This window comes from Pseudanabaena sp. PCC 9330, from assembly GCF_055795045.1.
The window spans coordinates 1-48,764 of the sequence record NZ_JAYFES010000094.1 but is presented as its reverse complement, the minus strand read 5'-3'; the positions used below and the strand labels follow the sequence as shown (position 1 = coordinate 48,764).

Below are 48,764 nucleotides of genomic sequence, written 5' to 3'. Positions count from 1 at the left end.
CCGCGCTGGGCATCAGCACCATGGCGTTCAACCTGAACGGGTTCAACTTCAACCAGTCGATCCTTGACTCTCAGGGTCGTGTGATTGGCACCTGGGCGGATGTGATCAACCGGGCCAACCTGGGTATGGAAGTGATGCACGAGCGCAATGCTCACAACTTCCCCCTCGACCTAGCCACGGCTGAGGCACCTGAAATCATCGGCTAGTCTTGATTGACTACTCCATTGATTGATTAGGTAAAGAGCGCTCTCCGCAAGGGGGGCGCTCTTTTGTTGTATTTTTAGTAGCTTTCTGGGCAGGCGGGAGGCTGATAAAGTTGATAGTCATATCTCCTAACCCATCCACCTTTACCCATCCACCCCATGCTCAGCCGCGTTGCCGACTCTATCTACTGGTTAAACCGCTATGTCGAGCGGGCTGAAAATGTGGCCCGATTTGTCGACGTAAACCTTAACCTGCTACTGGATGCCCCCCTTGGTATGGAGCAGCAGTGGGAGCCACTGGTCAGAACTACCGGTGACCAGGCGATGTTTAAAGCCCGCTACGAAGAGGCAACGCCGGAGAATATTCTGAAGTTTCTCACCTTCGATCGCGAGTATCCAAACTCGATTATTTCTTGCTTGCGCTCAGCGCGGGAAAATGCACGATCGGTGCGGGAGATTATTTCTTCAGAAATGTGGGAGCAGGTGAATGCTTTTTACCTGATGGTGAATGAGGCTGCCGATGTGGGGCTGCTGTCGGAGCTGCACAACTTTTTCCCAGAAGTGAAGATGGCCAGTCACCTGTTTGCCGGGGTGATGGATGCCACTATGGCCCACACGGAGGGCTGGCACTTTGGTCAACTGGGGCGGCTGCTAGAGCGGGCCGATAAGACCGCTCGCATTCTCGATGTGAAGTACTACATTTTGCTGCCGGAGGTTACCGATGTGGGGTCGCCTTTAGACGATTTGCAATGGATTGCTTTGCTGAAGTCGGCCAGTGCCTATGAGATGTATCGCAAGCGTCAGTACCGCATTACTCCCCAGGGGGTGACGGAGTTTTTGATTTTAAATCGGGAATTTCCTAGATCTATCCAGTTTTGCTTGATTGAGGCGGAGCGATCGCTCCACTGTATCTCGGGTACCTCGACGGGCACCTGGCGCACCGACAGCGATCGCGCCCTGGGCCGCCTGCGCTCGGAACTTGACTACCTCACTATCGAAGAGATTACCCAGCGGGGGCTGCATGAGTTTCTTGACGATCTGCAAAACCGGCTGAACACCGTGGGCGATAAGATCTTCTCCGATTTCTTTGCCCTGGAACCGGTGTAATGCTGACGGTGAAATTGACCGCTGTGCCCGACTGGCACTGTAGATGCCGAGGGTGAGGTGCAGAAAGGGGCTGTCGTGGGCGATCGCATAGTGCCCGTGGCCGACCAGCTGCGGCCACCAGGGGCAGCGGCAACACCTTGCCCCCCCAAGGCCAACAGTATCTACAGAACTACATCGGAACGAGGGGAAGCGGGCTATTGGTGTTTTAGGGATCGTCGCCAAACCACTGGCGATGGATCTCGGCGTAGGTGCCATTTTCTCGCAGGGTCAAAATCGCCTGGTTGATGGGGGTGCGGTAGGGGCTGCCCTCTGGCATGGCGATCGCATAGAACTGATCTAAAAAGGGCGTGCCCACCAGCTGAAATTTGGCCTCGGGCTCAGCAGCGGCAAAATAGAGCAGCAGCGGGCGGGGGGCAATCATCGCGTCTATCTCTTGGGCTTTGAGGGCCGCGTAGGCCGCCTCAGGCTGGGCAAACTGGGTGATTTGTCGCACATTTTGATCGGTTAAATATTCCAGGGCACCCTCGTCGGCCACCAGCGCAACGGGGCGGTTTTGCAAATCGCTGAGGGTTTGAATATTGCCCTGTATCTCTTGCATCGCCAGGTCGGCGGTGAGGCCAGCGGTGAAATAGGTCAGATAGATAATGCCGACAAACACCCAAAATACGGCGACTAGCTTGCCCACTGGGCCTTCGGGCATGTCTTCGGCTTGCCCCACCAGGGCCAACACCGTCCACCAGAGAGCCTCAAAAATGCCGGGGATGTAGGCGGCATGTTCAATCACGCTCTCGGCGTTGTTGCGCTCAAAGTACCAAAGCACGTGGGCTGGAAACAGCATCAGCAGGGCTACGATGCCGGTTAGCTTTAGCAAGTCGGGCTGGAGGATGCGGTTGAGAATGTCTTGGGCCGGTCGCCGGGTCTGCTGATCGGCGGCGGGCACCATGATCTGCAGACCCGCCGAGAGAATGGGGTGGGAAAAGTCGAAGGACTGCTCTCGCTGGCTGGTTAGGGCGATCGCCCCCAGGGCCAGGTCAGCTTCCCCAGTGCGCACGGCCTCTAGCACCTCGGTCACCCCAGGGTAAGTTTGAATGATGGGCCGCAACAGTTGCTCGGGCTGCATTTGGGTGGCGATCGCCTGGGCTAGATCGACGCTAAAGCCCAGCATTTTTCCGTTTTCTTCAAACACATCGGGGCGCACCAGGTGGGTCGCCATGCGGAGCGGAGCCGGTGCTATCTCCCCATTGGCTGGGGTCTGGGCAGAGGCAATGGCGGTGGTTAGGGCTAGGGCCATGAAGCAGCCGCCAGTCGCGACGAGTAGCGATCGCTGACGGGGACGGCGCAGGCTCCTGAAAGGTTGTTTGACCATACCCATTTACGGTTCCAAAGTGGCGGCGCTTTCTACGGTGGCGGGCAGCGGCGGCAGGCCACCGGCAAACAGCGCCATAGCTGGGTTAAACTCCGCTTCTAAATCTGTCACCGCCTCGTCCCTATCTTCGGGCACAATGCGGGCCGACTCTAGCCCCCCAAAGTCAAACAGGTGGGTATCGGCCAGTTGTGACGAGTCAACATTTTGCAGACTGCGAAACAGGGTTTCGGTGCGACCCGGCCACTGTTTTTCCCAGGTGTGCAGCATTTCCTTAATTTGGGCTCTTTGCAAATTGGCCTGGGAGCCACACAGGGTGCAGGGAATGATTGGAAACTCGCGGTAGCGGGCGTAGCGGGCGATATCAGCCTCGGGGCAGTAGGCCAGGGGGCGAATGACAATGTGGCGGCGATCGTCTGTCAGCAGTTTGGGGGGCATAGTCTTGAGCCTGCCGCCGTGGAACATATTGAGAAAGAGCGTTTCGATCATGTCGTCGCGGTGGTGGCCGAGGGCAATTTTGGTGGCCCCTTCCTCAGCGGCGACCCGGTAGAGCACGCCCCGACGCAGGCGCGAGCACAGGCTGCACATGGTCTTGCCCTCGGGTATCACCCGCTTGACGGTGCTGTAGGTGTCTTGCTCGACAATGCGGTAGGGTACGCCGATCGCCTCAAAATACTCCGGCAGTACGTGGGCCGGAAACCCTGGCTGTTTTTGGTCAAGATTTACCGCCAGAATGTCGAAGTGAACCGGGGCGCGGCGCTGGAGGTGACGCAGAATATCGAGCAGGGTATGGGAGTCTTTGCCGCCCGAGACGCAGACCATGACGCGATCGCCCTCGCCGATCATGCCGTAGTCGGCGATCGCCTGGCCGACCCGCGATCGCAGAAACCCCTGGAGCTTTTTGAAACTGTTGGAGGTGGGCTGCTTAACTCCGGCCATGGGCCAAGTCTCCTGGGGTGAGTCAAATCTTGAAAAGCTGAGTTCTTATTTTAAAGCGCCCGTGGCGATAAACCGGCTCCAGATGCCTCAGGTCTGGGGGCGGCAACGCTTTAGCCCCATTGCTCCAGAGGACAACTCCGCCCAGATGATCTAAAGATTCGGTAGCTTAAGACACTGTTAAACGCCTCTTTACCGACGTATCCCTGCACCTCTGATATCCTCTTTGTGTAGAAATACTGACATTCTGGCAACCATTAATGGCGTTGCCGAGTGCAAGCTTTGGAGTTTAGATGACTGCATAAACTATCTGCTCTCGCCGCCGGGTCGGGGGCTTTATGAGGCTGCTCTCAATCGGGTTTTGAGTCATGAGCCCTAGGGGCTCTGCTGTTGAGGGCATACAGATCTTTTCAGCGTAAGGAAATCTGTGCGCGATCGCAGCTCCATAGTCTATGGGGCTAATTTTGCGCGGCGAAAAATTGGTCTTCTTGGAGTTAATGGTCTCGCATGGCTACTTCAGTTTTTATCAACGAGCTTCACTACGACAACACTGGCACTGACACCGGCGAATTTATCGAACTTGTAGCGCCTATCACCACCGACTTAACTGGCTGGAGTCTGGTTCTCTACAATGGTGCTAATGGCCAGAGCTACAGCACCACAGACTTAGGCATTCTCTCCACCACCGATCTGGGTAACGGCTTTAAAACAGTGGTCGTCAACTACCCAGCCAACGGAATTCAAAACGGCTCTCCCGACGGTGTCGCCCTGGTCAATAACCTGAACCAGGTGGTGCAGTTTCTCAGCTACGAGGGCGTTTTTACCGCTACCAACGGCCCGGCAGCAGGGGTGATGAGCACCGATATTGGCGTCAGCCAAAATGGCACCGAACCCATTGGCGCTTCGCTGCAGCTGACCGACAGCGGCACCCACTACGAAGACTTTACCTGGGTCAGCACCACCGCCAACACCAGCAGTGCTGTAAACACCGACCAGACGTTTTTGCCCCCGATCGCCGAGTTATTTTTCTCAGAATATATTGAGGGCAGCAGCTTTAACAAAGCCTTAGAAATCTACAACGGCACTGGGGCCGCGATTGACCTATCCGCCGGGGGGTATGTGCTGGAGCTGTATTCTAATGGCGCGGCAAACCCCAGCCAGAGCCTAAACCTGACCGGAACTATTGCTTCCGGAGATGTCTATGTACTGGCTCACCCCAGTGCAGCGGCGGCGATCTTGGCTGAAGCTGATGCCACCAGTGGGTCAGTGATCAATTTCAACGGTGATGATGCCGTTGTGCTGAAAAAAGATGGCGTTGTGGTAGACGCGATTGGCCAGGTGGGCAACGATCCGGGCACCGCCTGGAGCAGCAACGGCGTTTCTACGTTAGACAGGACGCTGCGCCGCAAAGTAGAGGTCATTGCAGGCGATACGGACGCTACCGATACCTTTGACCCCAGCCTTCAGTGGGATGGATTTTCGCAAGATACGTTTGATGGGTTAGGCCGCTATGCTGGCGGCGGCACCACAGCCACCCTGTCGCTGACCACATCTCCCACCCGCTTTTCTGAAGCAGCCGGTGCTAATGCCGCCACCGGCACGGTCACCCGCACGGGGGATATAACCAATGCCCTGACCGTAACCCTCGCCAGCAACGATACGACCGAAGCGACAGTGCCCACTACCGTTGCGATCGCCGCTGGTCAGGCGTCTGCCACGTTCGCTGTAGACGCCGTAGATGACGCCATTATGGACGGGGCTCAAACGGTGACGTTGACGGCCGCTGCTACGGGCTTTGGCCCGGCAACGGCCAGTCTCACGGTTGACGACGATGATGTGGTGACGGCCATCACCAAAATCAGCCAAATCCAGGGGAATGGCGCGCTTAGCTTAATGGGCGGGCAAGTCGTCACGGTTGAGGCCGTGGTGGTGGGTGACTTTCAGTCTGCCAACGGCGTCCAGAATCTGCGCGGGTTTTATCTTCAAGAAGAAGACAGCGACATTGATGACAATCTCCTCACGTCAGAAGGACTGTTTATCTTCGACGACACCTTTGGGGTGGAGGTCAAGGTTGGCGATTTGGTGCAAGTCACGGGCCGGGTGGCAGAGTTTACCTCAGGAACTAGCAGCCTGACACAGCTCACCAGCGTCAGCGCTGTGTCGGTGCAAAGTTCAGGCAATGTGCTGCCCACTGCGGCCACAGTAAACTTTCCAGTTATGGATCCAGCTGATCTGGAAGCCTACGAAGGTATGCTGGTCAACATTCCCGACACTCTGACGGTGACTGAGCACTTCCAGCTAGGGCGATTTGGTCAGGTGGTGCTGTCTGCCGATGGCCCCACCAATCAAGCTGGAACCGATGGTCGGTTAGAGCAGTTCACTCAGTTTAATGACCCCAGCATTAGTGGCTACAGCGACTACCTAGCAGAAATTGCCAAGCGTCGGATCGTGTTAGACGACGGCCTGACCGTCCAGAACCCTGACCCCATTGTCAATGGCCGGGGTGGTCAACCCCTCAGTGCTACCAATACCCTGCGGGGAGGCGATACGGTGGCTGGGCTGACGGGCATTCTAGACGATCGCTTTGGGGAGGCCAATATCGGCAACTACCGGATTCAGGCCACAGCCCCGGTTGACTTCCAACCGACTAATCCTCGCCCCACCAGCAGTCCTGCGGTGGGAGGGCGTTTACAGATCGCATCCTTTAACGTGCTCAACTACTTCAATGGCGATGGCAGTGGGGGCGGCTTTACCAGCCCAGAGCAGCGAGGAGCACAGAACCTGGAAGAATTTAACCGCCAGCGAGACAAAACCATCAGCGCCATTCTGGGGCTAGATGCCGATGTGGTTGGGGTAATTGAAATTGAAAACGATGGCTATGGCCCCAACAGCGCCATACAGGATCTGATCAATGGGTTGAACGCTATTGCCGGTGCTGGCACCTACGCTTTTATCGATCCAGGCACACCGCAGCTCGGTACGGATGCGATCGCAGTTGGCTTCATTTACAAACCCGGCTCCGTAACTCCCGTGGGCACAACGGCTGTTCTCGACAGCAGCATTGACCCGCGCTTCGACACCTCAGTGCAGCGCCCGGCCCTAGCCCAATCTTTTATAGAAAACGCTACCGGGGAAGTCTTTACCGCTGTCAACAATCACCTTAAGTCCAAAGGATCGATTGTCAATGGCGAGAGCGACATTGGCGATGGGCAGGGCAATAACAACCCGACTCGAACCAGAGCCGCCGCCGCCCTGGTCGATTGGCTAGCCACAGACCCCACCGGGGTCGGTGATGCCGACTACCTGGTGATAGGTGATCTGAATGCCTATGCGCAGGAAGATCCGATTACTGCCATTAAAGCTGGAGCTGATGGTCTGGCTGGGACAGCGGATGACTACACCAACTTGCTCGCCGACAGCACCTACTCCTATGTATTTGACGGGCAATGGGGTTCTCTAGACCACGCCCTGGCCTCAGGTAATCTGACCAGTCAGGTTACCGGCGCAGCCATTTGGCACATTAACGCCGACGAGCCCAACGTCTTGGACTACAACACCAACTTCAAATCGCCTGGGCAAATCAGCAGCCTTTATGAAGATAGTGCCTTCCGCTCCTCTGACCACGATCCCGTCATTGTTGGCCTAAATCTATCCACTCCCAGGGCGGTTGTGACTGGCACCCCTCGGCGTGACGTGCTGGTAGGCACTGATCGCAATGAGAGCTTTCTGGCGAGTGGCGGCCCCGACTTGATCACCACTGGCGGTGGGCGCGACCAGATTGTCTACACCAACACCAGCCAAACCGGTGCCACCCTTACCGACTTTGAGGTGGGGGCCGACCAGCTAATATTTACCGACCTGCTGGCCAGCGTCGGCTACACCGGCACCAACCCCCTGGCCGATGGCACTATCCAGATTCGCAACCTGGGCAACAGCGATCGCACCCGGCTCTCCCTAGAGCTAGATCGCATGGGCGGCGGTCGCACCCAGTTTACCAACTTCATCACTTTCCAGGGGGTAGATGCAGCGACGTTGAACAACCCTGAGAACTTCGTGTTCTAGGGTGAGCTAGGTCTAGATCTAAATCCCAGGGGTCTCCAAGAACCCTGGGATTTTTTTGGTTTAAGCGCAGCTCGGTAGCTACGATTGCCCTTGGCAACACTTTAAGACTGGGTCAGGATAGGGTTTATACCGCTTGAGCGCAGCTAAACTCGCCTTTCTCCCGCAGGGCGTCGAGAAAGGCGTAGAGGGCGGGGGTGTGCAGGGCGTTTTTGAGAATTGTCGCGCCGATGGGGCGGGAGATGGGGAAGGGCAGCGAGACAACTTGCACGTCTGGGGGCACGGGCTCGGCGGCCAGGCGGGGCAGAATGGCGATGCCCAGGCCCTTTTGCACCATCGCCACCATGGATGAGTCGTGGCGAATGCAGTAGGCAATGTCGAGAGGATACTCTTGATCGCTGAGCACGGTGCGAATGCGCAGACCGCAGCTGCTGTGGCTAGAGCCAATGATGGGCATTTGCCTCATGTCATCGACGGTGAGGGTGCCGGTCTTGGGCCGATAGCCGGGGGGGAGCAGGGCAACGTAGTCGTCGTCAAAGATGTGCAGGGTTTCGACATCGTCGCTGTCGATGGTCTCGGCGACGCAGAGATCTACCTCGCCTTTGATCAGGGCCTGCTTGAGCTGGTGGACTTCATCCATTTCGTGGACGCTGACGGCAATGGTGGGGTAGCGGTGGTGCAGACGGGCGATCGCCCCCGGTAGCACATGAGTCGCCACACTGCGAAATGACGCAATTCGCAGTGTGCCGCCCTGCACCCCCCGCGCCTGGTTGGCCTCGCCGCCAATCGTGTCGAGCAGGCTGAGCATATCGCGGGCGTGGGCGGTGATGCGATCGCCCACTGGGGTTAGTCGCGCCCCATGGCGACCGCGCTGCAATAGGGTGACGCCGAGTTCTTCTTCTAGGGTGGCGATCGCATGGCTGATGGTCGACTGGGTTAGATCGAGCGCCAGGGCAGCTTCGCTGAAATTGCCACTGTCTGCGATCGCCACCAAAGCCCGTAGCTGAGACAGCTTGATCTTGCTCAGGTTCATGGTTGCTCCACTGCACCTAAAGGCTCACTCCAGGCTAGCGGCTAGGGTTAGAACCAGCCCATCGATTTTTTGCATAGAACCCATTCATGTCATGCTTTGTTACAAACCGTCGCCACAGATACAGTAATTACATAAGCAATAGCAGTTTTCTCAAGCAGCTGTTGCCCAGCCGGGGTCAAGACCTTGGGTACAGACCTCAGCTTTAGCACTCTCACCCGTTCGATCGCTTTGCATCATGGGTCAGCTCCTGATAACAGGTGCTGATAGAGTCTGCTGTCTGCTCCGCCCTGGAGAAATCACCCTAGTCACGGGAATTCAGAACAATGACAATCACGCGCGACCACAACTACGACCTCGATCAGCAGCGCCAGCGCCTAGAAGCCCTGCTACAGCAGCCTGCCCAGGGCGGCAGCACCCTAGCCCAAACCTTTAGACAGATAGGAGATGTAACCATGAGATTTTTTACCGGACAAGCAGAACCCCGCATTTGGCAGCGCACCCGTCAGGGCCAGCCCACCTGGTTTGCCCACGACCCGATCACCAATCGCACCCGCCAGTTTACCTCTGAGCAAGACGTGCGGCTGTGGCTAGAAAAGCGCTACTACGAATAGGGTAGGCCCAAAGCAAACCACCAGGGCACCAGTTTTTCACTGGCTGCGATAAAAAGAGCGGCTCATCCATAGCCATGGGTGAGCCGCTCTTTTATGCTGTAGGTTCAAGCCTTGGAGATAGTTCTAAGGACTTCGCGTTGAACATCATACGAAATCCGATCTGGTAAACCCCGATTCACGATCAGGAACCTCGTAGGGGCGTAGCAGGCTACGCCCCTACAAAGCGGGTGTATTCAACTGTCTCAACCAGCTCATTCAACGACTACTGGTGGATCTGCCCTATGGTCTTAGGCAATCAAGCCCAAACTACCGACGCGATCGTCATCGGCAGCGGCATTGGTGGCCTCTGCTGCGGGGCACTGCTGGCCCGCTACGGCTACCGCGTCACCGTCTGCGAAAGCCACACCATCCCCGGCGGGGCTGCCCACAGCTTTGAGCGCGATGGCTTCACCTTTGACTCGGGGCCGTCGCTCTACTCGGGCATGTCGTACCGGGGCTCTACCAACCCCCTGCGCCACGTGCTCGACGCCGTGGGCGAGGGTGACACCGTCACCTGGGCCAACTACGACACCTGGGGGGTGCGTATTCCCGAAGGCGATTTTGATACGACCGTCGGCAACGACCAGTTCACCGAGGTGTTGAGAACCCTGCGGGGTGAGAATGCTGTCCGCGAATGGCGGCGTTTGCAGGAAGTCATGGTGCCCCTGGGCAAAGCCGCCACCGCCTTACCTCCCGCTGCCTTGCGGCTAGATTTGGGTGCATTGCAAACCGTCGCCCCCTACGGCTGGAACCTGTTGCGCAACGCCCCTGCTCTCACCCAGTCGAGTAATCCCTTTAGCACCGTGCTCGATCGCACCATCACCGACCCCTTCATCCGCCACTGGATGAACATGCTGTGCTTTTTGCTGTCGGGCCTGCCCGCCGAGGGCACCAGCACCGCCGAAATGGCCTTTATGTTTGCCGAATGGTACCGCCCCGGCGTCACCCTCGACTACCCCATCGGCGGCGGTGGGGCGATGGTCAATGCCCTGGTGCGAGGGCTGAAGAAATATGGCGGCACCCTGCGCCTGGGCGCTCACGTCAAAGAAATTTTGGTAGAACAGGGCCGTACCAGGGGCGTTACCCTGCGCTCTGGCGAAGTGCTCAGAGCCAGCACCGTGATCGCCAACGCCTCGATTTGGGACACGCTGAAGCTGGTGCCCGAGGGCGCACTTCCTTCGGCCTTTGTAGCAGATCGCCAGGCCACCCCCGCCTGCCCCAGCTTTTTGCATCTGCACCTGGGTATCGATGGTGCCGGACTGCCTGACAATCTGGCCTGCCACTACATCACCGTGGAAGATTGGGAACGGGGCATTGACGCCCCGCAAAACCTCATCGTCATGTCGATACCTACCGTGCTCGACCCATCGCTGGCCCCGCCGGGTAAGCACACCATCCACGTCTATACCCCGGCCACGGAGCCCTATGAACTGTGGCAGGGGTGCGATCGCCGCAGCCCCGAATATGCCCAGCTCAAAACCGAACGGGCCGAACCGCTCTGGCGCGCCCTAGAGCGCATCATCCCCGACGTGCGCCAGCGGGTAGAGGTAGAGCTAGTGGGCACCCCCATCACCCACGAGCGCTTTTTGCGCTGCCACCGAGGCAGCTACGGCCCCGCCATCTCCGTGCAGAATGGCCTGTTTCCAGGGCCAAAGACGCCTCTGGATGGGCTGTTCTGTGTGGGTGGCTCCACGTTTCCAGGCATTGGCCTACCCGCCGTAGCCGCCTGCGGGCTGATCACCGCCAACACCCTAGCCTCGGTCAGCCAGCACCGCGCCATGCTGCGCGACACACTGGGTTAACTTGCCCAACTGACTTGTATCTTGCCGTAGGTTTAACCCACCCCGACATCCGGGCACTCCGCCCAAGGAGGGGATGGGCCAGCTTTTTCGCTGCGTGGGATTCATCGAACTGAGGTTTGCCCCATAGGGCACCCCAATGAAATTTGCTGCAAATACGCCTACAGACAGGTAAAGCGTTAGCCAACCTAGTTCTTCAGTCAGAGGCCGGCGCAGCGCTCAGTTTCTAGGATGCACGTATTGCTGCCGCAGAATTTTTCTACAAGAGGTCAACGCTATCAGCCGAGGCTATAACACCGAAGTCTAGAAAGTTAGGTGTGGTCATGGTCTAGAAATATAGCTACTGCTTTTATTTCTAAATTATGACTGTGCTGCTCTGACGAAAAGTTTTGCCGCGAAGTTTTATCGCAAGGAGTATCTTGATATGAACAGCTTTAGCATGAATGGTGAACAAAAATGTGCGTTGGCACTGGGAATCATCTTTACCCTTTTGGGCATTGCTGGTTTCATTCCTGCCCTTGTCAACCTGCCTGCCGAAGGCATGGGAGCTAGTGTGCCGGTAGACACAAGTGCAATTCCAACTAGCGGTGGGCCTAATTATATAGTGGCTTACCTCAGAGGTTTTGGCTATTTGTTTGGGCTCTTTCCGACCAATTTGCTACACAATATGGTTCACCTAGCCATTGGCGGCTTTGGCCTGTTTTCGGCTACGGGTAAAGAAGGGGCATTTCGGTACAATCGATTTTTTGCTATTAGCTATTTGCTGCTTGCTATCATGGGGTTGATACCGCTTTCGAATACCCTCTTTGGTATCATGCCTATCTTTGGCAACAACGTTTGGTTCAATGCAGTCACCGGGGCGATCGCGGCTTACTTCGCTTTCGTCTGGCATCCTAGCCATCCCGAGTCGACGGCTCCTTCTACTCAGTCGTCGTCCAATAGCTCTGCTATGAGCTGACGCTACAAGTTGGCTGTGTCAGCGTCAGATCTGATCCTAAGCGCACGGTAATGTTTGACCGTGCGCTTATTTAGCTATCAGACTTAGCCCCCTATCGTGGGCATGTAACTACCAACTAAAATTTGAGAGACACAGAGGCTACTTGCTCCACTTCAAGGTTTCTGAAGGCAGTTCGCCAAACATTTGTTTATAGTCACGAGCAAAATATCCTAGGTGGTAAAATCCGAACTGAGTGGCGGTTTCAGTTACCGTTATGCTGCCGGGTTCAGCTGCTTTTAGTCCTTGATGAATGGTTTGTAATCGCAAGATCTTCAGGTAAGACATCGGACTGACTCCAAACATCTCCTGAAATCCGTAACAGAGGGCGCGGCTACTGGTGCCTAGAGCCTGACACAGGTCAGTGAGCGTGAGCGCTCGGTCAAGGTACGATCGCATATAATCATCGGCCTGCTTAACCAAGTTTGACCGACGAAAGAACTTAGCAGAAATTTGTTGTGCTTGCTGGGTTGGCAATGCGGCAATAAACAACGGTAGAAAGTCATGCAAGATAAGCTGCCGAAAGTCCGACTGGCACAGCAGTGGAGAACCCTGAGTCAACAGTTCGTAAATTTGCTGTAAGTAGGAGCGCAAGGGGAAAAAAGACTCCGACACATCAACATAGTTCAAAGCCAAAAACTTTTCATCCAATTCTAGCCTGTCCATAGCCTGGGCAGAAGCCTCGAATATATCTGGTCGAATGTAAACAGCACAGTATAAACAGCCCCCCGGAAAAACTAAATTTGCTTCCCGACAAGCATCGAATCCAAACAAGTGGTCTTCAGTCACAAGTCGATTGTTTTCAACGCCATACTTCCCTTTGCCTTGCAAAATCATGGCAAACGTTAAAAATCCTTGTCGCTTATTTCCAACCGCGTGTAAACTGCGATTGACATAATTAAAGTTGAATTGAATTGTCCCAAGATCAAGAGCTGCTGATTGAGATTTGAAAGGCTCACACTCCAAAGGAGTCAGCCGGATATCTTCAGGCAGAAATGTCGCCATCTCGTCAATATCTTCAAAGCAAAATTGCGCCGCACCCTCCAAAATGGCGTCATCTGACGGTTGAGCGATTGAACTCTTCAGCAACGGCATACTTTATTCAAGAACAGCAAATCCCTTCGGAGAAGCACCGGAGAAAATTTATTTTTGTTAAGAATTTTTAGTATTCTTAATTTTTTTTAATTTTTGTAATCTTGCGATTTTTGGATAGTCACCATTTTAGCTGGTCTCTATGCTGGTGTTCTATAGCAAGCACAAGAATTCATTTTGCACCCCGGCGCAATCTGGTTACTGGCTTGCGTAAACCGTCACCAACAATCACTAATATGAACGGGAGTTACCGATAACGTGAAAAAACTAGGTTTTTTCATCGCCTTTATTGTGGCGCTGTTGATCGGGGGCCGTGGATGGTTACCCCTGGCGGCTGTCGCTCAGCAACCGCCTCGCCCCCATATCGTCTATATTCTGGCCGACGACCTGGGGTGGAAGGATGTTGGGTTTCATGGCTCCGATATTAAGACTCCCAATCTCGACCGGCTAGCCCAAACCGGAGTCGCCCTCGATCGTAACTATACCCATCCCTGGTGTACTCCCTCCAGAGCCGCTTTTATGACAGGACGCTACCCTTTCCGCTATGGGTTGCAAACCGTCGTTATCCCTTCGGCAGGCACCTATGGACTGTCTACCGATGAGTGGTTGCTGCCGCAGGCCCTAAAGGAGGTGGGTTACGAGACTGCCCTGGTGGGCAAGTGGCACCTCGGCCATGCCGATCGCAAGTATTGGCCTCTACAACGCGGGTTTGACTATCACTATGGCCCCATTCTGGGCGAGATTGATTACTTTACCCACTCTGCCCATGGCACGGTGGATTGGTATCGCAACAACGAGGTGGTCAACGAAGAAGGCTATGTCACCACCCTGCTCGGGCAGGATGCCGTAAAACTGATCGATGAGCACGATTCAGATACGCCCCTCTTTCTTTACCTGGCCTTTACCGCCCCCCATGCCCCCTACCAGGCACCGGAAGAGGCACTTGAGCAGTATGCAACTATCACGGATCCGAGTCGTCGTGCCTATGCGGCCATGATTTCTGTGATGGATGAGCAAATTGGCCAGGTAGTGGAGGCACTGGAACGGCGGGGGATGCGAGACAATACGCTAATTGTTTTCCAGAGCGACAATGGCGGTCCCCGTTCTGCGGCGGTTACGGGTGAAGTCGATACTTCTGGCAGCACCATTCCTGCCGACAACGGTATTTTTCGAGACGGCAAGGGTTCTCTGTACGAAGGCGGTACTCGCGCTGTCGCCCTCGCCAATTGGCCAGGGCAGATCAAACCCGGTTCTGTGGCTACTCAGCATATGCACATGGTTGATTGGTACCCGACGTTCGCCGCTTTAGCTGGCGCATCGCCCGATCCGACGAAGCCTTTAGATGGGTTAAACATTTGGCCAGCCCTGGCGAATGGAGAAACCATCGATCGCGATGCCGTTGGTTTCGATGTTGAACCCTTTCGCGCTGCTGTCCATTCAGGAGACTGGAAGCTGGTGTGGAAGGTGGCCCTGCCCTCTAAAGTAGAGCTGTTTAACCTTGCCCAAGACCCCTCGGAGGAAACTAACCTGGCCAACCAAAATCTTAGAATGGTGGCCAATCTAAAACAAAAAATTGAAAAAATGTCTAGTGAAGCTGAACCATCGCTGTTTTTAACCGAAGCATTGGGCGCAGCTAAGAGCATGCTGTTTACATCCGTTACGCTACCAGAAGATGCGGAGGCGATCGAAAACCAGCCGTAGAAATCTCTCTTCAGATGAGTGATTTATAGGGGCGCAGAGTCTGCGCCCCTTATCTATGGGTATCTTCTTTGCTAAAAAGGGGTTTAATAACGCGATCGCTCGGGTATACGAAATCCTGCCTGGTTACCCCAATTTCCTAACGGTGCATTGCGGCTGATACAAGCGCTTGGGTTACGGCTAGTTGGGGTGTAGCTGCGAATGCACCCTACGGTTTGGCATTGGAGGAATCGGGGTGGTTGAATTTGGATTTCCTATAAGTCAACCCTTGGTTACACCCTGTTTACAGCAGCACTATCCGTTAGATGGCTTGCTTCCCTGCGCCCAGTGGTCATGCCAGCTATCTGTTGGGCAACCCTTCCAGGGGCAACCCTTCCCCTTCGCCGTAGGCACGGATGTCGCGGCTGAGAATGCCAAAGTCAAACGCCTCTGTCTTGCCGCCCTGGGCCTTGAGCTGAATCCATACCAGACAGATCAGGGTTGACACCACAATCGGGGCGGCAAAGCTGACCAGCAGATCGCCCGCGAAGGGCAGACCATTCCAGGGGCTAAAGTCGGGCCGGGGGAAGAACAGGGCACCGGTGGCGATCGCCGCCACCGCGCTCCAAAACGCCATCGTCCCCGTCAGTCGTCTGGAATAGAGGCCAAACAACACCGGGAACAGCGCCCCGGCGCAGACCAGATCGGCCAGCAAAAACAGGTACAGCACGTTGTAGCCCCGGGAGGCGATCGCGATCGCAGGCAGCCCCACCACTACTGTCAGCACGCGGGTAATCTGCAAAATGCCGCTGGCGGGTCGGTCGGGGAAAATCCGCAGCAGGTCGGTGGTAAACACGCTGGCGATGCCGTTGAGCAGCGAGTCTAGACTGCTCATCACCAGGGCCAGCACCAGCACCAGCACCGCCATGCTCACCCAGCCCGGCAGCGCCAGCGCCTGAATCAGCGAGAAAAAGGCGCGATCGTCGTTGAAGCCAAAGTGCATGGCCACAATGCCCAGCAGCCCCGCAATGAACAGCATCGGCAAAATCACCAGAAACGAGCCGAGGAACGATCGCCGCACCACCTGATCGCTCTTGCAGGCGTAGATTCGCTGCCAGTTGGTCTGGTTAAACATTTCGGCGGCGATCACGGCGATCACCAGCGTCGACCCAAACTTAATGCCGGGGCCATTGGCCAAGGTCAGCAGCTCTGGTGCGGTCTGGGTGACGGGGGCGATCGCACTGCCCCAGCCGCCCAACGCAAATACCGCAATGCCAAAACTCAGCAGCAGCAGCGGCACAATCACCACAAACTGAATCGCGTCGGTAAAGATTGTCGCTGCCAGGCCACCCACCAGGGTGTAGGCAAACACCGCCGCCATCACCAGCAGGGCCGTGAGCCAGAGGGGCACGCCCGCCATCAGCTCGACCGCTTTTGCGATCGCCGTCAGCTCTGCCGCCAAATACACAAACATGTAAAAGACCACAATCCCCAGGGTCAGCCGGTACATGGCCTGGCCAAAGCGGTGCAGTACGTATTCGTTCAGCGAGTGACCCTTGGGCATGAGAAACCGCATGCGCGTACCCATAAAGGCAAACAGCGCCGCCGGGGTGGCCTGGCCAATGCAGTAGCCCACGATGCCCGCTATACCGCTGGTGGCCCCCACTTCGGGCGGGCTAAAGAGAATCCATGCGCCCATGGCCGAGGCCACAATGGTCGCCAGAGCCATCGGAGTGCCCACACTGTTGCGGCTCACCATATAGTCTTCTAGGCTAATCGCGCGGCGGCTGGCCTGGAGCAGCCCGATCAGCGTGAAGCTGGCCACGGTAATTAAGGTAACGGCGATCGCCGTTGCACTCAGCGTCATAGAACAACTCACCTCGATAGGGTTGGGTGGTTGCTAGAGGCAGCTGCCTTAGAGAATAGGCAACCGCAGAACAGACGACTCGCAGAACACGTTACCAGTGAGGCCGAGCCGCACCGGCTCGTAAACTCAATCAACGCTTTCCTCCGCTGGCATTAACCAGGTCAGGTTCCGAGGGTATGATCTCAGCCCGATGCGATCGGACACCCCTAGCAGCTAGCATCCTACCACTGGTGTTCGCCGCGATCGCCCATAATGGTCATAAAGCTGATGAGCGCAGGACTCACCCCATGGCTGATCCCGTTACCATTGCAGACATCTACGCCCTCTTTCAAGCCTCTCGAGCGGAGGATGATCGCCGTGCTGCCGAAGCAGATCGTCGTGCTGCCGAGGCTGATCGCCGTCTGCAAAAATTAGAACGCATTGCCGCCAACACTAGCCGAGATGTAGCGGGGCTAACGACTCGATGGGGTCAGTTTGTCGAAAATCTGGTCGCGCCCGCTGTCATTCGCCTGTTTCAAGAGCGGGGCATTGAGGTGCAAGAACTCTCCCGCCGTATGCAGTCGAAGCGGCCTGGGGCGGAGATGGAGATCGATATTTTTGCCGTAGATGGCGATGTTGCCGTCGCTGTAGAAGTGAAATCGCGCCTATCAAAGCAGGATGTGGACGATTTCTTGACCCGGCTGGGGCGGTTTCGGCAGGCCTTTCCCCACTACACCGGATATCAGATCTATGGAGCAGTAGCGGGCATTGAAATTGATGAGGGCATAGACCGCTACGCCTATCAGCAAGGGTTGTTTGTGATTAAGCAGATGGGCGACACCGTAGCCATTGCTAACGACACCACCTTTCAACCCACCGCCTGGTAGCGCAATCAATCCTCGGTGCTGATGATCATGGCTGGAGAAACTGACTTAGCCCAACTGCTCAAAACCATGCAGCCCGTGCTGCGGCAGGGAGAATACGTGTTTTGCACTTTGCCTAACACCACCTGCCCGCCTCACCTCGACCCTGTGGGCTACTTCAAAGAAGACGAAGGGCTGACGCTGATGTTGCCCAAGCTCCAGGCCGATGCAGCAGGCCTAGCCTACCCGGCAGTCTTTGCGCTGATCACGCTGACGGTGCACTCTAGCCTAGAGGCGGTGGGGTTTATGGCGGCGATCGCAACCCACTTAGCCAGCCACGGCATTAGCGTCAACCCGGTCTCGGCTTTTTACCACGACCACCTGTTTGTGCCCGCTAGGGATGCTGAACGGGCGATCGCACTACTGCAATCTCTCACCGCCGCTGCTGGCTCTGCACCACCCGCTTAATGCCAGTTTCGACATTGAGCCAGGCGGCATCGCGATCGCCCCACTGGGTCACCGGCTCAGCATTTTTGGGTAGAAACTGAAGTTTGCTAAAGGGCGTATTTTTCCAATCTGTGGGCCTGAGAATGACGGGGATAACAATCGCCTCGCCGCTGTCGTTTCGCTCCAGGGCGCGAGTCATTTCGAGGTCGTAGCAGTAGTCGGAAGCGATAAAGTCGGCGCTAATCAGCAGCAGAATGATGTCGGCCCGGTTGAGGTTGTCGTCAATGTCGTTGGCCCAGTCGTTGCCGGGCAAAATGCGGCGATCGTGCCAGGGCTGAATGAGCCCCTGCCGTTGCAGCAACTTGAGGTGAGTCTCTAGCTCGTCCCGCAGGGTTTCGTCTTTGTGGGAGTAGCTGTAGAACAGGCGTAGGGCCTGGCTGCGGCGATCCATAGTCGTGGTGGGTTGGCGAGTGCCCTCCAAATCGACTCCGTTCAGCAAGTCGCGCACGTTGAGGGTGATCAGCCCCTCCCCTGTGAACACGTCAAAGCTGGTTTGGCGGTGTTCTTCGCGCACTAGCAGCTCTTTGTAGTCAACGGTTACATTGGGGTGCCCCGGCACCGGCACTAGCTCTTTGGGGGTGAATTTAAAGCTACGGTGGATGCGCTCAAAGTCGGAGCGAATGACCGCCAGCAGCCTGCGCCGACTGGCCGCTGGCCCATCCACGCTGATGGAAACGCTGCGATCTTGGGGGTCGGCTTTGACCAGGGCGCGATCGCCCTCAAACTGCAAAATTACCCCGGTGCGCCAGCGCAACTGGTGCTCGCTCAGCACATGGGTGCGCACAATGAAGCGGGGCAGCAACCCTTCCGGCAAAATTGGGTATTCGTAGCGAAAGTTGAGGCACTGGGCCGGGTCAAACTCGGCGGCGGCGGCGGGCTGCTGTTTGTCTAGCAGGTCGGGGATCAGATAGCGGTTTTCGTCTTCTTCAAAGCGAAAGCACAGCTCGAATTTGCGCATCAGCTCTAGCAAAAAGCCGTGGCGCTCGGGGGGATAGTTCTGGGTATCCAGGTGGCGACCCAGGCAGGTGGCTTCCATTTCGCCTTTGGTTTCTGCTAGCTCGTCGGCGTTGAGCAGGGTGTAAATGCCGCTGGTGACCCAGTGGGGGTTGAGCACGTGGGTATCGCGCAGGCGGGGGTCGTCTTTGTAGTTGAGGGCAATGCCGAGGCTATGGAGGTGGACGGCGAGGGAGTCTTGCGCGCCAAAGTCGGTTTCGCCATCGGTTTTGCAAAACTCTCGAAATTGCTCAAAGGAGATGTAGTTTTCGGCCATGGCCGACAGCCGATCTTTAATCGCCACCCAACTGGCGGGGAAGGGGTCGCGCAGGTGCTCTAGGGCATCGGTTTCGCGCTCAATGGCGGTCCGGAGGTGGTCGATGCCCTGGCCGGTTTCGCAATCGGTTGCGATGAACTCTCGAATGTTGGGAAATTTTTGCCGCAATGCTCTTTGGTTAACATCAAACGGGTGCTCTTTGATTTTGTTGAGCACGATAATAACGGGGGAATCGCTGCCAAAGCTCTGGATGAGTTCGAGCCAGTACTCGGCATCGGCGTCTTCGTGACCCTGACGACCGTTGAGCACTAGCAGGTAAAGGCTACGCTCGGTGAGGAAGAACTGGTGGGTGGAATGCATAATCTCTTGCCCACCGAAGTCCCACACGTGGAGAGTGATGTCTTCGGAGCCATTGAGGCGAATTGGCCACTGGGTAATTTGAATGCCCTCGGTTTTAGCTGATTTTGGATCAAATTTTTGATGGATGATACGGTTAGCCAAGGAAGTCTTGCCGACCGCACCAAAACCCACCAAAATCAGTTTTGCTTCATTAAGAGGAGTAAGCTCTTCTAATAGCCGAAAATAGTAATTGAGAATATTTTTTGGATTCGCTGCCGTAGCACCTTGATAAACTTCTGTCCCGGTTGGCCCCAGAATTTCATTAGATAATTTTAAGCGCTCATTTCCGTGAAGAAATAATCTTTCTAGATTAGCCAGTTGACCCAGGCTCTTGGGGATCACCGTTAGTTGATTTTGGCCGAGGAAAAGCTGAGCTAGATTGGTCAGTTGACCCAGGCTCTCGGGGATCACTGTCAATTGATTTTGGTGGAGGTAAAGTCTCGTCAGGTTGACCAGTTTTCCAATGCTCTCAGGGATTGCTGTCAGTTGGTTTTTGCGGAGATTAAGCCAAGTCAGATTGACCAGTTCTCCCAGGCTACCAGGGATCGCTGTCAGTTGATTTTGGTCGAGGCGAAGCCCTGTCAAATTAACGAGGTTGCTCAGGCTTTCGGGAATTGTCGTTAGTTGATTTTGGGAGAGATCAAGTTCTGATAAACTGGTGAGATTTCCCAGGTTATCAGGAATCGCCGTCAGTTGATTTTGGGAGAGGGAAAGCACGGTCAAATTGGCGAGATTGTCCAGGCTGTCGGGGATCGACGTCAGTTGATTTTGGGAGAGGGAAAGCACGGTCAAATTGGCGAGATTGCCCAGGTTATCAGGGATCGACGTCAGTTGATTTTGGTCGAGGTAAAGCTCGGTCAAATTGGCGAGATTGCCCAGGCTATCGGGGATCGACGTCAGTTGATTTTGGTCGAGGTAAAGCACGGTAAAATTGGCGAGATTGTCCAGGCTGTCGGGGATCGCCGTCAGCCCTAACTCAGATAAATCAAGCCCAGTTGCGCCACTTTCTAAGGCTTCCTGAATGCGGCATTCTGCTTCTGTAAATGCTGCTGTTGCTTCTTCCGCTAGCCCGATCGCATCCACCTCCACCCCCAACACCCCAGCGATCGCCCTCACACTCTCCCCACTCACCCGCTTTCCCCGCTCCGGGTGAAACAACCGGCTGACTGTGTCGGTACTCACCCCCGCTTGCTCCGCAATAGCAGCAAACGTCCACCCCCGCTCCGCCTTCGCCGCCTGTAGCAGCTCCAACCCCTCCGGGCTAGCGAGAAAACCGCGCGATGACGACGACATAGGCACTGGCAACCAAAAGAGCTTTGTTCAAGGGTATCCGGCGATTCCAGAAACCGGGTTTCTTCTTTGGCTTGTCATAACCCTTCGCCACCACCCTAGAAACCCGGTTTCTATGCACACCATGGAAACTCCACTCCTCAGGCCAGGGGTACAATAGAGGCCTAGAGCATGAGCGACCTATGACCCAGGAACAAGACCTATTGGTACATTGGCGATCGCTGCCCTCCGAGCAGCAGCAAACTGTGCTGGACTTTATCCAATTCCTCCACACTAAAAGATCCCCCGCTGCTGTAACCGCTGCTGCCGCACAACCATCTCTGGGCGATCGCCTTCGAGATCTTCGCAGCCAAATTGTTGCTAGTGGAGAACCCTAGCTCAATCACATTACCCGTGAGCAAGAACTGATTTCTCGTCGTGGAGGCGTCGAGCTAGATTAATACGCGCACCGTTGTAGATTGAAGACCATTTAGGCATACCCAGAAGGCTCAGCCGTGACCCAGAGCGCGATTAAATACCTCACCGATCTGGGCGGTAATCCCAGAGCCGTGGTCATTCCCATCGATTCTTCCTCCTAAATCTCCAATCGCCCTTTGAGCACTTCGTACAGTACCCGAGAGAGTTCGCGGCGCTGGAGGTTTTGGCGATCGATGGGCGTGCGAGAAAAAGCGCGATCGTACACCTCGGGCATGGCCCGCTTGACCAAAAACGAGAGCTGTTCGCGGGTGATGGGGGCATCGGGGGCGAAGCGGTTTTGGCTGACCCCGGTAATCATGCCGTGGGCGTAGAGGGTCTCGATGGGCATATAGGCCCAGTGTTTGCCAGGGGCCACGTCGCTAAAGGTAGGCTGTGTGGGTAGCTGCGTGGGCAACTTGAGCACGTTGACCAAGGCCGTAGCCACCACCGCTCTGGCAACAGGGGCGTGGGGTTTAAAGCTGAGACTTTTGGGGTTGTCACTGCGCACAATGCCCGCTGCCGCCAGCACCTGAATGGCCTCAAAGTCGGCGTCGTCATGGCTAATGTCGTCAAACCAAAAAATGGGAATGCCGTTGCGGGCCATAAAGCCCTGAATCTTGCGAACGTGTTTTTCTTCGGTGGCTAGCTGGCGAGGTTCAAGCCCTGTCCACAGCGCAAAAACTGCGAGAAACCCACTGGCTTCGCCGATCGCCCACTCCATTGGGTGCATGCGGTAGGCGGCATTGGTAATGTGGGTGGTGCCCAGGCTCTTGGCCGACAGCACCAGACCGTCGGTGTCTTTGGGCACGAGCGAGCCCAGAGGCAGGCTAAAGGGCAGCGCCACCACATCTTTACCCTTAGGGCTGACGTGGCCCTTGGCGTCGTTGCCGTGCAGGTCGAGGTAGTGGTACTGGCCGATGCCCACCGAGTCGTCAAAACACCGCGCCCGCGCCTGGTTAGGGAAAAAGGTTTCGGCCACATCCTCATGGCGAATGGTGGTGAGAGCCTGGCCCCGGCGAGCCTCGCGGACGTAGGGTTCGAGGGCAATACCATCTTTTGTCCAGGTGAGGTCGCCCCGAGGTTTGAGGTCGGCGGCCCCGTGGGTTTGCAGATAGTGGAGGTAGGCTTGGGCTCGCTGCCGCGCTCGCTGAATGTGCAGGTTTCGCTCATCGCGGCTGACGCCAACGAGGCGACCTGGCCGGTAGTCGTTACCGCAGCAAAAAGCGCGATCGGGGGCGCTGGAGGTGCCCCAGTTGAGCACTGAGATATCTCCAGGGCTGACCTTTTTGTCGTGAGTTGCGGCACGGTACAGCCGCCGATAGCGAAAGATGCCAAAGTCGCTAAAGAAATCCCACCGCTGCCATTGGTCGGGCTTGGCCTTAGTCCAAAAGGTGTGGGTAAATTCTTTGAGGCCGATCCAGCCCTCGGTTTCAAACCCGGTGGGCTTGCCAATAGAGACGCCTTTGCCCGGTGCGGTGCGTTCCACAATGACGTCAAAGGTAATGGACTGCTGACACTGGGGGCGGGCGTCTTCGGGCAGAATGGCTTCGCCGGTTTCGTGGCGAGCCTCTTGGCCCACGTAGGAAGGAATGTTGCCCACCTCTAGCAAATCGCCCAGGTCGGTGGCCTCGACGGTGACGTTGGCCCTGACGGTAAAGCGGTGGCCGGTCTGGGTGTCGCGGCAGACCACGCCCTGCACCTTAGACCGACCATTTACCGTCTCAAACAGCACCTCGACAGGCTCAGACAAGGGAATCAGGGTGAGGCGTCTGTCGCGTAGGTAGGGCAGCAGGGCTTCGTTCATTGCTGTTGCAGCCACCACGGGGGTTGTGGCCAAGGGGCTGACCCAGCCGCCGCCGGGGTTGGGTACCTTTCTGCCGCCGACGAGTTGCAGCTCGCGCTGGCGATCGCGAAAGGCCCGCTGCGACTTTGAAATCGCAAATTCTTCACCATCTACCGTGTACAGCCCCGCCTTGGCCTGGAGCAGGTCGCCATCGTCGGAGGCGGGCAGCGCCTGGGCCGTAAACTGGCCGCCGACCACCCTTTGCGGCTGCACTACACAGACATCTAAATTGAGCCGCAGGGCCGTTAGCGCGGTGGTGTAGGCCGCCGTCGAACCCCCCACCACCAAAATTGAGCCGGTCAACTCGGCCCCGTCAGCCGGTCGGGTAAAGGCGGCCTCTGAGAACAGGCCGTTGAGCTGGGTGATGGGGGGGGAGACAGTGGACATAGCGGCGGTAACCCGTGATATTGCAACGATTTTAAGCCAGGGCGGTGGGCCACACACCAGGGGTGGCCCACCGCCGACCATTGATTTGCCCCACCTGGCCAAAGGGAAGACCCCAGGGATGGCCAATCTGTATCTAAATCATTAGGCAATGCCCCTCTTGGGGGCGATTCAGGGTGGGGTGGGGTCGCCCTATAACTGAAGAACATAAGCACTTATTACCCATGGGTGCGGCTTTTTTCAGGAGATTTTGTATGACATTTACTGCGATCGCAGCCAAACTTCAGCGCATCGTTTGCGTTGGTCTGGTCACCCTAGTGATTGGCTCTAGCCTGCTGTTGGGCTTTAGCAGCCCCGCCGCTGCCCTCGGCAACAAAGCCGGCGATGTGGTGCAAAACCGGGCCGAGCGCGAGCTTGACCGAGTCTCTGGCACTGGCACCGCCAACCAGATCGAAGGTCGTGCCCAAGAAGATCTGGGCAAAGTGCAACGCCAGGTTGAGAAGGTCACCGGCGGCAACGACAGCCTGGGCAACCAGGTACAGGGCCGCGCCCAGCGCGACATTGGCCGCACCCAAGGGGCGGTAGAAAACGCCGCTGACGCGGCCCAAGACTCGGCTGAGGGCATTGTCGACTCCGTCAAAGACTTCTTTGGCCAGTAGGTTAAGCCTGGCAAGTGCAAAAGCTCGGTCACAGTGGTGGCCGGGCTTTTGCCGTTAAAAAGCAATCTGTCAATCGTAACTATGCCCCCTGCGCTGTTTGTGGAACTGTCAATGGCCGAGGTGAACTCTCGCTTTTACTGGTTAGTCCAGGCTCTGATGGCTCTCTTGCCCTATTTGTTGGTAGGGCTTTTAGCCGGGGCGATCGTGCTGACCTTAGGCGCTCTTTTTGCCCGGTTTCTACTGGTAGATCAGCTCCGACCAATAGAAGAACTGTGCCTGCTCACTCTCAAAGAGCTGGCCAACCCGACCCGCGATCGCCTGGTGGCTGCTATTACCTATCTGGCCCAGGGCGAAGTCACAATTCCCCTACTGCTGGGCATTGGCGGGGTGATGCTCGATCGCGGCGAGGTCGCCCCAGCGCTGATTTTGACCTTTGGGCTGTGCGGTTCGTGGCTGCTGAACGGCGTTTTCAAATCGTTTTTTCGGCGACAGCGGCCCGACCTGTGGGAGTCCGCCAAACGCCCGATGGACTATAGCTTTCCCAGCGGACACTCCATGAGTGCCGTATCGTTTTATGGTCTCTTGGCGGTCAGTCTCAGCGCCTACTTCAGCGTGCCCCAGGGGGTCACCGTCACGGGCGCTGCCCTGATCACCCTGGGGGTGGGCTTGAGTCGCCTATACCTGGGCGTCCATTGGCCGACGGATGTACTCAGCGGTTGGTTAGCGGGGGGCATTTGGCTAGGGGCCTGCCTTAGCGGCTGGGCTCACCTCAGCAGTCTCTGAGTCAAAGGTTGCTAACAGAGCAGGGGTGGGGACACAGACCCAGATTGCCCGGGGAATGACTGCCACCGTCACGGGGGTGGTGCCGATATATTCTCCGTCGGCGTGGATTTCAAGGGGTCGCAAGCTCCTGATCTCGATCGCAGCAGTTTGGTACATTTTGAGCCGCTCGTGGGGCAGATGTTTGCCCCGCATAGCCGCAAAGAAATGACGGAAATGATCCCACTTTGAAGGCTTGTCAATGTAGATCAAATCGAGCTTGCCATCATCCATTTGGGCATGGGGTGCGAGAGAAAACTCTACTCCGTAGCGGGGGCTATTGCAGATGTTGACTTGCAGCGTGCGCAGATACACTTTTCTGCCGTCAAAGCGCAGCATGAGGCGGTGCTGCTTGGACAGTAGAAACGTTTTTAAGCCTAGAAAGAGACTCTTAACCGCCGCCCAGAGGTTGCTTTTCATCCCCTCCTTGACGTCGTCACCATGGGGAAAAAGCTGCGCCTCTAGCCCGATACCTACCACTTCCATAAAGTAGTGGTGGTTGGCTTTGCCCATGTCGATCTGGCGGCGATCGCCCTTTACCAAAACCTGAGCAGCCCGATCCATATCGGTGGGAATATTGAGACTGGCTGCAATGTTATTGCGGGTGCCCTGGGGAATGATGCCCAGGGTCGTTTGGGTGTGCGCTAAGCCTCGGGCCACGGCTTCAATGGTGCCATCGCCCCCGGCGACAATCACGAGTTTGGCCCCTGCCTTAGCGGCGGCTGCGGCCAGTCCCTGTCCATCTTCTTCAGGCGTTGTAGTACAAACTTCGGCGTCAATGCCCTGCTTTTGCAGTGCATTGGTCAGACTCGGCAGCAGCTGAGAATTTTCGTCTGGCCCAGAGGTAGGATTGACAATGAGTAGCGTGTTCATCTCCGGTTTTTCAGCACCATAGTTCAGCCCCACAGTCATTACGCAGGTTGTGTAGCCACAGCCAAAATGGTTTAGATGTGCCAAATACTCTTGATGCGATGGCTATAGCTACAACAGCGTCATCAGCACCCTGTCTGATCAGTACCATTTGGAGGGTGGTCTTTGCTGACATAGCCCTGAGAAAAGAGCCTTGAGAAAAGAGCTATAGGCCACAGAGAGTCTGATTAATCAGATACTGAAATCCTAGCCCTTGCCAGTTAAAACAGTCCCCTCCCTAAGGACTAGATAGCGGCACGGAGCATAGCGAGCGCCCGACAAAAACCCAGCTCTACGCCGCCAGCCCCAGCCAATAAATAACCCTGCCTGAGACATCAACCTCAGACAGGGCTATTGCGCCAGCACAGGTGTGGCAAACAATTCATTTAAGCGACTAAGCGACGTTCTAGCGTCTAAAACCCTTGGCGAGAGACCATCTTCTCGATGTCGGCCTGGGTTTGGTGCAGCAGGTTGTGGCGGCTATCGCCGACGTTACCCAGAGAAGGTACTAGGTTGCGGGCCTGAAGTGCCATGTGCAGTTGCAGATGGGCAACGTACTCAGAGAAGTCTTCGCGGGTTTCGGTCAGGGCTGGAGCAAATTTTTCTGACAGGGCCACGGGTAAAACCTCGTTAATGTTCAACATTGGTGGGCTATGCAACGATATCGAAGTTAACACAGGCCCTGGGCCGCTTACGGGCTGTGCAAAGAAGCTTAATGGTGCGTAACATCTGACACGCTTTAGCCTCAATAGCCCCGATGCCGCTGACCTGGCCAAGATAGATCTCCCGATCTCGATCTCAGCCCCCTGGCGCTCTACTTGTCTGTACCTAGGTAGAGGGGTATGGGCCTTTGCCCTTGTTATGTTGATCGAAACGGCATCTACACAAGCTCATTGCCTCTGGCCTTGTTGCCAGACTCACCTATCCGAGCCTTATTTTTCCCGAGCTTACCTATTGCATTTGGGCATTTAGGTACGTTTGGGCACCCACTTATTTAGAGGACGATAATATGCCTACTCGCAGCAACGACCCAGACTTTGACAAGTCAATCAATACCCGTCCCGTCACCAATGACGAAGTTGCCTACCGCGATGGCTACGTACAGGGCAAATCAGCCGAGCAGCTTGAGCAAGACCGCCGCCGCGCTGCCGACGCGCGCGCCTATGAGGCTAATGCCAGAGTCCGGGAAGACAATGGCGTCTCTACGGGCTTGCTCCTGGGTCTGGTTCTAGCCGCCGTAGCGGCGGTAATTGGTGGTGCGCTCTACGTCTACACCGCCGATCAGGGTGCCTTGACGCCTACCCCCGAGGCCACCACGCCCGAGGCCACCACGCCCGAGCCCAATAACGACACCACCATTATTCAGCGCACCATTGAGCGTACTCGGGAAGTTGTACCAGCCCCCAGCAATGGGCAGACGCCCCCCATCAACGTTGAGATTACCCCTCCCGATGCGCCTGCTGCGCCTGAGCCCGCAGAGCCCGCAGAGCCCGCTGCTGCTCCTGAGCCGGTTCAGCCTGAAGCCACCACTACTCCTGACGGCACCCCGGAGTCTCAGAATCCATAGTCTCAGAAACAACCGGGCGAACCGCATCCCGTTGAGAGTCAAATGCCAGCCTAAAGAATGGGGCACCGCTGATCAGCGGTGCCCCATGGCTGATTTGATCAAAATGGCGTGAGCTGCGCCCTGGAAGTTGCAGAGAAGGGCTTGATTGAGACTATAGGTTTAAAAATTTCTCGAGGGCGGCAACCATGGCGGGGGGCCAGCGGCGCACGGTGCCTACCCAGTCAAGGTCTTTGTAGCGGCGATCGAGCCCCATGACGGCAACCCAGTTGCTTTCGGCCTCACCCCTCATGCCCTGGCCCCACAGAGCGGCGGTGAGGGCCGCGCGGGCGTCGGCAAAGTTGGGGTAGCGGCGGGTGAGGCTGCGAAACTGACGAATCGCTTCGTCGGCATGGCCCAGCTGGTATTCTGCCAGGGCGGCGTTGACCCGGGCAAAGGCAAACTTAGGGTCGAGGTCGGCGGCCTTTTGATAATCTTCTAGGGCGATTTCCCAGTTGCCTTGGCCTGCCTGGGCATTGCCTCGGTTGTTGTAGGCGGCGGCATCGTCGGGGTTGAGGGCGAGCACCTGGGTGTAGTCTGCGATCGCCTCCTGCCACCGTCCTAAGCCTTCTAGGGCGGCCCCTCGGTTGAGATAGGGGTCAGGCTGGTTGGGGGCCAGGGCCACCGCTCGGTCGTAGTCTGCTAACGCCTCGATCAGCTTGTTTTGGCTGACTAGCACGTTGCCCCGATTGCTCCATAGGGCGGCTTCGTTGGGCAGATAGTCGATGAGCTGGCCCCAGTAGGTCTCGGCCTCAGCAAACTTGCCCTGCTGGGAGGCGGTGAAGGCCTGTTGGCGCAGATCAGAGATTTCCTGCACCACCTCGGGTGATAGCTCCGTCTGCGCTGTCGCAGAAGCAGCCCAACCCGCCCAGCAGAGCAGGCAGAGCAGGGCTAGAGCAATCCAGCGGACGCCCATAGACAACAGCGGTTGAAGCGGAGCGATCGCCAGCCTGAGATCGAGGGTTGGAATCATACAGAGTTATTCTACTGAGAATAGGCTAAGCCTCTTGGGGAGAAGCCCCCAGGTCTAGGCTACTGAGCAAATCTACCAAGCGGGCAGGATCCGTGAGATAGAGATAGCCCACCAGCGCCTCAAACCCTGTAGATTGCTGATAAATCTGGCTATCTACTCGCTTTGGCCCCCGAGACGAAGCGTTGCGGCCCCGACGGAGTAAATCGTGCTCGGCTGCGGTCAGCAGGGGCAATAGCTGCTGCACTTGGTGAGCCTGGCGCTCGGCCCTCACCTGCCCCACCACCTGCTGATGAAAGGCCTGAATGCGCTTTGGTGGCAACAAAAACTGACCGCGCACAAATAGCTCGTACACGGCGTCACCCAGATAGGCCAGCGCCACAGGAGACAGCGCCTTGACCTGCTCTGGAGAGATGGCTAGATCACAGCCCTGGGCCTTGAACTGGAGCAGCCAGGCCAGGCTGGCTGGAAGGGCTTCAGGGGAAGGTTCGACCACAGACTACCTCCAGCTAGGCTAATGCAGCGCTGCTGGAGCTATGCACTGGGCGGGTTTTCAATGTTGGCGATCGCATCTTCGACCGAGGGCTGTAGCGACAGAAACTTTTCTAGCCGCACCAGCTTAACGGTTTGGGTCACCCGAGGGTTAGTTACGACCTGAACAGTACCGCCATCGGTGGTAGCCTTTTTCACCAGCTGCACCAGGGCACCGAGACCCGAGCTATCGACAAAGTCGATAGTAGCTAGATCCAAAATGATATTCTTTGGCCCTGCTTCTACGTACTTAGTCATCACCTTGCGAAACGCAGGTTCTGAGAACGCATCGAGCAGACCCGTGAGGCGAAATAACTGGTAGGTTCCCCTGACATCGCGGGTGCCTCGTAAACTTACGGTCAGGGTTAGAGATTCAGCGATGGGAAACCTCCTCGGCGCTCCAATTTCGACGTTAACTATAGGTCAGGTTACAGCCATCTGCAAGGGGTTAAAACCGCACCCCATTGGGGCTAGCCCCAGGGGCAAAAAAATTCCCCGACCTGAGTCAGATTGAGGGCCGTTGCCCTACCGTAGACAGATAGCATATAGCGGTTTGGTCAGTTTGTGCTCAACCATTGCAGCCATCTCTTTCCATCTCTTTATAGAACTCTGCTGCGCTCCCCTGGGAAAAACCCACGGCTTGATCTGGCCTCAACCAATTACGGCTGCCTGGCGGTGGGTGCGCATGGTGTCGACAAATTTTGCAAATAAATAGTCGGCGTCGTGGGGGCCAGGGCTGGCCTCAGGGTGGTACTGCACCGAGAAAAGTGGCAAGGTTTTGTGGGCCAGACCGGCAACGGTTTGGTCGTTGAGGTTGAGATGGGTCACCGCCACCGTATCGGTAGGAATAGATGCCGCATCAAGGGCAAAGCCGTGGTTTTGGCTCGTGATCTCCACCTGGCGATCGAGGCCGCAGGGCTGGTTAAGCCCCCGGTGGCCAAACCGCAGCTTAAAGCTAGAGGCTCCTAGAGAAAGCCCCAAAATCTGGTGCCCCATGCAGATGCCAAAGGTGGGCAGCGAGTAATCTAGCAGTGCCTGCACCAGTTCAGGTGCTTTGGTTACCGCCGCCGGGTCGCCGGGGCCGTTGGAGAGAAAGATGCCGTCGGGGTGATAGCTCATAATTTCTTCGGCGGTGGTGCTGGCAGGCACCACAACCACCCGACAGCCATAGCTGGCCAGACGACGCAAAATGTTGCGCTTGACGCCAAAATCGACGGCAACGACCGTCATGGGGGCCTCCTGGCCTGGGAGGGGTGCCGTGGGGCCAAATTCCCAGGCGGCGTCGGTGCCCTCAGTCCATTCATAGACTTGGGCGGTGGTGACCTGGTCTACCAGGTTGAGCCCGGCCATGGGCGGCGCATCTTGAAGCTGGCGCAGCAGTTCTTGGGGGTCGAGCAGGGTGGTCGAAATCGCCCCATTCATAGCCCCAGCGGTGCGGAGCTTGCGGGTCAGAGCCCTGGTGTCAATGCCAAAAATGCCGGGAATCTTGTGGGTCTTGAGATAGTTGGGCAGCGACTGAGTCGATCGCCAGTTGCTGGGAAGATCGCAGATATTGCGGGCGATCGCACCTTTGATGTGGGGCTGACTCGACTCTTCGTCGTCGGGGTTGACCCCGGTATTGCCCAGCTCGGGGTAGGTGAAGGTGACAATCTGACCACAGTAGCTGGGGTCAGTCATGACTTCTTGATATCCGGTCATGCCAGTGTTGAAGACCACCTCCCCCATGACGGTGCCCGGTGCCCCAAAGGATGACCCCCGAAACACCGAACCGTCGGCCAACACAAGAACTGCTGGGGGGGCATCAGAAAAAAACATGGCCATTTGCTCTGCGCTATGAATCGCTATTATCCTAAGGCCAAAGGCCAGGTTTGCGGTATGACGTCGAGATTAAATCTCCCTGACAAATCGCCCTCACAATCTCCTGATAGAGCGTCGGAGAAGGGCTGGGTTGGGTTGGTTTTAGGGCCGGGCTATTTTGCCGGGCTATTTTTATAGAAACGCATTTCGTTGATGACGGGCTAGGGCCAAGGTTGGGGCATGCTGACCTAGAGGCATCGCCACCAGAGCCACTGAGTCAGAAGATTAGGACATTCACTATGGGCAGACCCTCGGCCAGCAAATGGTTGATCCTCGGCCTTTTGGCTGGGCTGGCAGGCTGTGAGCTGCCCCCAGGGGCTGGGCCTACACCCCCGGCCGCTTCGGTGTCGACTCCGCCTCTGCTCTCTGCTGTCACTGAGTCGGCTCCAGCGGCTCCAGCGGCTCCCCAGCCCACCGTCGACAGCTTTCGCGAGGCGGTGAACCGGGCTACGAGCGCTGTGGCCATTGGTCAGTCGGCCCAGTCAGCCGCCGATTGGCAGCTGGCCGCTAGCCGCTGGCAGCAGGCGATCGCCCTGATGAAGCAAGTTCCTCCCACTAGCCCCAACCGCACCCAGGCCCAGGCCAAAGCTCAGGAATACCAGCAGCATTTAGCCGCTGCCCAGCGGCGGGCCAGCGGCGAGATGGTGTCAGCTCCAGCCCCGGCCCCGGCCCCGATCGCCACTTTACCGGCGGGCTTAGCCGCGCAAATTCCGATCCAGCGACGCCAGGGAGGCACTCCGGTCGTGGAGGTGACTCTGAGGGGCAGCACTGGCTTCCAGACGTTTCCCATGCTGTTTGACACCGGGGCCACCGGCACGCTGATCACCGCTGAGATGGCCCAGGCGGTGGGGGTGACGGTGGTGGGTGAGACCCAGGCCCGCATCGCCGACGGCAGCGTCGTCACCCTGCCCATTGGCGTGGTCAATGCGGTGGAGCTAGGTGGCCTGCGGCAGGAGCAGGTCAGGGTGGCGATCGGTGGCACCTACGGCCTGCTAGGCCAAGATATCTACGGTCAGTACGGTATTGCGATCGGGTCCCACATGATCCATCTGCATCAGTAGACCCGGCCTTATCCAGAGATCTGTAGGTCAGGACTTGGGGGCCAGAATCTGTGAGAATAGTCACCGGACTCTGATTGGGTGATATTCCCTATGACAGCTGTATCCCTGCTGCCCGTCGCAGCATCGGGCTTAACCGAAGCAACTTCCCTAGCCATGGCGGCGCAGGTGCAGATAGAGGCGGTGCAGACGCCGCTGAGCGATGCCCCCATACCCACTGCCTACGTGAGGGCAGGAGGCGAAGCGGCAGCGCCACCCCTCTTGCTGATCCACGGATTTGACAGTTCGCTGTTTGAGTTTCGCCGGTTGGTGCCCCAGCTAGAGGGCCACAGCCAGGTCTGGGCGATGGATTTGCTCGGGTTTGGCTTTAGCGATCGCACCCTTCCCGATCTCTCCCCCGCTGCCATCAAGCTCCACCTGTACAGTTTTTGGCAGCAGAAAATTGACCGCCCCGTAGTGCTGGTAGGGGCCTCCATGGGCGGCGCAGCGGCGATCGACTTTGCCCTCACCTATCCTGACGCGGTGGCTGGGCTGGTGCTGATCGATGCGGCGGGCTTTGCCGCTGGGCCAGCCATGGGTAACCTGATGGTGCCGCCGCTAGACAGTTGGGCCACGGCCTTTTTGCGCAATCCTCGCGTGCGGCGCAATATCAGCCGCCAGGCCTACTTTGACAAGACCTTTGTGACGCCCGATGCCCAGCTGTGTGCTGCCCTACACCTAGATTGTCCCCGCTGGAAAGAGGCCCTGATCGCCTTCACCAAAAGCGGCGGCTACAACTTTTTGACCCAAAAAATTCCCACCATTGCCAGCCCTACCCTAGTGATCTGGGGCGAGCAGGACAAAATTCTCGGCACCAAAGATGCGCGGCGGTTTGAGGGGGCGATCGCCGGCAGTCAGCTGGTGTGGATACCCCAGTGCGGCCATGTGCCCCATTTGGAGAAACCGGGGGAAACGGCGGCGGCGGTTTTGCGGTGGAGTAATGCAGTGATGGGATGATGGGGCCGACCCCCAGCGCCCTGGGCTCCCCGGCGGCAGTCTAGAACCCACGGTGCTACCGGGGGGCAAGCCCAGGGCTGGGGCTTTCATCCCAAGGAACCTGCACTTTTAAAAGCAGCAAATTTTCCGGGAATGTTTCAAGATTATGGAGATGGGGCGTACCCTAGGGGCGATCGCCTTTCGTTATCCCAGTCAGGAGCTAGTCGCAAATCGGTATGACACAGCTTTCTTCAGAGACCAGACCGGTTGAAACGATTCTCCAAGCCGCTGCGCCTTCGGGCTTTAGCCCCTTTGTTGCGCGCCACCTAGGGCCGATGGAGCAGGAGCAGGCCACTATGCTGGCGGCCCTGGGCTATGGGTCTCTGGAGGATCTAATTGCGGCGACGGTGCCTGCGACGATTCGGATGACGGAGCCGCTGGCGCTGCCCCAGGGGCTAGATGAGTCGGCGGCGCTGGCGCGACTGAGGGCGATCGCAGCTCAGAACCAAGTGTGGCGATCGTACCTGGGCCTGGGCTATGCCAACACGATTACTCCGCCCGTGATCCAGCGCAACGTGCTAGAGAACCCCGGCTGGTACACCCAGTACACCCCCTACCAGCCCGAGATCTCCCAGGGACGGCTAGAGGCGCTGCTCAACTTCCAGACCGTGATCACCGACCTGACCGGCATGGAAATTGCCAACGCCTCGCTCCTAGACGAGGGTACCGCCGCCGCCGAGGCCATGACTCTGGCCTTCAACGCCCGCAAGAAAAAAGACGCCAAGACATTCTGGGTGTCTGCCGCCTGCCACCCCCAGACCCTCGATGTTGTGAAGACCCGCGCCCTGCCCCTGGGCATTGAGGTGGTGGTGGGCGATCATCGCACCTTTGCCTTTGATACCCCGGTTTTTGGCCTGCTGCTGCAATATCCTGCCACCGATGGCGCCATCTACGACTACGAGGCATTCATCGCGCAGTCCCACAGTGCGAAGGCCCTGGTCATCGTCGCCGCCGACTTGCTCAGCCTGACCCTGCTGAAGCCCCCCGGCGAGTTTGGCGCTGACATCGTCGTCGGCAATAGCCAACGCTTTGGCGTGCCCCTGGGCTACGGTGGCCCCCACGCTGCCTTCTTTGCCACCCGCAACAGCTTTGCCCGCAAGCTGCCCGGTCGTCTGGTGGGCGTATCAAAAGACACCTACGGCAACCCCGCTCTGCGCCTGACCCTGCAAACCCGCGAGCAGCACATCCGCCGGGACGCCGCCACCAGCAATATCTGTACCGCCCAGGTGCTGCTGGCGATCATGGCCAGCATGTACGCGGTGTACCATGGGCCGGAGGGGTTGAGGGCGATCGCCGCCCGCATCCATCAGCAGACCCTCACCCTGGCTGGGGCGCTTGTCCAGGCAGGATTCACCCTGGGCACCGCGCCCGTCTTCGACACCCTCCGGGTCACCGTCGGTGCAGCTCAACCTGCTATCCTCGCCCGCGCGGCAGAGCACCGCATCAACCTGCGCGTAGGGAATGGTGAAACCCTAATCGTCGCCCTAGACGAAACCGTCACTGACCAAGATCTTCAAGACCTGATCGCCATCTTTACCGGAAATCCAAGTTCACCATTCCTCGCAGACCCACCCCTACCCCACCAAGGCGAGGATGCCATCCACTCCCCCACTCCCCCACTCCCCTACTCTCCCACTCCCCCGCTCCCCCGTTTCCTGCGCCGCACCTCTTCCTACCTGACCCACCCCACATTCCACCGCTACCACAGCGAAACCGAGATGCTGCGGTACCTGTATCGTCTGCAAAATAAGGATCTCTCCCTGGCGACGGCGATGATTCCCCTGGGCTCCTGCACCATGAAGCTGAACGCCACGGCGGAGATGGTGCCGGTCACCTGGGCAGAGTTTGGCCAGATTCACCCCTTTGTGCCCGTTGACCAGGCCCAGGGCTATCAGCAGCTATTCAGCGAGTTAGAAGCTTGGCTGGCAGAGATCACCGGGTTTGCGGGCATCTCTCTGCAGCCCAACGCCGGCGCCCAGGGAGAATATGCTGGGCTGCTGGTGATCCGTGAGTACCACCAGCAGCAGGGAGACACCCACCGCACGGTGTGCCTAATTCCCCAGTCGGCCCACGGCACCAACCCAGCCAGCGCCGTGATGGCGGGCATGACCGTGGTGCCCGTGGCCTGCGACGACGAGGGCAATATTGATGTTGCCGATCTGCGGGCCAAGGCCGAAAAGCACAGCGAAAATCTGGCGGCGCTGATGGTCACCTACCCCTCTACCCACGGCGTGTTTGAGGCAGAAATTGCGGAGATCTGTGCGATCGTGCACCGCCACGGTGGCCAGGTCTACATGGATGGAGCCAATATGAATGCCCAGGTGGGCCTCTGCCGCCCGGCGGACTTTGGCGCTGACGTCTGCCATCTCAACTTGCACAAGACCTTCTGCATTCCCCACGGGGGGGGCGGGCCGGGGGTCGGGCCAATTGGGGTGCAAGCGCACCTAGTGCCGTACTTGCCGGGTCATGGCCTGGTGGCGGGGGTCGGCGGTGCCGAGGGCATTGGCGCGGTGACTTCGGCCCCCTGGGGGAGCGCCGGCATTCTGCCGATCTCGTGGATGTACATCGCCATGATGGGCGGCGCGGGGCTCAAAAAGGCCACTGAGGTGGCAATTCTCAACGCCAACTACATTGCCCACCGGCTAAAAGACCACTACGACATTCTTTACACCGGGCAGAATGGGCGAGTGGCCCATGAGTGTATTCTGGACGTGCGCCCCTTCAAGAAATCGGCGGATATTGGCGTGGAAGATGTGGCTAAGCGGCTGATCGACTACGGCTTTCACCCGCCCACCATGTCGTGGCCGGTGGCGGGCACGCTGATGGTGGAGCCCACCGAGAGCGAGTCGCTGGCGGAGCTAGACCGCTTCTGCGAGGCGATGATCGCCATTCGCGACGAAATCCGGGCGATCGAAGTTGGCAAGGCCGACCCGGAGGACAATCTGCTGCGGCACGCCCCCCACACTGCTGCCGACCTGGTGAGCACCTGGGAACGGCCCTACAGTCGGGAAGCAGCGGTATTTCCCACGGCGTTTACCCGGCAGTTTAAGTTTTGGCCAGCGGTCAATCGCATTGACCAGGCCTATGGCGATCGCAACCTGGTCTGCTCCTGCGCTGGCATGGATGCCTACAGTGAGCCATGAGTAGAGGCCGGGCACAATAGAACGATATTTGCTCTATGTCACAAAACGATGAGCCCCCAAGTCCAGCTTAAGCTTAGTTTTTCTACAGGTAAAACGTCACGTCTAGATTTGGATCAGGCTTAGTTGGGTAGCTTCTTGAGATGGTTTGGCTAAACCTAAAATCATCCAATACCCCCGTCACTCGACTCACTTTAGTTACCTCCTTTGGATGATTTTTTAGATGGTCAATCCACCCCAGCCCCAGGTCATTTTTCTAGATGCCGTTGGCACCCTGTTTGGGGTGAAGGGTAGCGTGGGCCAGATCTACGCCGATCTGGCTCAGCACCACGGTATTGACGCCGATGCAGAAGAGTTGAATCAGGCTTTCTTCCGCGCTTTTAAGGCGGCTCCAGAGATGGCTTTCCCCGGCTGCGAACCGGCTCTGGTGCCCGAGCAGGAGTATCACTGGTGGCGGGTGATCGCCCAGCAGACCTTTAGCAGTGCTGCGGTGCTCGACAAGTTTGTTGACTTTGACGGCTTCTTTGCTGACCTCTACGCCTACTTTGCGACCGCCGAGCCCTGGGTGATCTATCCCGATGTGCCCCCGGCCCTAGAGCGCTGGCGGCGACGCGGTATTGCCCTCGGCGTGATCTCTAACTTTGATACGCGGCTTTACCAGGTGCTAGAGCACCTCGATCTGCTCAGCCACTTCAGCTCGATTACTATTTCCTCTGAGGCGGGGGCGGCTAAACCCGACCCGCTAATTTTTGCTACCGCCCTGCAAAAACACCGCTGTGAAGCTGGCCAGGCCTGGCACCTAGGCGACAGCGAAGCCGAAGATGTCGCGGGAGCCAGGGGCGCTGGCCTACATGGCATCTTAGTGCGACGGTAGGAGCGCAGGTTCTTGTTCGAGCCGAACGTTGGGACGTTTTAGCTGGCGAACATTTTGTTAAACGGTGGTTCCGCGAAAGACAAGCTCGGCGGGGCCGGTCATGTAGACACGGTTGTCGGCGGCCTTCCACTCGATATGCAGGGGGCCACCGGGTAGCTCTACGGTGGCGGCGCGATCGCACAACCCGTTCAGCACCCCCGCTACCAGCGAGGCGCAGGCCCCGGTACCGCAGGCCAGGGTAATGCCCGCGCCCCGCTCCCACACCCGCATTTTGAGATAGTCGGGCCGCACCACCTGAATGAACTCGGTGTTAATGCGCTGGGGAAAGGCCGGGTGATGCTCGAACTGGGGGCCGAGGGCTTCGAGGGCGTTGGCAAGGCCTCCCGGAACGGAAATCGCCGCCACATCGTCTACGAAGGTAATGCAGTGGGGGTTGCCCATGCTGACGCAGGTCACCGGCCAAGTCTGCCCGGCCACCTCCAGGGGCACATTGACTACCTTCTCGTCGTCTCCGACTAAAGTAGTGGGGATTTCGCCCGCCAGCAGATGGGGTGGCCCCATGTCTACCGTCACCTGGCCGTCGGGCTGGAGGGTAGGTGAAATTAGCCCCGCCAGGGTGTGAATGCGGTAGGTGTGGGGAACCTGGGGAGCCTGGCCGTCGTTGCTCTCCAGGGTTTCTAAAAACTTGGCTAAACAGCGAATGCCGTTGCCGCACATCTCTGGCTCAGAGCCGTCAGAGTTGAAAATGCGCATGGTGTAGTCGGTGCCGTTTTGCCCCGGCAGCGCAAAGATCACGCCGTCGGCCCCAATGCCAAAGTGGCGATCGCACCAGGTCACCGCCTGCTCAGGAGACAGCAATGGCTCCGGCTGGTGGCGATTATCGAGCAAAATGAAGTCGTTGCCCAAGCCGTGATACTTGCTAAATTCCATGGTCTCTGGTGTCTCTGAGGGCTGAGTTAATCAAGCTTATTATTCACCAAAGTAGCTTTCCTTAACAAATTCCCCCAGACTGTCTCCTAAGCGAGTAGAACGGGGTACCGTAAGACCAGCCTATGTTCACAGTTCAGCACCATGTCCCAAGAGTTTGCCACCGGGTTTCCGAGCGTTCGCCAGATTCAAGGTCTAATTCGAGACAAACAAATCATCGAAGTTAAGCTGATGACTGGAGATTTGATTGCCGGTCGCGTAGTTTGGCAAGATCCCCAATGCATCTGTTTGGAGACAGAAGACGGCAGCAAACATCAAGTGTGGAAACAGGCGATCGGCTTCTTGAAATATTCTTGACTCGTTACTTTAACTCTAAGCAGTCTTCACAATTTCCTCTGTGGCCCACCCGGCTGAACGGGGCACACTAGCATAGGTAGATACCTCATCCTGTGGATACTCAGTCTTCCGATTTTATCAAAAGCCCTCAGTCCATCAGTTTTATGGAGCGTTTAGCCCAATGACTATCGAAAAAATTGTTGAACAAGCCCTACAGGACGGCTACCTGACTCCTGCGATGGAGGCGGAGGTGGGTCGAATCTGCGACACCGCCGCCGAGCTTTCTATCGAAGAATACATGGCCCTCGATCGCCTGATGGGTGCCCTGCTGACTGGCGAGGTGGTAGCTGTACCCCGCAAGCAGTTTATCAACGTGATGGAAGAACTGGTGCTCACCGAAGCGATTTCGCGGGTGGCCGAAATCGAGGCTAGCTCTGACAAGACCCTCGACCTGGGCGACATTGCCGCCTATGCTCTCAACCGGCTGCCGCCCCTCTACGCCACCACCGAAGAAGGGGCTAACTTCCAGCGCGAAAATGCTCGGGGTGAGCTGTCTGACCTGATTGCCGAACAGGTGCAGCAGGCGATTTCCCGCAACCTCGACCAGCCCGACTTTTACCCCGAGCGCCAGACCATTCAGAAGAAGGGCGACAACGTGCTCAACCAGGTCAGCTCGCTGCTGCAAGACCACGCCCACAAGTTTGAGCCCGCTGGAAAAGTCTAAACTCTGCTGCGGCTACCCTATCCATATCTGCCTGACCAGGGTTGCGATCGCGGCCCTGGTTTTCTTCTTTAAAATCCTGTCTCCCAATGGGTAAGGGCGCACCGCGATGCGTCCTTACCCATTGGCAAAGGCTGGGCGTTCTTGGCTCCAGGGGTTTACCTGCTCTAGCTGGGCGGCGAGGGCAAATAGTGTGGCCTCATCGGCGGGGGGGCCCACCAGCTGCACCCCCACGGGCAACCCCTGGGGGCCAAACCCGGTAGGAATAGCCAGGGCGGGCTGGCCGCTGGCGTTGAAGGGCGGGCAGGGGGCCACCCAGTTGATCACATTTTTGAGTAATTTGGGCGATCGCAGCCCCCGCCACTCACCCACCTTAATCGTCGGGTGCATGTAAACCGGCAAAATCAGCACGTCGTAGGGCTGGCAAAACTGCACTACCTGCCGCGCCACCTGCTGGAGCTGAGCCGCTGCCCGCAGATAGGCCCCGCTGTTGATGCGCCAGGCCCGCCAGTAGAGCCAGCGGTTCATTTTTTCGAGTACCACAAAGGGCACCCCCACCTCTGCAATCACGCATTCCCACAGCACGATAAAAGGCTCAATTAAGGCTTCTAGGTTGGGGAAGGTGATCTCTTCGGCGGTGTGGCCCAGGTCTTCGACCCGCTGCACGGTCTCGTAGATGGCCTGACGGCACACCGGGTCGGCGTCGCCGATGGGGTCTAGGCGGGTGGCATAGCCAATGCGCAGGGGTTTCGGCGGGGTCTGCAACCCATCGAGAAAAGAGGGGTTGGGGTCGGGCAGCCAGTAGGGGTCGCCCAGTTCGTAGCCGCTGAGCACGTCTAGCAGGGCCGCCGTGTCGGCCACGGTGCGCCCCAGGGGGCCGTTGACCGCCAGCCCGTTCAGCCGCTCCCCCACGGGCGAAAAGCTAATCCGCCCTCGGGAGGCTTTCAGACCCACCAGGCCACAGCAAAAGGCTGGCCCGCGCAGAGAACCGCCGCCGTCTGACCCCTGGGAAATAGCGCACAGCCCCGCCGCCAGCGCCGCTGCCCCGCCGCCGCTCGACCCGCCCGGTGTGTAGTCTAAATGCCACGGGTTGCGGGCGGGGGGAAAGCCCGGTGGCTCGGTGTAGGGTAGGGAACCGAGTTGGGAGGTGGCGGTTTTGCCCAAAATCACCATTCCGGCTTGGCGCAGCTTGCTGACGATGTAGTCGTCTTGGGGGGCAATGCGATCGCAGGCCGCCTTCACCCCGTAGGCGCAGGGCACCCCCGCCACCGGGTTGAGGTCTTTGACCGACACGCTCACGCCAAACAGGGGCGGCAGGTCGTCGGGGTTGCGGGCCAGGTGCTCGGTCTTGGTTCTGGCGTCGGCCAGGGCCTGCTCTGCCATTACCGTTACGTAGGCCCCCAGGGCCGGGTTTAGCCGCTCAATGCGCTCCAGATAGATCTCCGCCAGCTCTAGCGGGGAGACTTGTTTGCTGCGAATCAGCCGGGCTTGTTCGACGGCGGGTAAGAAGGCCAGATCGACTGAGTTCATAGACCAGTAGGGCTGAGGGCAAGAAATGGGGTGCCTTCAGAATATCAAGCCCTGGGCGGGCACCCCAAAAAGTACCCGCGCGGGTCATGGCGATCGCCCAACCCCGTTGCCATGATGGGGCCATCCACTGAGTTAGCACTACACGAGGTATGCCATGACAAGGCACGGTCAAATGTATCTCAGAGACACGGCTCCCCCCCGCTTTCGGGTGCCAGCACGGGGCCGCTTCGGCAGAATGTTTCGCTGCACCCGTCCCTTTGCCCAAGACACCCCCGCCGTTCGTCAAGCCCTGATGGAGCTGGGCAAGGCCGAGGGCATTATGGACCCCGGCCCTACCAACAACCCCGACAATCCGGCGATTCCGGCTGGGTTTACCTTTCTCGGCCAGTTCATCGACCACGACCTCACCTTCGACCCTACCTCCAGCTTAGAGCGCCAGTCTGACCCCGAGGCGATCGAAAACTTCCGCACCCCATCCTTTGAGTTAGACAGTGTCTACGGCGCTGGCCCCACCGCCAGCCCCTGGCTATACGACAACAGCCCCGCCAATCGTGGCAAGCTGCTGATCGATCGCGATCGCCCCCACGACCTGGCCCGCAACAGCCAGGGCACCGCACTGCTGGGCGACCCCCGCAACGACGAAAACCTGATCGTGTCGCAGCTACACCTGGCCTTCGTCAAGTTTCACAACGCCGTAATCGACCAGCTCAAGGCCGACGGGGTTGACCCTGAGCAGCTGTTTGACGAAGCCCAAAAGCTGGTGCGCTGGCACTACCAGTGGATTGTGCTGCACGAGTTTCTGCCGCTGCTGGTGGGTCAAAAGGTAGTCGATACGGTGCTCAACCGGGGCCGCCGGTTCTACAGCACCTTCTGGCGGCGCGAGCCCTACATTCCAGTCGAGTTTTCGGTGGCGGCCTACCGTTTTGGCCACAGCCAGGTGCGCGGCGGCTACCGCATCAACCAAAATTTTGCGGCGGCCATCTTTGTGCCCCCTGGCTCGGGCGGCAACGACCTGTCGAGCGGCAAGCCGCTGCCTCCAGAGCGGGTGATGGACTGGCGCAACTTCTTCAAGCTGAATGAAACCGATACGCCCCAGCTGAGCCAGCGCATCGATGCCACGATCTCTCGGCCTCTGTTTCAGCTGCCGTTTATTCCACCCAATATGGCATCGAACCCGGCCTCGCTGGCCCAGCGCAACCTGCTGCGCCACTTGACTTTTGGGCTGCCCTCGGGGCAAACCGTTGCCCGCCGCATGGGGATTGCGCCCCTGTCTGCCGCTGACCTGGCGGATGTGGCGGCGATCGCCCCCGGTCTGGCCCACAGCACGCCGCTGTGGTTTTACGTGCTGCGGGAAGCCGACAAGCGCGCCGATGGGCGATCGCTCGGCCCTGTGGGCGGTCGCATTGTGGCCGAGGTGTTTATTGGTCTGCTGCAAACCGACGGGTTGTCGTACCTTTGCCAGCAGCCCAGCTGGAAGCCCACCCTGGGCAGCGACGGCGACTTCAAAATGGCGGATCTGCTGAAGTTTGCCGGCGTGGCCGAGCCTCCTGCCCTGCCCACCCTCGCTGCTGAAGCCCCAGCCCCTCAGCCCGCACCCGTGGCTGGCTAAGGCGCAACGCTAACGCTATCTGGTTTGTAGGGGCGCAGCATGCTGCGCCCCTACTGGCGATCGGGGGGGCAGGGGCAGGCCGAACGCTGGGGGCTGAGGCGACCCAGGGCACTGATGTAGGCTTCGAGGTCGCTAAACTCGGCAGGGTTGAGGCTGTAATAGATCCAGCGACCGTCTTGGCGGGCCGAGATCAGCCCCGCTTCGCGCAGGGTTTTGAGGTGAAAGGAGAGTTTTGACTGGGCAATGCCCATGCGATCGCGCAGATCGCACACGCACATTTCCTGCGATCGCAGCAGCTCGATCACCTCTAGCCGCAGCGGGTCAGACAGGGCCTTAAACTTGGCAATCGTGGCAGCGGACGAAGCGGTTTGCAGTCCTAGGGACATTGATGTGGGGTTTACAACGGTTGGCTTTCAGCTTAGCAGAGCTGACCAGCCCTGTTAGGGCTGCGGCAACGGCTGGTTCGGGGGGCGATCGGCCCCAAGCCGTGCGCCCCTGCGAGGCACCAGAATGCTTGAACGCATGCCTGTGCTCGGCAACCCCTTTTTGCCCCTAGGCCAGACTGTCTGGAATTATTGAGGGCAAACCTCCATCCAAGGGCTTCTTACTATATGCTTTGTCTGTAGCTATTTGGCATGATTGATCACCACAATGGGCAGACTCTCCACCCACGTTCTCGATACGGCCCTGGGTAAGCCCGCCGCCTCACTGCGGCTCACAGTCTGGGCCATTAATAAAGAAGCAGACATTAAAACGGCGCTCAAAACCGTTGAAACCAACATCGATGGCCGTACCGATGAGCCCCTGCTAGAGGGCGACGAGCTCCACAAGGGTACCTACGAAATCACCTTTGATGTGGCGGCCTATTTTGCCCAGTCGGGGGCGACTCTCTCCGAGCCACCGTTCCTTGATCAAATTCCCATTCGATTTACGGTGGCTGACCCCGGCGGCAACTACCATGTGCCGCTGCTGGTATCGCCCTGGTCTTACAGCACCTACCGAGGCAGCTAAGGGGTTAAGGTGGAGGCGACAACGGCGCGATCGCGTCCCTCGGCCTTAGCCTGGTACAGCGCTCTGTCAGCCGCATTGAGCAGATCGCTAGAGCGAACTTGCTCTGACGGCACCACCTCGGCTAGACCAAAGCTCATGCTGACGCAGGGACTAATGGGCGAGGTTTGATGGGGGATGGCACGGGCTCTAAGCATACTGCGAATGTGGTTAAGCAGGTGCAGCGCCCCATCAGTATCGGTATTCGGCAAAATTAGGGCAAACTCTTCGCCGCCGTAGCGGGCTGCCATATCTGCCGGGCGTCGCACTACGGTGTCGAGTATGCCTGCGATCGCCTGGAGACACTGATCGCCCAAGATATGCCCGTAGGTATCGTTATAGAGCTTGAAATAGTCGACATCGCAGAGAATCACGGTCAGTGGAGTTTGCTCTCGGCGAGCTAGCTTCCACTCGTAGGCGAGCTTTTCGTCCAAGGCCCGCCGATTTGAGATGCCGGTCAGGCCGTCTTGGGTCGCCATTTGCTGCAAAATCTGGTTGTCGGCCTTAAGCTGTTGCTCCTGTAGCCGCTCTTGGGCTAGCAGAGCCTCCAGTTGCAGAGCCTGTATCCGCGCGTGCAACATCGACTCTACCCGCAGCAGCAGCTCAGTTTGGTCTACGGGCATGGCGATCACATCGTCGACCTGCTGTCGTTGGTAGGGCTTGAGCAGGGACAGATGGGAACGTTTGAGCAATAGCAAAAAGGGCAAAAAAACTGGTTTAGCGGCCTCCCGTTGCGCAGCAATCTCTGGGGTGCAACGGCCAAAAAACGAGGTGTCAAAGATGCAGAGATCAAAGGCATTGCCCCAGTTGAGCTTGCCTGTGGGTTGGTCTTGCAGGCTATAAAACCGCCCCAGTAGCGTTGTCAGCAACTGATAATTTTGGGGATGATCTACTCCCAAAAAGATGCGGGATCGCCATCGACTGTCGTGGTCTGGAGCATCGGGCGGACGGGAATATACCTCAGGCATCATCATTGTGGGACTTAATAAATTCAGGAACTCCACTTAGGATGCCCCGCAGCTGAGTCAATGGTCGGCCCACCTTAATGCCGTAGCGGGAAATTTCAAACTCCCGTAAAGTCTTCTCAAAATCACTGAGACGCTTCTTTAAAACACCAATGGCCCGCCGCATCTGGCCCTGTACTTCTAAGTAGCGCAGAAAGATAATATTGTCGGCCAGGTAAGACACGCCCAGTTCGGTGGCTTTAAAGTCGCCGGTAATCGATGCGACCTCGTTGGTCAGGATGGTGGTGACGCCTAGACCCTTGAGGTACTGACAAAGGCTGTGAATATTGCGGATCAAATCATCTTCCTGAAATGACAGCTTATAGCCCAACACGCTGTCGATCATGATGATCTTGGTGTCCAACTGCTCGACTTCAATGCGCACTCGATGGGCAAACTCATCGGGTGAGTAGAGCAGTGGGTCTACCCTGGTCACCGCCAGGGTGCCCCGCTCGACCATGGCCCGCACCGGTATGTTGATGCCCTCGCAGCGGTTGAGCAGGGTATCGACGGCCTCTTCAAAGAGGTAGACCACTGAGCGATCGCCCCGCCCTGCCGCCTCTTTAATAAATTGCAGACCCAGTGTCGTCTTGCCCACGCCGCTGGGGCCAGAGATAATCGTCACGGTGCCGGTTTCGATGCCGCCGCTGAGCAACTCGTCAATTTCAGGAATGCCAGAGGGGCAGAGTTTCGGTTTGCCCGTGGCCACGTGCTCGTTACCAGACACCAGATGGGGAAAGACGACTAAGCCGCGATCGCAGATCCGCATGGTGTGGGGGCCCTTGCGAAACTCGCTGCCCCGCAGCTTAGACACCTCAATGTGTCGCCCTTCTCTGTGCATTTCTAGGGTGAGAATGCCATCGCTGATAAACTGTAAATCTTCATCGGGGGCCTCTTGGCTGGCCTCGGAGGTAAACAGCACCGTCGCCCCCTGGTGCAGTAAAAACCGCAAAAAGCCTACTACCTGCTGGCGAAACTGGTAACCATCGGTGGCCACGTAGCGCAGCTGGGTCATCGAGTCGATAAACACCCGCTGGGGCTGGGTAGCCTTGACCTGCTCGACAATGCGATCGGTCAGTGGCCCCTGCTCGACCTGGGCAGTGGCAAAAATATCGTACCCCTGATTTTGTATAAAGAAGTCTGCATCGGGGCTAAGATCTAATACTGTCACCGCCTCTACCGGAAAGCCCGATGCTGCCCCGTTACGCTTGAGCTGCTCGCCCGATTCTCCCAAAGTGATGAAGAGGCGCGGTGTGCCATCCTCCAGGTTGTGGGTTAGAAAATGCCAGCCCAGGGTAGTTTTGCCACAGCCCGGCCCCCCCCTGGCCAAATACGCCTGCCCTGTCGGAAAGCCCCCGCCTAAAATCTCATCTAAGCCCTCAATTCCTGACGAAAGACGCTTATTGTCGTGGGTTGGCATTTTGTACGAAGGTTCTACGGCTAGGGCAAACTGGCAAGCGCTACGTGCTGAGCTTAGGACACACCAGCCTCTTGATCTCAATCGTGGCACCAAACGCCTCGCTTAGATCAGATTGTAAACTAATAAAAAATCAGCTCTCAGGCCGTTTTCGAGGCCTAGCCTGGGTGATTCACCAAGCCAGAATCGGGCGGCTGTCATGCCCGCACCGGCGCGAACCTGCTCGAAACGATGCCGCTTTAGCCAGATGCCCAGAAAAACGGGCATGTCCCCCCATCCCCCTAAGGTCATGAACCATGCGGGCTAAGGACTTTAGTTCTCTGGTAGACAGATTACCGACTGACTGATTGCAAACGGTCGAGCCGCAGCTGGTGGTCGGGGCTGAGCAGGCGGCGGTAGGCCAGCAGCACCACGCCAAATATCCCGAGGGCGGCCCCGGCGGCGATCATAAACATGATCACGATTTGGTAGCGCACTGCATCGATGGGGTTGGCCCCAGCCAAGATCTGTCCGGTCATCATTCCGGGCAGGCTGACCAGGCCCATCACCATCATCGAATTGATGCTGGGTATCATGCCGATGCGGATGGCCTCGCGCACCTGGCTGTGGGCCGCCTCCCAGCGGGTAGCGCCAAGGGCCAGCCGGGTTTCAACCTGGTCGCGCTGGGTGACGAGCCCCTCCATGAAGCGATCTAGACCCAGAGAAATGCCGCTGAGGGTGTTGCCCAGCACCATGCCCAGTATCGGAATCAGGTACTGGGGGTCGTACCAGGGCTGTACGCGAATGATGCCGACCATGGCAAACCCCGTCACCAGGGCCGATGCGGAGAGGACTGAGACTAAACTGTGCCAGTAGATACCGGCAAATCGTTGCTGAGTGCGATTGACGGCAGAGACACCTGCGATCGCCGTCATCACCAGGGCGATCGCCAGAATAATCAGGGGATTGTCTTGGGTAAACAGCCACTCCAGCACAAAGCCAATCAGCAAGAGCTGTACGACCATGCGCACCGTTGCCATCAGCAGCGACTGGGCTAGGCCCAGCTGAAGGGCGATCGACAGCGCCACATTCACCCCGATCAGCAGCGCGGCGAGGGCTAGCTGCCCGTAGCCAATGACCATGTAAGTGGTTTCCATTACCGAAAGTCCTCCAAGGAGATCTGGCGGTGGGTGACTCGGCGAATTTGCGCGGTGTCGTGGCTGGTCAGCAGGCAGGCGCGATCGCCCTGATGGAGCCAATCGTGCAGCAGAGATTCCACCTGGCCTGTGGTGGCGGCATCGAGGGATGCGGTCGGTTCATCCAAGATCAGCACCTGGGGGCTAAGCTGGAGCGCCCGCAGCAGCGCCAAAATTTGAGCCTCCCCCCCCGAAAGTCGAGCCCCTTGCAGATTGAGGAACTCAGGACCACGGCCCAGTGTATCTAGCCAGGCGTGAATGAGAGCGGGGGCAAACTGACGTTGGCGGTAAATCTCTAGTTCAAAGACTCGCTTGAGGTCATCCTTTACGGTGCCGTTGAGGGCAACGGCCCGCTGGGGCACGTACATCACCCGGCTGCGGTAGGCGGGCACCCCCCATTCGGCGGGCGACTTGCCCGCCAAGTTGACCTCTCCCTGCTGAATCGGGTCGAGCAGCACTAGGTTGCGCATGAGCAGCGTTTTGCCTGCACCGGAGGGGGCCACCAGACCTACACAGTCTCCGGCCCGTAGGTCAAAGCTCACCCCCCGCCACAGCCATCGATCTATCAGGTGGCGACCCAGGTTGGCAGCGGCAAACAGGGGTAAACTCGGCTCGGTCATGACCTGCAAACTTTGCCCTGACGAGGTTTTGGGCAGGGGTCTCTCTACAATACACAGCGAAGCATATCTGAGGAAAACATCTGTGAAACCAGGGCAAAACCAGCGACAGCCGACGGTGATCGGGTTCTCTGCGGTGCTGATGTGGGCCACCCTGGCCCTGCTCACCGACCTCAGCGGCACCGTGCCCCCCTTCCAGCTGACGGCGATGGCGTTTACCGTGTCGCTGGTGGTGGGGGCGATCGCCTGGTTGCGATCGGGCGGCTCGGTGCTGCACCACCTGCGGCTGCCCTGGCGGGTGTGGCTTCTCGGCATTGGCGGGCTGTTTGGCTACCACTTTTTCTATTTTTTGGCCCTGCGCCAGGCCCCAGCCGTAGAGGCCAGCCTGATCGCCTACCTGTGGCCGCTGCTGATCGTGTTTTTTTCGGCGCTGCTGCCGGGGGAGCGGCTGCGGTGGTTTCACGGGGCGGGGGCGATCGCAGGCTTTCTCGGTGCCGCTCTCTTGGTCACCAAAGGCCAGGGCTTTAGCTTCGATGCCCAGTACACCACCGGCTATCTGGCGGCCCTGGTCTGCGCCCTCACCTGGTCGGGCTATTCCATTTTGTCGCGCCGCTTTGGGGCCATTCCCACCAGCGCAGTGGGTGGCTTCTGTGGGGCGACAGCCATACTGGCATGGATCTGCCACGCCCTGTTTGAGCCAACAGTATGGCCCACTGGCTGGGAATGGGTCGCCATTCTGGCCCTGGGCCTGGGGCCAGTAGGGCTGGCCTTCTTTACCTGGGATTATGGCGTGAAGCGGGGCAATATTCGGGTTTTGGGGGCACTCTCCTACGCGGCACCGCTGCTCTCGACCCTGCTGCTGATCGCTGCTGGGCGGGCTGAGGCCACAGCGACGGTGGGATTGGCCTGTGGGCTGATCGTCGGCGGAGCCCTGCTGGCAGGGCTAGATTTCTTTTGGCCTGGGGCAGAGACAAAACGCAGCTAAAAGAACTCATCCCAAATCTGAATTCCATACCCCCGTTTCCCAGCCCGGCCAACCCGTAGGGGCGCACAGCGGTCATCGGAGCAAACTTAAGGTTCTTATGACGGGACTAGGGAGTATAACGATGAATGTATTGGGTTGTAAGTGGGACTTAATCCCATGGCTCGCAGTCG

The 48,764-nt window shown here is 57.9% G+C and carries 42 protein-coding genes, 1 pseudogene and 1 riboswitch; of the genes and pseudogenes, 22 read left to right on the top strand and 21 right to left on the bottom strand.

Going from position 1 to position 48,764, the window contains the following annotated elements; all coding sequences use genetic code 11:
* Positions 1-206: pseudogene (locus AC0QKW_RS09935) on the top strand (photosystem II q(b) protein); the annotation flags it as partial.
* A gap of 156 nt (positions 207-362) precedes the next feature.
* Complete coding sequence (locus AC0QKW_RS09930; protein WP_473150905.1) at positions 363-1,310, top strand: alpha-E domain-containing protein; 948 nt, start codon at positions 363-365, stop codon at positions 1,308-1,310.
* Positions 1,311-1,515: 205 nt separating this feature from the next.
* Here the strand turns inward: AC0QKW_RS09930 and AC0QKW_RS09925 are convergent, their stop codons facing one another.
* Both AC0QKW_RS09925 and ttcA read right to left on the bottom strand, forming a co-directional pair.
* Positions 1,516-2,676 (bottom strand): transporter substrate-binding domain-containing protein, encoded by a 1,161-nt coding sequence (locus tag AC0QKW_RS09925; RefSeq protein WP_473150904.1) that lies wholly within the window; start codon positions 2,674-2,676, stop codon positions 1,516-1,518.
* Positions 2,677-2,682: 6 nt separating this feature from the next.
* Positions 2,683-3,612 (bottom strand): tRNA 2-thiocytidine(32) synthetase TtcA, encoded by a 930-nt coding sequence (ttcA, locus tag AC0QKW_RS09920; protein WP_473150903.1) that lies wholly within the window; start codon positions 3,610-3,612, stop codon positions 2,683-2,685.
* A 504-nt stretch (positions 3,613-4,116) separates the two neighbouring features.
* Between ttcA and AC0QKW_RS09915 the strand changes: the two genes are divergently transcribed.
* The gene (locus AC0QKW_RS09915) at positions 4,117-7,671 is read left to right on the top strand and encodes an ExeM/NucH family extracellular endonuclease (protein ID WP_473150902.1); all 3,555 of its coding nucleotides are present in this window, start codon (positions 4,117-4,119) and stop codon (positions 7,669-7,671) included.
* A 124-nt stretch (positions 7,672-7,795) separates the two neighbouring features.
* On the opposite strand, the gene AC0QKW_RS09910 is transcribed toward AC0QKW_RS09915, so the two are convergent.
* A complete protein-coding gene (locus AC0QKW_RS09910; protein WP_473150901.1) occupies positions 7,796-8,701 on the bottom strand; it encodes a LysR family transcriptional regulator in 906 nt (301 codons plus the stop codon).
* Between the two features lie 323 nt (positions 8,702-9,024).
* Here AC0QKW_RS09910 and AC0QKW_RS09905 point away from each other — a divergent pair, with 323 nt between their 5' ends.
* The 3 genes from AC0QKW_RS09905 to AC0QKW_RS09895 all read left to right on the top strand — a co-directional run bounded on the left by AC0QKW_RS09905 (position 9,025) and on the right by AC0QKW_RS09895 (position 12,108).
* Positions 9,025-9,312, top strand: coding sequence for a hypothetical protein (locus tag AC0QKW_RS09905; protein WP_473150900.1), 288 nt, complete (start codon positions 9,025-9,027; stop codon positions 9,310-9,312).
* Positions 9,313-9,593: 281 nt separating this feature from the next.
* A complete protein-coding gene (locus tag AC0QKW_RS09900; protein ID WP_473150899.1) occupies positions 9,594-11,153 on the top strand; it encodes a phytoene desaturase family protein in 1,560 nt (519 codons plus the stop codon).
* 421 nt (positions 11,154-11,574) lie between these two features.
* Positions 11,575-12,108: a DUF4383 domain-containing protein gene (locus AC0QKW_RS09895; protein WP_473150898.1), complete on the top strand. Its 534-nt coding sequence runs from the start codon at positions 11,575-11,577 to the stop codon at positions 12,106-12,108.
* A 138-nt stretch (positions 12,109-12,246) separates the two neighbouring features.
* Here the strand turns inward: AC0QKW_RS09895 and AC0QKW_RS09890 are convergent, their stop codons facing one another.
* Positions 12,247-13,239 carry a helix-turn-helix domain-containing protein gene (locus AC0QKW_RS09890; RefSeq protein WP_473150897.1) on the bottom strand — a complete coding sequence of 331 codons (993 nt, stop codon included), beginning with the start codon at positions 13,237-13,239 and terminating at the stop codon, positions 12,247-12,249.
* 255 nt (positions 13,240-13,494) lie between these two features.
* On the opposite strand from AC0QKW_RS09890, the gene AC0QKW_RS09885 reads away from it, so the two are divergent.
* Positions 13,495-14,937, top strand: coding sequence for an arylsulfatase B (locus AC0QKW_RS09885; RefSeq protein WP_473150896.1), 1,443 nt, complete (start codon positions 13,495-13,497; stop codon positions 14,935-14,937).
* 337 nt (positions 14,938-15,274) lie between these two features.
* Here AC0QKW_RS09885 and AC0QKW_RS09880 read toward each other — a convergent pair whose 3' ends face one another.
* On the bottom strand, positions 15,275-16,780 hold the full coding sequence (locus AC0QKW_RS09880) for a sodium:solute symporter family transporter (RefSeq protein ID WP_473150895.1): 1,506 nt from the start codon (positions 16,778-16,780) through the stop codon (positions 15,275-15,277).
* Positions 16,781-16,901: 121 nt separating this feature from the next.
* A riboswitch (TPP riboswitch) is annotated at positions 16,902-16,998 on the bottom strand.
* Positions 16,999-17,067: 69 nt separating this feature from the next.
* On the opposite strand from AC0QKW_RS09880, the gene AC0QKW_RS09875 reads away from it, so the two are divergent.
* Both AC0QKW_RS09875 and AC0QKW_RS09870 read left to right on the top strand, forming a co-directional pair.
* Positions 17,068-17,646, top strand: coding sequence for a DUF8196 domain-containing protein (locus AC0QKW_RS09875; protein WP_473150894.1), 579 nt, complete (start codon positions 17,068-17,070; stop codon positions 17,644-17,646).
* 27 nt (positions 17,647-17,673) lie between these two features.
* Positions 17,674-18,090, top strand: coding sequence for an ACT domain-containing protein (locus AC0QKW_RS09870; protein WP_473150893.1), 417 nt, complete (start codon positions 17,674-17,676; stop codon positions 18,088-18,090).
* Here the strand turns inward: AC0QKW_RS09870 and AC0QKW_RS09865 are convergent.
* Positions 18,056-21,091 carry a COR domain-containing protein gene (locus tag AC0QKW_RS09865; RefSeq protein ID WP_473150892.1) on the bottom strand — a complete coding sequence of 1,012 codons (3,036 nt, stop codon included), beginning with the start codon at positions 21,089-21,091 and terminating at the stop codon, positions 18,056-18,058. The genes AC0QKW_RS09870 and AC0QKW_RS09865 overlap by 35 nt on opposite strands.
* Positions 21,092-21,270: 179 nt before the next feature.
* Here AC0QKW_RS09865 and AC0QKW_RS09860 point away from each other — a divergent pair, with 179 nt between their 5' ends.
* Positions 21,271-21,465, top strand: coding sequence for a hypothetical protein (locus tag AC0QKW_RS09860; protein ID WP_473150891.1), 195 nt, complete (start codon positions 21,271-21,273; stop codon positions 21,463-21,465).
* 197 nt (positions 21,466-21,662) lie between these two features.
* On the opposite strand, the gene AC0QKW_RS09855 is transcribed toward AC0QKW_RS09860, so the two are convergent.
* On the bottom strand, positions 21,663-23,774 hold the full coding sequence (locus tag AC0QKW_RS09855) for an FAD-dependent oxidoreductase (protein WP_473150890.1): 2,112 nt from the start codon (positions 23,772-23,774) through the stop codon (positions 21,663-21,665).
* 251 nt (positions 23,775-24,025) lie between these two features.
* Here AC0QKW_RS09855 and AC0QKW_RS09850 point away from each other — a divergent pair, with 251 nt between their 5' ends.
* Together AC0QKW_RS09850 and AC0QKW_RS09845 are read left to right on the top strand one after the other, a co-directional pair.
* On the top strand, positions 24,026-24,430 hold the full coding sequence (locus tag AC0QKW_RS09850; protein WP_473150889.1) for a CsbD family protein: 405 nt from the start codon (positions 24,026-24,028) through the stop codon (positions 24,428-24,430).
* Positions 24,431-24,511: 81 nt separating this feature from the next.
* The gene (locus AC0QKW_RS09845; RefSeq protein WP_473150888.1) at positions 24,512-25,213 is read left to right on the top strand and encodes a phosphatase PAP2 family protein; all 702 of its coding nucleotides are present in this window, start codon (positions 24,512-24,514) and stop codon (positions 25,211-25,213) included.
* Here AC0QKW_RS09845 and AC0QKW_RS09840 read toward each other — a convergent pair.
* Positions 25,169-26,122 carry a diacylglycerol/lipid kinase family protein gene (locus AC0QKW_RS09840; protein WP_473150887.1) on the bottom strand — a complete coding sequence of 318 codons (954 nt, stop codon included), beginning with the start codon at positions 26,120-26,122 and terminating at the stop codon, positions 25,169-25,171. The genes AC0QKW_RS09845 and AC0QKW_RS09840 overlap by 45 nt on opposite strands.
* Before the next feature lie 449 nt (positions 26,123-26,571).
* A complete protein-coding gene (locus AC0QKW_RS09835) occupies positions 26,572-26,802 on the bottom strand; it encodes a hypothetical protein (protein WP_473150886.1) in 231 nt (76 codons plus the stop codon).
* A gap of 365 nt (positions 26,803-27,167) precedes the next feature.
* Between AC0QKW_RS09835 and AC0QKW_RS09830 the strand changes: the two genes are divergently transcribed.
* Complete coding sequence (locus tag AC0QKW_RS09830) at positions 27,168-27,725, top strand: hypothetical protein (protein WP_473150885.1); 558 nt, start codon at positions 27,168-27,170, stop codon at positions 27,723-27,725.
* 151 nt (positions 27,726-27,876) lie between these two features.
* Here the strand turns inward: AC0QKW_RS09830 and AC0QKW_RS09825 are convergent, their stop codons facing one another.
* From AC0QKW_RS09825 to carA, 4 genes are all read right to left on the bottom strand, one after another.
* Positions 27,877-28,677 carry a tetratricopeptide repeat protein gene (locus AC0QKW_RS09825; protein ID WP_473150908.1) on the bottom strand — a complete coding sequence of 267 codons (801 nt, stop codon included), beginning with the start codon at positions 28,675-28,677 and terminating at the stop codon, positions 27,877-27,879.
* Between the two features lie 82 nt (positions 28,678-28,759).
* Positions 28,760-29,227, bottom strand: coding sequence for a Mini-ribonuclease 3 (locus AC0QKW_RS09820; RefSeq protein ID WP_473150884.1), 468 nt, complete (start codon positions 29,225-29,227; stop codon positions 28,760-28,762).
* 38 nt (positions 29,228-29,265) lie between these two features.
* Complete coding sequence (locus AC0QKW_RS09815; RefSeq protein WP_473150907.1) at positions 29,266-29,643, bottom strand: STAS domain-containing protein; 378 nt, start codon at positions 29,641-29,643, stop codon at positions 29,266-29,268.
* A gap of 270 nt (positions 29,644-29,913) precedes the next feature.
* Complete coding sequence (carA, locus tag AC0QKW_RS09810) at positions 29,914-31,077, bottom strand: glutamine-hydrolyzing carbamoyl-phosphate synthase small subunit (protein WP_473150883.1); 1,164 nt, start codon at positions 31,075-31,077, stop codon at positions 29,914-29,916.
* 281 nt (positions 31,078-31,358) lie between these two features.
* On the opposite strand from carA, the gene AC0QKW_RS09805 reads away from it, so the two are divergent.
* The 4 genes from AC0QKW_RS09805 to AC0QKW_RS09790 all read left to right on the top strand — a co-directional run bounded on the left by AC0QKW_RS09805 (position 31,359) and on the right by AC0QKW_RS09790 (position 37,226).
* Positions 31,359-32,180 carry a retropepsin-like aspartic protease family protein gene (locus tag AC0QKW_RS09805; protein WP_473150882.1) on the top strand — a complete coding sequence of 274 codons (822 nt, stop codon included), beginning with the start codon at positions 31,359-31,361 and terminating at the stop codon, positions 32,178-32,180.
* Positions 32,181-32,270: 90 nt separating this feature from the next.
* The gene (locus AC0QKW_RS09800) at positions 32,271-33,173 is read left to right on the top strand and encodes an alpha/beta fold hydrolase (RefSeq protein WP_473150881.1); all 903 of its coding nucleotides are present in this window, start codon (positions 32,271-32,273) and stop codon (positions 33,171-33,173) included.
* 215 nt (positions 33,174-33,388) lie between these two features.
* Entirely contained in the window at positions 33,389-36,355 is a 2,967-nt protein-coding gene (gene gcvP / locus AC0QKW_RS09795; protein WP_473150880.1) for an aminomethyl-transferring glycine dehydrogenase, read from the top strand.
* 220 nt (positions 36,356-36,575) lie between these two features.
* A complete protein-coding gene (locus tag AC0QKW_RS09790; protein WP_473150879.1) occupies positions 36,576-37,226 on the top strand; it encodes an HAD-IA family hydrolase in 651 nt (216 codons plus the stop codon).
* 57 nt (positions 37,227-37,283) lie between these two features.
* Here the strand turns inward: AC0QKW_RS09790 and dapF are convergent, their stop codons facing one another.
* Positions 37,284-38,156 carry a diaminopimelate epimerase gene (dapF, locus tag AC0QKW_RS09785; protein ID WP_473150878.1) on the bottom strand — a complete coding sequence of 291 codons (873 nt, stop codon included), beginning with the start codon at positions 38,154-38,156 and terminating at the stop codon, positions 37,284-37,286.
* Positions 38,157-38,297: 141 nt separating this feature from the next.
* Between dapF and AC0QKW_RS09780 the strand changes: the two genes are divergently transcribed.
* Entirely contained in the window at positions 38,298-38,510 is a 213-nt protein-coding gene (locus AC0QKW_RS09780; RefSeq protein WP_473150877.1) for an Hfq-related RNA-binding protein, read from the top strand.
* 160 nt (positions 38,511-38,670) lie between these two features.
* The gene (locus AC0QKW_RS09775; RefSeq protein WP_473150876.1) at positions 38,671-39,213 is read left to right on the top strand and encodes a late competence development ComFB family protein; all 543 of its coding nucleotides are present in this window, start codon (positions 38,671-38,673) and stop codon (positions 39,211-39,213) included.
* A gap of 114 nt (positions 39,214-39,327) precedes the next feature.
* Here AC0QKW_RS09775 and AC0QKW_RS09770 read toward each other — a convergent pair whose 3' ends face one another.
* On the bottom strand, positions 39,328-40,740 hold the full coding sequence (locus tag AC0QKW_RS09770; RefSeq protein WP_473150875.1) for an amidase: 1,413 nt from the start codon (positions 40,738-40,740) through the stop codon (positions 39,328-39,330).
* Between the two features lie 154 nt (positions 40,741-40,894).
* On the opposite strand from AC0QKW_RS09770, the gene AC0QKW_RS09765 reads away from it, so the two are divergent.
* A complete protein-coding gene (locus tag AC0QKW_RS09765) occupies positions 40,895-42,349 on the top strand; it encodes a peroxidase family protein (protein WP_473150874.1) in 1,455 nt (484 codons plus the stop codon).
* A gap of 50 nt (positions 42,350-42,399) precedes the next feature.
* Here the strand turns inward: AC0QKW_RS09765 and AC0QKW_RS09760 are convergent, their stop codons facing one another.
* Positions 42,400-42,735 (bottom strand): ArsR/SmtB family transcription factor, encoded by a 336-nt coding sequence (locus AC0QKW_RS09760; protein WP_473150873.1) that lies wholly within the window; start codon positions 42,733-42,735, stop codon positions 42,400-42,402.
* Positions 42,736-43,000: 265 nt separating this feature from the next.
* On the opposite strand from AC0QKW_RS09760, the gene uraH reads away from it, so the two are divergent.
* Positions 43,001-43,360, top strand: coding sequence for a hydroxyisourate hydrolase (gene uraH / locus AC0QKW_RS09755; protein ID WP_473150872.1), 360 nt, complete (start codon positions 43,001-43,003; stop codon positions 43,358-43,360).
* On the opposite strand, the gene AC0QKW_RS09750 is transcribed toward uraH, so the two are convergent.
* The 5 genes from AC0QKW_RS09750 to AC0QKW_RS09730 all read right to left on the bottom strand — a co-directional run bounded on the left by AC0QKW_RS09750 (position 43,357) and on the right by AC0QKW_RS09730 (position 47,612).
* Positions 43,357-44,370, bottom strand: a complete 1,014-nt coding sequence (locus AC0QKW_RS09750) for a diguanylate cyclase (protein WP_473150871.1) — start codon at positions 44,368-44,370, stop codon at positions 43,357-43,359. The genes uraH and AC0QKW_RS09750 overlap by 4 nt on opposite strands.
* On the bottom strand, positions 44,357-45,820 hold the full coding sequence (locus AC0QKW_RS09745) for an ATPase domain-containing protein (protein WP_473150870.1): 1,464 nt from the start codon (positions 45,818-45,820) through the stop codon (positions 44,357-44,359). Before AC0QKW_RS09745 ends, AC0QKW_RS09750 begins: the two co-directional genes overlap by 14 nt.
* Before the next feature lie 102 nt (positions 45,821-45,922).
* Entirely contained in the window at positions 45,923-46,084 is a 162-nt protein-coding gene (locus AC0QKW_RS09740) for a hypothetical protein (RefSeq protein ID WP_473150869.1), read from the bottom strand.
* Positions 46,085-46,149: 65 nt separating this feature from the next.
* Complete coding sequence (locus tag AC0QKW_RS09735; protein ID WP_473150868.1) at positions 46,150-46,953, bottom strand: ABC transporter permease; 804 nt, start codon at positions 46,951-46,953, stop codon at positions 46,150-46,152.
* Positions 46,953-47,612, bottom strand: coding sequence for an ABC transporter ATP-binding protein (locus tag AC0QKW_RS09730; RefSeq protein ID WP_473150867.1), 660 nt, complete (start codon positions 47,610-47,612; stop codon positions 46,953-46,955). The genes AC0QKW_RS09735 and AC0QKW_RS09730 overlap by 1 nt, the downstream gene beginning before the upstream one ends.
* A 139-nt stretch (positions 47,613-47,751) precedes the next feature.
* Between AC0QKW_RS09730 and yddG the strand changes: the two genes are divergently transcribed.
* Complete coding sequence (gene yddG, locus AC0QKW_RS09725) at positions 47,752-48,594, top strand: aromatic amino acid exporter YddG (protein WP_473150906.1); 843 nt, start codon at positions 47,752-47,754, stop codon at positions 48,592-48,594.
* The last annotated feature ends 170 nt before the right edge of the window (positions 48,595-48,764 follow it).

What these genes read in the sequence shown, in the direction of transcription:
- AC0QKW_RS09930 (WP_473150905.1), top strand. Translation starts at nt 363, where the DNA reads ATGCTCAGCCGCGTTGCCGACTCTATCTACTGGTTAAACCGCTATGTC.
- AC0QKW_RS09740 (WP_473150869.1), bottom strand. Translation starts at nt 46,084, where the DNA reads ATGCCCGTTTTTCTGGGCATCTGGCTAAAGCGGCATCGTTTCGAGCAG.
- AC0QKW_RS09840 (WP_473150887.1), bottom strand. Translation starts at nt 26,122, where the DNA reads ATGAACACGCTACTCATTGTCAATCCTACCTCTGGGCCAGACGAAAAT.
- AC0QKW_RS09800 (WP_473150881.1), top strand. Translation starts at nt 32,271, where the DNA reads ATGACAGCTGTATCCCTGCTGCCCGTCGCAGCATCGGGCTTAACCGAA.
- AC0QKW_RS09770 (WP_473150875.1), bottom strand. Translation starts at nt 40,740, where the DNA reads ATGAACTCAGTCGATCTGGCCTTCTTACCCGCCGTCGAACAAGCCCGG.
- AC0QKW_RS09835 (WP_473150886.1), bottom strand. Translation starts at nt 26,802, where the DNA reads ATGTTGAACATTAACGAGGTTTTACCCGTGGCCCTGTCAGAAAAATTT.
- AC0QKW_RS09895 (WP_473150898.1), top strand. Translation starts at nt 11,575, where the DNA reads ATGAACAGCTTTAGCATGAATGGTGAACAAAAATGTGCGTTGGCACTG.
- AC0QKW_RS09760 (WP_473150873.1), bottom strand. Translation starts at nt 42,735, where the DNA reads ATGTCCCTAGGACTGCAAACCGCTTCGTCCGCTGCCACGATTGCCAAG.
- AC0QKW_RS09900 (WP_473150899.1), top strand. Translation starts at nt 9,594, where the DNA reads ATGGTCTTAGGCAATCAAGCCCAAACTACCGACGCGATCGTCATCGGC.
- dapF (WP_473150878.1), bottom strand. Translation starts at nt 38,156, where the DNA reads ATGGAATTTAGCAAGTATCACGGCTTGGGCAACGACTTCATTTTGCTC.
- AC0QKW_RS09855 (WP_473150890.1), bottom strand. Translation starts at nt 23,774, where the DNA reads ATGTCCACTGTCTCCCCCCCCATCACCCAGCTCAACGGCCTGTTCTCA.
- AC0QKW_RS09910 (WP_473150901.1), bottom strand. Translation starts at nt 8,701, where the DNA reads ATGAACCTGAGCAAGATCAAGCTGTCTCAGCTACGGGCTTTGGTGGCG.
- ttcA (WP_473150903.1), bottom strand. Translation starts at nt 3,612, where the DNA reads ATGGCCGGAGTTAAGCAGCCCACCTCCAACAGTTTCAAAAAGCTCCAG.
- AC0QKW_RS09805 (WP_473150882.1), top strand. Translation starts at nt 31,359, where the DNA reads ATGGGCAGACCCTCGGCCAGCAAATGGTTGATCCTCGGCCTTTTGGCT.
- uraH (WP_473150872.1), top strand. Translation starts at nt 43,001, where the DNA reads ATGGGCAGACTCTCCACCCACGTTCTCGATACGGCCCTGGGTAAGCCC.
- AC0QKW_RS09730 (WP_473150867.1), bottom strand. Translation starts at nt 47,612, where the DNA reads ATGACCGAGCCGAGTTTACCCCTGTTTGCCGCTGCCAACCTGGGTCGC.
- AC0QKW_RS09890 (WP_473150897.1), bottom strand. Translation starts at nt 13,239, where the DNA reads ATGCCGTTGCTGAAGAGTTCAATCGCTCAACCGTCAGATGACGCCATT.
- AC0QKW_RS09850 (WP_473150889.1), top strand. Translation starts at nt 24,026, where the DNA reads ATGACATTTACTGCGATCGCAGCCAAACTTCAGCGCATCGTTTGCGTT.
- AC0QKW_RS09780 (WP_473150877.1), top strand. Translation starts at nt 38,298, where the DNA reads ATGTCCCAAGAGTTTGCCACCGGGTTTCCGAGCGTTCGCCAGATTCAA.
- AC0QKW_RS09845 (WP_473150888.1), top strand. Translation starts at nt 24,512, where the DNA reads ATGCCCCCTGCGCTGTTTGTGGAACTGTCAATGGCCGAGGTGAACTCT.
- AC0QKW_RS09765 (WP_473150874.1), top strand. Translation starts at nt 40,895, where the DNA reads ATGACAAGGCACGGTCAAATGTATCTCAGAGACACGGCTCCCCCCCGC.
- AC0QKW_RS09905 (WP_473150900.1), top strand. Translation starts at nt 9,025, where the DNA reads ATGACAATCACGCGCGACCACAACTACGACCTCGATCAGCAGCGCCAG.
- yddG (WP_473150906.1), top strand. Translation starts at nt 47,752, where the DNA reads ATGTGGGCCACCCTGGCCCTGCTCACCGACCTCAGCGGCACCGTGCCC.
- AC0QKW_RS09825 (WP_473150908.1), bottom strand. Translation starts at nt 28,677, where the DNA reads ATGGGCGTCCGCTGGATTGCTCTAGCCCTGCTCTGCCTGCTCTGCTGG.
- AC0QKW_RS09865 (WP_473150892.1), bottom strand. Translation starts at nt 21,091, where the DNA reads ATGTCGTCGTCATCGCGCGGTTTTCTCGCTAGCCCGGAGGGGTTGGAG.
- AC0QKW_RS09925 (WP_473150904.1), bottom strand. Translation starts at nt 2,676, where the DNA reads ATGGTCAAACAACCTTTCAGGAGCCTGCGCCGTCCCCGTCAGCGATCG.
- AC0QKW_RS09745 (WP_473150870.1), bottom strand. Translation starts at nt 45,820, where the DNA reads ATGCCAACCCACGACAATAAGCGTCTTTCGTCAGGAATTGAGGGCTTA.
- AC0QKW_RS09915 (WP_473150902.1), top strand. Translation starts at nt 4,117, where the DNA reads ATGGCTACTTCAGTTTTTATCAACGAGCTTCACTACGACAACACTGGC.
- AC0QKW_RS09775 (WP_473150876.1), top strand. Translation starts at nt 38,671, where the DNA reads ATGACTATCGAAAAAATTGTTGAACAAGCCCTACAGGACGGCTACCTG.
- AC0QKW_RS09735 (WP_473150868.1), bottom strand. Translation starts at nt 46,953, where the DNA reads ATGGAAACCACTTACATGGTCATTGGCTACGGGCAGCTAGCCCTCGCC.
- carA (WP_473150883.1), bottom strand. Translation starts at nt 31,077, where the DNA reads ATGTTTTTTTCTGATGCCCCCCCAGCAGTTCTTGTGTTGGCCGACGGT.
- AC0QKW_RS09830 (WP_473150885.1), top strand. Translation starts at nt 27,168, where the DNA reads ATGCCTACTCGCAGCAACGACCCAGACTTTGACAAGTCAATCAATACC.
- AC0QKW_RS09870 (WP_473150893.1), top strand. Translation starts at nt 17,674, where the DNA reads ATGGCTGGAGAAACTGACTTAGCCCAACTGCTCAAAACCATGCAGCCC.
- AC0QKW_RS09750 (WP_473150871.1), bottom strand. Translation starts at nt 44,370, where the DNA reads ATGATGATGCCTGAGGTATATTCCCGTCCGCCCGATGCTCCAGACCAC.
- AC0QKW_RS09860 (WP_473150891.1), top strand. Translation starts at nt 21,271, where the DNA reads ATGACCCAGGAACAAGACCTATTGGTACATTGGCGATCGCTGCCCTCC.
- AC0QKW_RS09875 (WP_473150894.1), top strand. Translation starts at nt 17,068, where the DNA reads ATGGCTGATCCCGTTACCATTGCAGACATCTACGCCCTCTTTCAAGCC.
- AC0QKW_RS09790 (WP_473150879.1), top strand. Translation starts at nt 36,576, where the DNA reads ATGGTCAATCCACCCCAGCCCCAGGTCATTTTTCTAGATGCCGTTGGC.
- AC0QKW_RS09880 (WP_473150895.1), bottom strand. Translation starts at nt 16,780, where the DNA reads ATGACGCTGAGTGCAACGGCGATCGCCGTTACCTTAATTACCGTGGCC.
- gcvP (WP_473150880.1), top strand. Translation starts at nt 33,389, where the DNA reads ATGACACAGCTTTCTTCAGAGACCAGACCGGTTGAAACGATTCTCCAA.